46 protein-coding genes and 1 pseudogene (2 of these 47 running past the window's edge) are annotated in these 57,671 nt (G+C 70.8%); 19 read left to right on the top strand and 28 right to left on the bottom strand.

Annotated elements, in window-relative coordinates; all coding sequences use genetic code 11:
• The 3 genes from ABZ725_RS31150 to ABZ725_RS31140 all read right to left on the bottom strand — a co-directional run.
• Positions 1-1,004 carry the 5' portion of an N-acetyltransferase gene (locus ABZ725_RS31150; protein WP_358805831.1) on the bottom strand. 214 nt of this gene lie to the left of the window's left edge, so only the first 1,004 of its 1,218 coding nucleotides appear in the window; its start codon is at positions 1,002-1,004; its stop codon lies off the left edge, out of view.
• A gap of 222 nt (positions 1,005-1,226) precedes the next feature.
• Positions 1,227-2,138: a class A beta-lactamase gene (bla, locus tag ABZ725_RS31145; protein ID WP_358805914.1), complete on the bottom strand. Its 912-nt coding sequence runs from the start codon at positions 2,136-2,138 to the stop codon at positions 1,227-1,229.
• Positions 2,132-3,892, bottom strand: a complete 1,761-nt coding sequence (locus ABZ725_RS31140) for an MFS transporter (protein ID WP_358805830.1) — start codon at positions 3,890-3,892, stop codon at positions 2,132-2,134. Before ABZ725_RS31140 ends, bla begins: the two co-directional genes overlap by 7 nt.
• Positions 3,893-4,002: 110 nt before the next feature.
• Between ABZ725_RS31140 and recO the strand changes: the two genes are divergently transcribed.
• The 3 genes from recO to ABZ725_RS31125 all read left to right on the top strand — a co-directional run bounded on the left by recO (position 4,003) and on the right by ABZ725_RS31125 (position 7,109).
• Entirely contained in the window at positions 4,003-4,752 is a 750-nt protein-coding gene (recO, locus tag ABZ725_RS31135; RefSeq protein ID WP_351914985.1) for a DNA repair protein RecO, read from the top strand.
• A 70-nt stretch (positions 4,753-4,822) separates the two neighbouring features.
• Positions 4,823-5,674, top strand: coding sequence for an isoprenyl transferase (locus ABZ725_RS31130; protein ID WP_351914983.1), 852 nt, complete (start codon positions 4,823-4,825; stop codon positions 5,672-5,674).
• An 88-nt stretch (positions 5,675-5,762) separates the two neighbouring features.
• Positions 5,763-7,109 (top strand): histidine-type phosphatase, encoded by a 1,347-nt coding sequence (locus ABZ725_RS31125; RefSeq protein WP_358805829.1) that lies wholly within the window; start codon positions 5,763-5,765, stop codon positions 7,107-7,109.
• A gap of 46 nt (positions 7,110-7,155) precedes the next feature.
• Here the strand turns inward: ABZ725_RS31125 and ABZ725_RS31120 are convergent, their stop codons facing one another.
• The 4 genes from ABZ725_RS31120 to ABZ725_RS31105 are packed head-to-tail and all read right to left on the bottom strand — an operon-like array spanning position 7,156 to position 10,328.
• Positions 7,156-7,575, bottom strand: coding sequence for a transcriptional repressor (locus ABZ725_RS31120; RefSeq protein WP_351914979.1), 420 nt, complete (start codon positions 7,573-7,575; stop codon positions 7,156-7,158).
• A 59-nt stretch (positions 7,576-7,634) separates the two neighbouring features.
• Positions 7,635-8,537 carry a metal ABC transporter permease gene (locus ABZ725_RS31115; RefSeq protein WP_358805828.1) on the bottom strand — a complete coding sequence of 301 codons (903 nt, stop codon included), beginning with the start codon at positions 8,535-8,537 and terminating at the stop codon, positions 7,635-7,637.
• Positions 8,537-9,343: a metal ABC transporter ATP-binding protein gene (locus ABZ725_RS31110; RefSeq protein ID WP_358805827.1), complete on the bottom strand. Its 807-nt coding sequence runs from the start codon at positions 9,341-9,343 to the stop codon at positions 8,537-8,539. The genes ABZ725_RS31115 and ABZ725_RS31110 overlap by 1 nt, the downstream gene beginning before the upstream one ends.
• Before the next feature lie 28 nt (positions 9,344-9,371).
• Complete coding sequence (locus ABZ725_RS31105) at positions 9,372-10,328, bottom strand: metal ABC transporter substrate-binding protein (RefSeq protein ID WP_358805826.1); 957 nt, start codon at positions 10,326-10,328, stop codon at positions 9,372-9,374.
• 149 nt (positions 10,329-10,477) lie between these two features.
• Here ABZ725_RS31105 and ABZ725_RS31100 point away from each other — a divergent pair, with 149 nt between their 5' ends.
• Entirely contained in the window at positions 10,478-11,860 is a 1,383-nt protein-coding gene (locus tag ABZ725_RS31100) for a glycine--tRNA ligase (protein WP_358805825.1), read from the top strand.
• A gap of 60 nt (positions 11,861-11,920) precedes the next feature.
• Here ABZ725_RS31100 and ABZ725_RS31095 read toward each other — a convergent pair whose 3' ends face one another.
• Positions 11,921-13,012, bottom strand: a complete 1,092-nt coding sequence (locus ABZ725_RS31095) for an endonuclease/exonuclease/phosphatase family protein (RefSeq protein WP_358805824.1) — start codon at positions 13,010-13,012, stop codon at positions 11,921-11,923.
• A 184-nt stretch (positions 13,013-13,196) separates the two neighbouring features.
• Here ABZ725_RS31095 and ABZ725_RS31090 point away from each other — a divergent pair, with 184 nt between their 5' ends.
• On the top strand, positions 13,197-14,207 hold the full coding sequence (locus tag ABZ725_RS31090) for an aldo/keto reductase (RefSeq protein ID WP_358805823.1): 1,011 nt from the start codon (positions 13,197-13,199) through the stop codon (positions 14,205-14,207).
• A gap of 25 nt (positions 14,208-14,232) precedes the next feature.
• On the top strand, positions 14,233-14,829 hold the full coding sequence (locus tag ABZ725_RS31085; protein ID WP_358805822.1) for a TetR family transcriptional regulator: 597 nt from the start codon (positions 14,233-14,235) through the stop codon (positions 14,827-14,829).
• Between the two features lie 98 nt (positions 14,830-14,927).
• Here ABZ725_RS31085 and ABZ725_RS31080 read toward each other — a convergent pair whose 3' ends face one another.
• On the bottom strand, positions 14,928-15,146 hold the full coding sequence (locus tag ABZ725_RS31080) for a hypothetical protein (protein ID WP_358805821.1): 219 nt from the start codon (positions 15,144-15,146) through the stop codon (positions 14,928-14,930).
• Between the two features lie 107 nt (positions 15,147-15,253).
• On the bottom strand, positions 15,254-16,684 hold the full coding sequence (locus ABZ725_RS31075; protein ID WP_358805820.1) for an MFS transporter: 1,431 nt from the start codon (positions 16,682-16,684) through the stop codon (positions 15,254-15,256).
• Positions 16,685-16,785: 101 nt separating this feature from the next.
• On the opposite strand from ABZ725_RS31075, the gene ABZ725_RS31070 reads away from it, so the two are divergent.
• Positions 16,786-17,640: a helix-turn-helix transcriptional regulator gene (locus ABZ725_RS31070; RefSeq protein WP_358805819.1), complete on the top strand. Its 855-nt coding sequence runs from the start codon at positions 16,786-16,788 to the stop codon at positions 17,638-17,640.
• Here the strand turns inward: ABZ725_RS31070 and ABZ725_RS31065 are convergent.
• The gene (locus tag ABZ725_RS31065) at positions 17,630-19,081 is read right to left on the bottom strand and encodes an MFS transporter (RefSeq protein WP_358805818.1); all 1,452 of its coding nucleotides are present in this window, start codon (positions 19,079-19,081) and stop codon (positions 17,630-17,632) included. The two genes, ABZ725_RS31070 and ABZ725_RS31065, sit on opposite strands and share 11 nt — an antisense overlap.
• Before the next feature lie 82 nt (positions 19,082-19,163).
• Here ABZ725_RS31065 and dusB point away from each other — a divergent pair, with 82 nt between their 5' ends.
• The gene (gene dusB / locus ABZ725_RS31060) at positions 19,164-20,318 is read left to right on the top strand and encodes a tRNA dihydrouridine synthase DusB (RefSeq protein ID WP_358805817.1); all 1,155 of its coding nucleotides are present in this window, start codon (positions 19,164-19,166) and stop codon (positions 20,316-20,318) included.
• 59 nt (positions 20,319-20,377) lie between these two features.
• On the opposite strand, the gene ABZ725_RS31055 is transcribed toward dusB, so the two are convergent.
• The 3 genes from ABZ725_RS31055 to ABZ725_RS31045 all read right to left on the bottom strand — a co-directional run bounded on the left by ABZ725_RS31055 (position 20,378) and on the right by ABZ725_RS31045 (position 26,072).
• On the bottom strand, positions 20,378-22,048 hold the full coding sequence (locus tag ABZ725_RS31055) for a CDP-alcohol phosphatidyltransferase (RefSeq protein WP_358805913.1): 1,671 nt from the start codon (positions 22,046-22,048) through the stop codon (positions 20,378-20,380).
• A 662-nt stretch (positions 22,049-22,710) separates the two neighbouring features.
• Complete coding sequence (locus ABZ725_RS31050) at positions 22,711-24,660, bottom strand: glycogen debranching N-terminal domain-containing protein (RefSeq protein WP_358805816.1); 1,950 nt, start codon at positions 24,658-24,660, stop codon at positions 22,711-22,713.
• Positions 24,657-26,072, bottom strand: a complete 1,416-nt coding sequence (locus tag ABZ725_RS31045; RefSeq protein WP_358805815.1) for a hypothetical protein — start codon at positions 26,070-26,072, stop codon at positions 24,657-24,659. Before ABZ725_RS31045 ends, ABZ725_RS31050 begins: the two co-directional genes overlap by 4 nt.
• A gap of 120 nt (positions 26,073-26,192) precedes the next feature.
• On the opposite strand from ABZ725_RS31045, the gene ABZ725_RS31040 reads away from it, so the two are divergent.
• The 6 genes from ABZ725_RS31040 to ABZ725_RS31015 all read left to right on the top strand — a co-directional run bounded on the left by ABZ725_RS31040 (position 26,193) and on the right by ABZ725_RS31015 (position 36,989).
• Positions 26,193-27,497, top strand: a complete 1,305-nt coding sequence (locus ABZ725_RS31040) for an ROK family protein (protein WP_358805814.1) — start codon at positions 26,193-26,195, stop codon at positions 27,495-27,497.
• Positions 27,498-27,915: 418 nt separating this feature from the next.
• On the top strand, positions 27,916-30,636 hold the full coding sequence (gene ppdK / locus ABZ725_RS31035) for a pyruvate, phosphate dikinase (protein ID WP_358805813.1): 2,721 nt from the start codon (positions 27,916-27,918) through the stop codon (positions 30,634-30,636).
• Positions 30,637-31,483: 847 nt separating this feature from the next.
• A complete protein-coding gene (locus ABZ725_RS31030) occupies positions 31,484-33,358 on the top strand; it encodes an ABC transporter ATP-binding protein (RefSeq protein ID WP_358805912.1) in 1,875 nt (624 codons plus the stop codon).
• Positions 33,359-33,476: 118 nt separating this feature from the next.
• Positions 33,477-33,944, top strand: a complete 468-nt coding sequence (locus ABZ725_RS31025; RefSeq protein ID WP_358805812.1) for a hypothetical protein — start codon at positions 33,477-33,479, stop codon at positions 33,942-33,944.
• Positions 33,945-34,008: 64 nt separating this feature from the next.
• The gene (locus ABZ725_RS31020; RefSeq protein WP_358805911.1) at positions 34,009-34,695 is read left to right on the top strand and encodes an ABC transporter ATP-binding protein; all 687 of its coding nucleotides are present in this window, start codon (positions 34,009-34,011) and stop codon (positions 34,693-34,695) included.
• On the top strand, positions 34,692-36,989 hold the full coding sequence (locus ABZ725_RS31015) for an FtsX-like permease family protein (protein WP_358805811.1): 2,298 nt from the start codon (positions 34,692-34,694) through the stop codon (positions 36,987-36,989). Before ABZ725_RS31020 ends, ABZ725_RS31015 begins: the two co-directional genes overlap by 4 nt.
• Before the next feature lie 192 nt (positions 36,990-37,181).
• Here ABZ725_RS31015 and ABZ725_RS31010 read toward each other — a convergent pair whose 3' ends face one another.
• Together ABZ725_RS31010 and ABZ725_RS31005 are read right to left on the bottom strand one after the other, a co-directional pair.
• Positions 37,182-37,598, bottom strand: coding sequence for a TIGR03668 family PPOX class F420-dependent oxidoreductase (locus ABZ725_RS31010; protein ID WP_358805810.1), 417 nt, complete (start codon positions 37,596-37,598; stop codon positions 37,182-37,184).
• The gene (locus tag ABZ725_RS31005) at positions 37,595-38,602 is read right to left on the bottom strand and encodes an alpha/beta hydrolase (RefSeq protein WP_358805809.1); all 1,008 of its coding nucleotides are present in this window, start codon (positions 38,600-38,602) and stop codon (positions 37,595-37,597) included. The genes ABZ725_RS31010 and ABZ725_RS31005 overlap by 4 nt, the downstream gene beginning before the upstream one ends.
• Before the next feature lie 170 nt (positions 38,603-38,772).
• On the opposite strand from ABZ725_RS31005, the gene ABZ725_RS31000 reads away from it, so the two are divergent.
• The gene (locus ABZ725_RS31000; protein ID WP_358805808.1) at positions 38,773-39,723 is read left to right on the top strand and encodes a hypothetical protein; all 951 of its coding nucleotides are present in this window, start codon (positions 38,773-38,775) and stop codon (positions 39,721-39,723) included.
• 66 nt (positions 39,724-39,789) lie between these two features.
• Here the strand turns inward: ABZ725_RS31000 and ABZ725_RS30995 are convergent, their stop codons facing one another.
• The 3 genes from ABZ725_RS30995 to ABZ725_RS30985 all read right to left on the bottom strand — a co-directional run bounded on the left by ABZ725_RS30995 (position 39,790) and on the right by ABZ725_RS30985 (position 42,810).
• Positions 39,790-40,251: an excalibur calcium-binding domain-containing protein gene (locus ABZ725_RS30995; protein ID WP_358805807.1), complete on the bottom strand. Its 462-nt coding sequence runs from the start codon at positions 40,249-40,251 to the stop codon at positions 39,790-39,792.
• A 200-nt stretch (positions 40,252-40,451) separates the two neighbouring features.
• A complete protein-coding gene (locus ABZ725_RS30990; RefSeq protein ID WP_358805806.1) occupies positions 40,452-41,405 on the bottom strand; it encodes a superoxide dismutase in 954 nt (317 codons plus the stop codon).
• Between the two features lie 247 nt (positions 41,406-41,652).
• Positions 41,653-42,810: an alkaline phosphatase PhoX gene (locus ABZ725_RS30985; RefSeq protein ID WP_358805805.1), complete on the bottom strand. Its 1,158-nt coding sequence runs from the start codon at positions 42,808-42,810 to the stop codon at positions 41,653-41,655.
• 215 nt (positions 42,811-43,025) lie between these two features.
• Between ABZ725_RS30985 and ABZ725_RS30980 the strand changes: the two genes are divergently transcribed.
• Positions 43,026-43,994, top strand: coding sequence for an oxidoreductase (locus ABZ725_RS30980; protein WP_358805804.1), 969 nt, complete (start codon positions 43,026-43,028; stop codon positions 43,992-43,994).
• Positions 43,995-44,007: 13 nt separating this feature from the next.
• Here the strand turns inward: ABZ725_RS30980 and ABZ725_RS30975 are convergent, their stop codons facing one another.
• The 3 genes from ABZ725_RS30975 to ABZ725_RS30965 all read right to left on the bottom strand — a co-directional run bounded on the left by ABZ725_RS30975 (position 44,008) and on the right by ABZ725_RS30965 (position 47,647).
• Positions 44,008-44,511 carry a hypothetical protein gene (locus tag ABZ725_RS30975; RefSeq protein WP_358805803.1) on the bottom strand — a complete coding sequence of 168 codons (504 nt, stop codon included), beginning with the start codon at positions 44,509-44,511 and terminating at the stop codon, positions 44,008-44,010.
• A 233-nt stretch (positions 44,512-44,744) separates the two neighbouring features.
• Positions 44,745-46,553: a SulP family inorganic anion transporter gene (locus ABZ725_RS30970; protein ID WP_358805910.1), complete on the bottom strand. Its 1,809-nt coding sequence runs from the start codon at positions 46,551-46,553 to the stop codon at positions 44,745-44,747.
• A gap of 488 nt (positions 46,554-47,041) precedes the next feature.
• On the bottom strand, positions 47,042-47,647 hold the full coding sequence (locus ABZ725_RS30965) for a carbonic anhydrase (RefSeq protein ID WP_351914928.1): 606 nt from the start codon (positions 47,645-47,647) through the stop codon (positions 47,042-47,044).
• Positions 47,648-47,890: 243 nt separating this feature from the next.
• Between ABZ725_RS30965 and ABZ725_RS30960 the strand changes: the two are divergent.
• Positions 47,891-48,715, top strand: a pseudogene (locus ABZ725_RS30960) (response regulator transcription factor); the annotation flags it as partial.
• Between the two features lie 230 nt (positions 48,716-48,945).
• Positions 48,946-50,448, top strand: a complete 1,503-nt coding sequence (locus ABZ725_RS30955; protein WP_358805802.1) for a HAMP domain-containing sensor histidine kinase — start codon at positions 48,946-48,948, stop codon at positions 50,446-50,448.
• Between the two features lie 82 nt (positions 50,449-50,530).
• On the opposite strand, the gene nirD is transcribed toward ABZ725_RS30955, so the two are convergent.
• The 6 genes from nirD to ABZ725_RS30925 all read right to left on the bottom strand — a co-directional run bounded on the left by nirD (position 50,531) and on the right by ABZ725_RS30925 (position 56,804).
• Positions 50,531-50,881 (bottom strand): nitrite reductase small subunit NirD, encoded by a 351-nt coding sequence (gene nirD, locus ABZ725_RS30950; protein WP_351914924.1) that lies wholly within the window; start codon positions 50,879-50,881, stop codon positions 50,531-50,533.
• Positions 50,878-53,475: a nitrite reductase large subunit NirB gene (gene nirB, locus ABZ725_RS30945; RefSeq protein ID WP_358805801.1), complete on the bottom strand. Its 2,598-nt coding sequence runs from the start codon at positions 53,473-53,475 to the stop codon at positions 50,878-50,880. Before nirB ends, nirD begins: the two co-directional genes overlap by 4 nt.
• Positions 53,475-54,722: an FAD-dependent oxidoreductase gene (locus tag ABZ725_RS30940; protein WP_358805800.1), complete on the bottom strand. Its 1,248-nt coding sequence runs from the start codon at positions 54,720-54,722 to the stop codon at positions 53,475-53,477. The genes nirB and ABZ725_RS30940 overlap by 1 nt, the downstream gene beginning before the upstream one ends.
• Positions 54,723-54,832: 110 nt before the next feature.
• Complete coding sequence (locus ABZ725_RS30935; RefSeq protein WP_358805799.1) at positions 54,833-55,453, bottom strand: class F sortase; 621 nt, start codon at positions 55,451-55,453, stop codon at positions 54,833-54,835.
• 125 nt (positions 55,454-55,578) lie between these two features.
• A complete protein-coding gene (locus ABZ725_RS30930) occupies positions 55,579-56,127 on the bottom strand; it encodes a hypothetical protein (RefSeq protein WP_358805798.1) in 549 nt (182 codons plus the stop codon).
• A gap of 236 nt (positions 56,128-56,363) precedes the next feature.
• Positions 56,364-56,804 (bottom strand): gamma-glutamylcyclotransferase family protein, encoded by a 441-nt coding sequence (locus ABZ725_RS30925; protein WP_358805797.1) that lies wholly within the window; start codon positions 56,802-56,804, stop codon positions 56,364-56,366.
• Between the two features lie 207 nt (positions 56,805-57,011).
• Between ABZ725_RS30925 and ABZ725_RS30920 the strand changes: the two genes are divergently transcribed.
• Positions 57,012-57,671 carry the 5' end (the start) of a M4 family metallopeptidase gene (locus ABZ725_RS30920; RefSeq protein ID WP_358805796.1) on the top strand. It continues 987 nt past the right edge of the window, so 660 of the gene's 1,647 nt are visible here — the first part of the coding sequence; its start codon is at positions 57,012-57,014; its stop codon lies off the right edge, out of view.

Below are 57,671 nucleotides of genomic sequence, written 5' to 3'. Positions count from 1 at the left end.
TAGGCGATGGAGAACTCCGACTGTTCGTACCAGCCGATGCCCATGCTCAGGAGTGCGGCCAGGACCATTGTCGTCTTCGGATCGCCGCTGGCTTGTGCGTAGGTGACGGGGAGCGAGATGAGGAAGGGCAGCACACCCCCGTATTCGGAGAGTACATTGCCGTATTTCATGATCCGCCCGAATGTGTTCGAGTGGATCCTGGCCAGCTCTCCTGAGGCACTCGCGTAGATGATCAGGGACAACACCGTGCTGAAGGTCGCGCCGATGAGGAGAAGGCGCACATCGTCCGGGAAGCGTGTCGACGTGAAGGCGAAGCCCAGGAGGAAGGTGATGGCGGCGAGTATCGCCCCGGAGAACGCGATGCCGGCCGCCGCCTCGCCGGACTGGAGGGTCGAGGGGTCGTCCTGCTCGAAACGCATGATCTCCAGCGCCGGCTCGCCCCGCAGGGAGACCAACGAGGTCACGGCCTGATCCTGCGGTGCGAGTGACTCGATCAGTTGAGCCTGCGCCCGCAGGGGCACGAGGTACCGCGTGTCGGGGTCGATGTATTCGACGCGGCTCTTGTGCTGATAGTGAAGGCAGATGCCGTCGGCGTTCCGGCTGGTGCGCATGACGCGTGTGCCGATGAAGCCGTTCTTCAGCAGGAGGCCGGACATCGGGATGTCCGCCGCTTCGACCACGGCCGAGAACAACGGGACCGGCCCAGGAAGTTCCGAGATCCGCATCGACAGCTCCTCCAGGAGCCGCAGCGCCATGCCGCGCCTTCGCAGGTCGTTGCGCACGGCGATCACCGACAGCCGTACATGTCCGGAAGAAGGCCTCTCCGCGGCGGCGAGCCCGACGATTCGGCCGTCGGACTCGGCGACCCGGACCGTGCCTCCGGCGATCGATTCGGTCAGGAGGGTCGAGGACGGGACGTCAGCGGGGTCACATGCCTCGGCCAGCAGACGGGTGAGTTGTGGAAGGTCGTCCGCACGTGCGTTCCGAGTGGACCATGCGCTCATCCCGATCGGGCCCCCTCGGCCGCGCCCGTCGACGCAGACCTGCCGTCACCGTCCCACGTCCCCGAATGCACTGCTCCCCAAGCCGCGTTCGATGCTACAGAACGGAGTTGTGTCGGGCACCTGCCATGGACAGCCTGGCCGAAGCGCGCTGCCTGTCCAGCGCGGGGAGACCGCTTCCCGCGACCTCCCCACATGCTGCCGACCCGCTCGGTTCCCGAGCGCTCAGCCCAGCGTCTCCGCCAGCAGTGCCGCCGTTTCCACGATCAGATCGTGGTCGTAGGCGGCGTCCCGGTCCGGCTTGGTGAGTTGGACGGACAGGACGATCGGGGTGCCGTCCGGGGTCCAGGCGATGCCGGCGTCGTTGTCGGCGCCGTACCAGCCGCCGCCGGTCTTGTCGGCGAGCGTCCAGGTCGGGGGCAGGCCCTTGCGGAAGCGGTTGACGCTGGTGACAGTGCCGAGCATCCAGTCGGTCAGCCGGTCGCGGTCGGGGGCGTCCAGGACGTCTCCGAGGACCAGCCGGGCGTAGGTGCGGCCGATCGCGTACGGGCTGGTGGTGTCCGTGACGCGGTCCGGCTCGGCCGAGTTGAGGTCGGGTTCCCAGCGGTCGAGGCGGGTGACGCGGTCGCCGACGGAGCGGGCGAAGCGGGTGACCGCGGTGGGGCCGCCCAGCTCGCGCAGGAGCAGGTTGCCGGCCGTGTTGTCGCTGACCTGGATCGCGGCGGCGGACAACTCGGCGACCGTCATGCCGTCGGCCACGTGGGTCTCGGTGACCGGGGAGTTCGCCACCACCTCGTCGGCGGTGTAGTGGATCCGGCGGGCCAGTACCTCGCCGTCCCGGTCCAGGTCCCGCAGGACGGCCGCCACCGCGAGCGGCTTGAACAGCGAGCAGACCGGGAAGAGTTCGTCGGCGCGGTACCGGACGGAGCGGCGGGTGCGGACGTTGTACGCGAACACTCCCAGCCGGGCGCCGTGACCGGCTTCGAGGTCGCGCAGCCGGGCGGTGACGGGGTCGGCGGTCGCACGGGCGGAGGTGGCGGTCAGCAGCGTGGCTGCGGTGGCCGCGCCCGCGGTGAGGAGGGTGCGACGGGTGGTGTGGGAGGTGGGGGTGGTGTGGGAGGTGGGCGAGCCTAAGATCGTTCTCTCCGTCCGTCGGTGACTTCGGCGACCTCGGTAACTTCAGTCACTGGGGTCTCACTTGTCACGGACGTCTCGCCTTGCCGTCCGGTTGCGAGCAGCAGCGGTGTCGCCAGGAGGGCCACTCCCGCCACGGCGAGCGCGGTGCGCGGGCCGGTGAAGGAGGCCAGGACGCCCCACAGGGCCGTCAGTACGGCGGTGGTCGCCTTGGTGCCGACCGACCACGCCGACAGCGTGCGGGCCACCCGGTCCGTCGGCGTCAGCTCCAGGCGGGTCGTGGCGAGGACGGGGTTGAAGACGCCGATGCAGGTGATCAGGCCGAACTCCACGATCATCACCAGGGCCATGCCGCCCGCGCCCGGCCCCACGAAGGCCAGCCCGAGCGGCCAGCAGACGCGCAGTGTCCCGGAGGTCAGCAGCACGCGGCGCCGTCCGTACCGGGCGACCAGTGGAGGGGCCAGCCGCGAGCCGATCAGCCCGCCGGTGCAGGGCACGGCGAACGCGAGCGTGAACTGCCAGGGCGCGAGGTGCAGCGGCCCGAGCATCAGCACGGCCAGCAGGGGCGACCCGGCCATGATCAGCCCGTTCACGAGAGCCGTGTTGAGGAAGAGCGGACGGAGCGAACGGTGGGAGAGCAGGTGCCGCCAGCCGACCACCAGATCCCCGACGGTAAGCCGCCGCCCCCGGCCGCCCGGCCCCGGCCCCGGACCTGCCCCCGGACCCGGCCCTGACCCCGCCTTGCCGCCGCCGTCCGCCGGCTCCTCGGAGCCCACCCGCTCCACGAGACCGCCCCGCGGCGGACTCACCTTGCCGAGGTCGTCCGAAACCTTCCGGACCACCGGCTGCCGCTGCCGTACCGGCCAGGCAGGCACGTCGGGTCCGGCCGACCCTGCCGACTCTGCCGGGCCTGCCGGGCCTGCCGACTCTGCCGGGCCTGCCGACTCTGCCGACCCTGCCGGGCCCGCCGACCCTGCTGGGCCAGCCGGTTCCGGCTTGCGCCTGCTGTCGCCGTACGGCAGCTCCCGGTTCGCCGGCCGCGGTACCGTCCCAGCCGTCTTCGCGGTCCCCGCCGTCCCCGATGTCTTCGCCGGACCCGCCGGACCCGCCGGACCCGCCGGACCCGCCGGACCCGCCGGACCCGCCGGACCCGCCGTCTTCGGCGGACCCGCCGGATCCGGTTCCTGCGCGCGAACCGACCGTAGTCCCAGTGCCGACAGCAGGTAGCTCGCCGCGTCCGCCGCGATCATCGCGACCGGGCCGAGCAGGGCGATCGAGGCTCCGCCGAGTGCCGGGCCCAGCATGGTCGCCGTCCAGGTCGTGGACTCGAAGCGGCCGTTCGCCACCAGGAGGTCCTCCGGTGGGAGCAGGCTCTTCAGGAAGGCGCCGCTCGCCGCCGTGAACGAGATGTCGGCCGCCGCGACGACCATCGAGACCAGCAGGAGCTGTCCCAGCCCGAGTGCGCCGAGGGCATAGGCCGCGGGGACGCTCAGCATGGCCGCGCAGCGCACGAGGTCCGCGGTGATCATCACGGGCCGTTTGCGGCGGAACTCCACCCACGGTCCGAGCGGCACCGCCAGCACCGCGCCCACCGCAGGGCCCACCGCCGCCAGCGCCGCCACCTCGGACGGCCCGGCGTGCAGCTTCAGCACGGCGATCATCGGGAACGCGTTGAACGCGAGCCACGTCCCGAAGGAACTCACGGCGTACGCCGCCCACAACCACCCGAAGTCGCGCCCCAGCGCCCGCCGCACCACCCGGGGATCCTAGGACCTGTACGCGGAGGCGGGCACATGGTTCCGTCCGCGTAGGCGAGAATGGGGGGCATGAGCCTGTTCCGCCCCCGGCGGTTCGCTGGAGGTGTGCGATGAGTCTCTTTCGGGACGACGGCATCGTCCTGCGGACCCAGAAGCTCGGCGAAGCCGATCGCATCATCACGCTGCTGACGCGCGGGCACGGGCGGGTGCGGGCCGTGGCGCGGGGGGTGCGGCGGACGAAGTCCAAGTTCGGGGCGCGTCTCGAACCCTTCTCACACGTCGACGTGCAGTTCTTCGCGCGGGGCAGCAGCGAACTGGTCGGCCGCGGGCTGCCGCTGTGCACGCAGAGCGAGATCATCGCTCCGTACGGCGGCGGGATCGTGACCGACTACGCCCGCTACACCGCCGGGACGGCCATGCTGGAGACCGCCGAGCGGTTCACCGACCACGAGGGCGAGCCGGCCGTGCAGCAGTACCTGCTGCTGGTGGGGGCCCTGCGGACCCTGGCTCGCGGCGAGCACGCCCCGCATCTCGTCCTCGACGCGTTTCTCCTGCGGTCGCTGGCCGTCAACGGCTACGCCCCCAGCTTCGGCGACTGCGCCAAGTGCGGGATGCCGGGGCCCAACCGGTTCTTCTCCGTCGCCGCCGGCGGCTCCGTCTGCGTCGACTGCCGGGTGGCCGGCAGCGTCGTACCCTCGCCGCAGACCCTGGTCCTGCTGGGCGCGCTGCTCACGGGAGACTGGGAGACGGCCGACACGTGCGAGCCGCGGTACGTCCGGGAGGGCAGCGGGCTGGTGTCCGCCTATCTGCACTGGCACCTGGAGCGTGGACTGCGCTCACTTCGGTACGTGGAAAAGTAGAAGCAGAAGTAGAAGCAGAAGCAGAACCACAAGCAGACGTAGACGTAGATGTAGGGGAGACAGAGACAACATGGTCGTACGTGGGTTCCTGGGTCGGCAGCGGCGGGAGTACACGGCGCCGGAGCCGCACCCCTCCGGCGCGCGCCCGCCGAAGCTTCCCGGGGAGCTCATCCCCGAGCATGTGGCGATCGTCATGGACGGCAACGGCCGCTGGGCCAAGCAGCGCGGGCTGCCGCGCACCGAGGGCCACAAGGTCGGCGCCGAGCAGGTCCTCGACGTGCTCCAGGGCGGCGTCGAGATGGGCGTGCGGAACATCTCGCTGTACGCCTTCTCCACCGAGAACTGGAAGCGCTCGCCCGACGAGGTCCGCTTCCTGATGAACTTCAACCGGGACTTCATCCGCAAGTCCCGCGACCAGCTCGACTCGCTCGGCATCCGGGTGCGCTGGGTGGGCCGGATGCCCAAGCTGTGGAAGTCGGTCGCCAAGGAACTCCAGATCGCCCAGGAGCAGACCAAGGACAACGACCGGCTCACGCTCTACTTCTGCATGAACTACGGCGGGCGGGCGGAGATCGCGGACGCCGCGCAGGCGCTCGCGGAGGACGTGAAGGCGGGCCGGCTCGACCCCTCCAAGGTCAATGAGAAGACCCTCGCCAAGTACCTGTACTACCCGGACATGCCGGACGTCGACCTGTTCCTGCGGCCGAGCGGCGAGCAGCGCACGTCCAACTACCTGCTGTGGCAGAGCGCGTACGCGGAGATGGTCTTCCAGGACGTGCTGTGGCCGGATTTCGACCGCCGTGACCTGTGGCGGGCCTGCCTGGAGTTCGCCTCCCGGGACCGTCGTTTCGGCGGCGCGATCCCCAATGAGGAACTCTTGGCCATGGAGGGAAAGACTCCAGACCAGCAGGCCACTTCCTAGCCCCCGGACGTTCACCGGCCGGGCCGACGATGCGGGAGATCACCCACCCCCCGATCTCCCGTCTCCCGCTCGCTGAAACGGCCCGCACATGAATCGCGTCACCCCCGCCCTCGCCACCGCCGTCGGCGCACTGGTGCTCACGGCGCTGCCCGCGCACGCCGCCACCGACGCCACGCACCTGCCGCACCGCGACAGCTACGGCACGAAGGCCACGTATGCGCCCGAGCAGAGCGCGCACTCGTACCAGCGGCCCCCGGCCGGCTTCACCCCCGTCTTCACGGAGAACGTCTCCCGGCACGGCTCGCGTTCCGCGACGGACGGCGAGGACGCGGACCTGATCCTCGCCCTGTGGGACAAGGCGGAGGCCGCCGGTCGACTCACCGGCAAGGGCGAGGAGTTCGGCCCGAAGGTGCGCGCCCTGCAGGCCGCCATGGCGAAGATCGGCTACGGCAATCTGAGCGGCCTCGGCAAGCAGGAGATCCAGCAGACGGCCGTCCGTACGGCGAAGCGGCTGCCGTCCCTGTTCGCCGGGATCGCGGCGGACGGCGAGAAGATCGACGTGGTCAGCTCCGGGCAGGGCCGGGCGATCGACAGCGCCAACCTGTACGCGGGCGCCCTCGCCGACACCGACCCGGACCTGAAGCCGCTGATCGGCGCGACCCGCACCGACAAGAACCTGCTGTACTTCCACAAGGCCGACGGCGGCGCCGCGTACCGCGACTACCTCGCGAACGACCAGCGCCTCGCGAGCACCCTGGCGACGATCACCGACCAGCCGAAGACCCACAAGGCCGCGGCCGGTGTCCTTCGCCGCCTCTTCAAGGCCGACTTCGTGGCGGGGATCAGCAGCGCCGACCAGGTCGCCGCCGCCCAGGCCGTCTACAACCTGTACGCCATCGCCCCCGCGATGAGCCAGGAGAGCCCGGACGGCAAGGGCTGGGGGATGCAGCGCTACCTCTCCGGCTCCGACGCCGCCTGGTTCGGGTACCTGAGCGATGCCGAGGACTTCTACGAGAAGGGCCCCGGCTTCGCGGACAGCGACATCACGTACAAGATGGCGGGCGTTCTGCTCGACGACTTCTTCAAGCAGGTGGAGGCCAAGAAGGCCGGCACCAGCACCCTGGGCGCCGAACTCCGCTTCACCCATGCCGAGGAGATCATCCCGCTGGCCGCCCTGATGGGCCTGCCCGGCAGCACGAAGCCGGTCACCGCCGCCCAGCCGTACACCTACGCCTCGAACCCCTGGCGCGGCGCCGAGGTGGCCCCCCTGGGCTCCAACATCCAGTGGGACGTCTACGAGAACAACGGCCGCTACCTGATCCGCATGCTCTACAACGAGCAGGAGACGTCCTTCAAGGCCGCCTGCCACCCGGTGTCCAAGGGCAGCAAGTTCTACGACCTCGCAGAGCTGGAGCGCTGCTTCGGGCGCAGCTGAGGTTTTCCTGCTGCTCAGCGGCTCAGCGGCTCAGCGGCTCAGCTGCTCAGCGGCCGGAGGCCTTTGCGCAGTCGGAGCAGGTGCCGAAGATCTCCACCGTGTGGGCGACGTTCACGTAGCCGTGTTCCGCGGCGATCGCCTCCGCCCACGTCTCCACCGCCGGGCCCTCCACCTCCACGGCCTTGCCGCAGACGCGGCAGACGAGGTGGTGGTGGTGCTCGCCGGTGGAGCAGCGGCGGTACACGGACTCGCCGTCCGACGTGCGCAGGACGTCGACCTCGCCGGCGTCGGCGAGGGACTGCAGCGTGCGGTAGACGGTCGTCAGGCCGACGGAGTCGCCCTTGTGCTTGAGCATGTCGTGCAGTTCCTGGGCGCTGCGGAACTCGTCGACCTCGTCGAGCGCCGCTGCCACGGCGGCGCGCTGCCGGGTGGAGCGGCCCTTCACGGGCGGTCCAGCGGTGGTCACCGTTGCCTCCTCACGTCTGCGGCTTGCCGGGCCATTGTGCCAGCCCGGGCTGTGCGCGGTCAGACGCCGACCTCGTCCCCCGATCCGCGGGTGGCCGGAATGGTGCACTCCGCCGGGTCTCCGGCGGGTTGCGTCGCGGCCAGTGCGCGGGCGCGGCGGCGGGCCAGCGGGGCGGCCAGCACGCTCAGCGCGATGAACGCGCCGATGGTCAGCAGGACGATCGTCGCCCCGGGCGGGACGTCCTGGTAGTACGAGGTGACCGTGCCGCCGATGGTCACCGTCACGCCGATCGCCACCGCGATCGCGAAGGTCGCGGCGAAGCTGCGGCTGAGCTGCTGGGCAGCGGCCACCGGGACCACCATCAACGCGCTGACCAGCAGCAGGCCCACGACCCGCATCGCGACCGTCACGGTGACCGCCGCCGTGACCGCCGTCAGCAGGTTCAGGGCGCGGACCGGCAGGCCGGTGACCCGGGCGAACTCCTCGTCCTGGCTGACGGCGAAGAGCTGGCGGCGCAGGCCGACGGTGACGAGGACCACGAAGGCCGCGAGCAGACAGATCGCCGTGACGTCGGATTCCGACACCGTCGACAGCGATCCGAACAGATACGAGGTCAGGTTCGCGTTGGAGCCGGTCGGCGCGAGGTTGATGAACATGACGCCGCCGGCCATGCCGCCGTAGAAGAGCATGGCGAGGGCGATGTCGCCGCGGGTCTTGCCGTACCAGCGGATCAGCTCCATCGCGACCGCGCCCACGACGGAGACGGCCGTGGCCATCCACACGGGGGACCAGGACAGCAGGAAGCCCAGGCCGACGCCGGTCATCGCGACGTGGCCGATGCCGTCGCCCATGAGGGCCTGGCGGCGCTGGACGAGGTAGATGCCGACGGCGGGGGCGGTGATGCCGACCAGGACCGCGGCGAGCAGCGCCCGCTGCATGAAGGCGTAGTTCAGGAGGTCCATCAGCTCAGCAGTCCTGTGTGGATCGGCTCGGCGCCGGTGGGCGCGTGGGGGTGTACGTGGTCGTGGCCGGGCAGGGCATGCTGGCCGACGGCCGGCGTGGGCGGTCCGTCGTGCAGCACGCAGCCGTCGCGCAGGACGACCGCCCGGTCGATCAGGGGCTCCAGGGGGCCCAGTTCGTGCAGCACGAGGAGGACGGTCGTGCCCGCCGCCACCTGGTCCTTCAGGGTCCGGGCCAGGACCTCCTGGCTGGCCAGGTCGACGCCCGCCATCGGCTCGTCCATGATCAGCAGATCGGGTTCGCCGGCCAGCGCACGGGCGATCAGCACGCGCTGGTGCTGGCCGCCGGAGAGGGCGTCGACGTTGTCCTTGGCGCGGTCCGCCATGCCGACGAGCTCCAGGGCGTGCCGGACGGCCGCGTGGTCGGCCTTGCGGAAGACGCCGAACCGGGTGCGCGAGAGGCGGCCCGAGGAGACGATCTCCGTCACCGTGGCGGGGACGCCGCCCGCGGCCGTGGTGCGCTGCGGGACGTATCCGATCCGCGCCCAGTCCCGGAACCGGCGCTGCGGGGTGCCGAACAGCTCGATCTCCCCGGCGCCGACCGGCACCTGGCCGATGACGCTGCGCACGGCCGTGGACTTGCCGGAGCCGTTCGCGCCGAGCAGGGCGACGACCTCACCGCGCCGCACGGTGAGGTCGATGCCCCGCAGGACCGGGCGCGAGCCGAGCTCGGCCCGGACCCCGCGCAGCGAGATGACGGCCTGCGCGATGACGGGCTCGGCCTTCGCGTCGACGACGCTAGCGTCCATGACGCCCTCCGTAGAGATCACTGGAGATTCACTTGGTTCCCAGGGCCGTCTGCAGCGCCTTGAGGTTGGCTTCCTGGACCGAGAAGTAGTCCTTGCCCCGGGACTTCTCGGTGATGCCCTCGATCGGGTCGAGGACGTCGGTCCTGAGGTTCGCGTCGGAGGCGATGGTCTTCGCGGTCTTGTCGCTGACGAGCGTCTCGTAGAACACGGTCGTGACGCCGTCGGCCTTGGCCATCTTCTCAAGCTCCTTGACGCGCGCGGCGCTGGGCTCCGACTCGGGGTCGAGGCCGTTGATGGCCTCCTCGGTCAGGCCGTAGCGCTCGGCGAGGTAGCCGAAGGCGGCGTGCGTGGTGACGAACACCTTGGTCTTGGTGTTCGCGAGCCCGGTCTCGAACTTCGTGTTCAGCTCGCCGAGCTTCTTCACGAGGGTCGCGGTGTTGGTCCGGTAGTCGGCCGCGTGGTCCGGGTCGGCCTTCTCGAAGGCCTTGCCGACGCCGGCGGCGACCTCGGCGTAGCGCACCGGATCGAGCCAGATGTGGGGGTCGAGACCGGCCAGTTCCTCGTTCTCGTGGTCGTCGTGCTCGGCCGCGTGACCGCCGACCTCGTTGCCGTGCTTCTCGAGCGTGGTGAGGGAGGCGGCGTCGATCTTCGTCTTGACCTCGGACTGGGCCACCGCGTCGTCGACGGACGGCTGGAGGTTCTTCAGGTACAGGACCGCGTCGGACTCCTGGAGGGCGGCCGTCTGCTTGGCGCTGATCTCCAGGTCGTGCGGCTCCTGGCCGGGCTGGGTGAGGCTGGTGACGTGCACATGGTCCCCGCCTATCTGCTCGGCGAGGAAGGCCATCGGATAGAACGACGCGACGACGTCGAACTTGTCCGTGCCCGCAGCGGCCGCGCTGTCGGTGGAACAGGCGGAGAGGGTGCCGAGGCCGAGGGCGGTGGCAGCGGCGATCGCGGTGCCGGATATGAGTCGTCGTACGTTCATGACAGTCATTTTCAACAAATATGGAAACCGTTGTCAACAAGGTTCCGGCAAGGCACCGATTTGGTTGAGGGGGAGCCCTCGCCGGTACCCTGAAGTCTTCGCTGGAAGCACCTCGCTTCGTCGCCCGTCGTCGTTATGAAGAGAGCACCGTGGCCGCCGACAAGATCGACACCATCGTCAGCCTGAGCAAGCGCCGTGGCTTCGTATTCCCCTGTAGTGAGATCTACGGCGGCCAGAAGGCCGCCTGGGACTACGGACCGCTGGGTGTCGAGCTCAAGGAGAACCTGAAGCGCCAGTGGTGGCGCTACATGGTGACGTCGCGCGAGGACGTGGTCGGCATCGACTCGTCCGTCATCCTGGCCCCCGAGGTCTGGGTGGCCTCCGGTCACGTCGCCACTTTCTCCGACCCGCTGACCGAGTGCACCTCCTGCCACAAGCGGTTCCGCGCGGACCACTTGGAAGAGGCGTACGAGGCCAAGCACCACCGCGCGCCGGAGAACGGCCTGGCCGACGTGAACTGCCCCAACTGCGGCAACAAGGGCCAGTTCACCGAGCCCAAGCAGTTCTCGGGTCTGCTCTCCACCCACCTCGGCCCGACGCAGGACACCGGCTCCATCGCCTACCTGCGCCCCGAGACCGCGCAGGGCATCTTCACCAACTTCGCCCAGGTGCAGACGACTTCGCGCCGCAAGCCGCCGTTCGGCATCGCGCAGATGGGCAAGTCCTTCCGCAACGAGATCACGCCCGGCAACTTCATCTTCCGCACCCGCGAGTTCGAGCAGATGGAGATGGAGTTCTTCGTCAAGCCGGGCGAGGACGAGAAGTGGCAGGAGTACTGGATGGAGCAGCGCTGGAACTGGTACACCGGCCTGGGCATGCGTGAAGAGAACATGCGCTGGTACGACCACCCGGCGGAGAAGCTCTCCCACTACTCCAAGCGCACCGCCGACATCGAGTACCGCTTCCAGTTCGGCGGCAACGAGTGGGGCGAGCTGGAGGGCGTCGCCAACCGCACCGACTACGACCTCTCCGCCCACGCCAAGGCCTCCGGCCAGGACCTCTCCTACTTCGACCAGGAGGCCCAGGAGCGCTGGACGCCGTACGTCATCGAGCCGGCGGCGGGCGTCGGCCGTGCGATGCTGGCGTTCCTGCTCGACGCGTACGTCGAGGACGAGGCCCCCAACGCCAAGGGCAAGCTGGAGAAGCGCACGGTGCTGCGCCTCGACCACCGTCTCGCCCCGGTGAAGGTCGCGGTCCTGCCCCTCTCCCGCAACCCCGAGCTGTCCCCGAAGGCCAAGGGCCTCGCCGCCGCGCTGCGCCAGAACTGGAACATCGAGTTCGACGACGCCGGCGCGATCGGCCGCCGCTACCGCCGCCAGGACGAGATCGGCACGCCGTACTGCGTGACGGTCGACTTCGACACCCTGGACGACAACGCGGTGACGGTGCGCGAGCGTGACTCGATGAAGCAGGAGCGGGTGTCCCTCGACCAGATCGAGGGCTACCTCGCGGGCCGCCTGATCGGCTGCTGACCCGCTGACCCGCTGACACGGGCCCCGCACCCCCTCGCCGGGGTGCGGGGTCGCTGTGTTTCAGAGGTCCAGGTCCGCGTACAGCGCCGCGTGGTCGGAGGCCTGGGTCGCCGTCGACGTGACCGTCGGGAACGACTTGAAGGTCTCCGGGGCCCAGATGCCCCGCCGTTCCACCTCGACGTGCTCGATGCGGTCGAACAGCCCCGGCGGGAACAGGAGGTAGTCGATCTTCTCCTCGTCCTGCGTGCCCGGTCCGTGGGTGCCCGGGTCTCCCGTGTAGCCGGTGTGCGTCATTGCGTCCTTCAGGCCGGCGTCCAGCAGGGTCTTGACCGGGGTGCTGGCCATGAAGTCGTTGAGGTCGCCGGCGACGACGACGTGCTCGGACCGCAGGAGGGCGGCCTCGTAGATCTCCCGGACGCGCAGGGCCTGGCGGGCGCGGAGTCCGGCGCCGCCGCCCCGCTTGCTCTTGAGGTGGTTGCCCAGGATCCACAGGGGCGTGCCGTTCAGGGCGATCTCGAATTCGGGGCAGTCCCGGCTGAAGAGCCGCCGGCCGCCCTGTCCGGGGTCGAAGATGTGCGACCGCACCGAGGTGATCGGGTGGCGGCTGAGGATGCCCACGTCGATGCCGCGGGGGTCGTTGCCGTCGATCAGCAGGTTGAACGGGTAGGGCTGGTGCCCCAGCGTCTCGCCGAGGACGTTCTCGTTGAAGCGCTCCAGGGCGAGGCGGTCCTCGACCTCCACCATGAGCAGGATGTCCGCGTTGACCTCGGCCACCACCCGACCGGTGTTCTGCACGGCCGGCCAGCTGAGGTCGTCGCGCACGAGCTGGGCCCAGCCGGCCCAGTCCCCGCGGCCGGCGGCCGCGACCGTGAGGGTGGGGTCCTCGTCGAAGAGTCTGCCGCCCTTCCCCTTCAGCTCGTTGACGAAGAACGGCCGGGGGCTGTCCGGCGCGGAGTCGAGGGCCCGGTGCTCCTTGACGATCGCGAGGATCCGCTCCTTGTCGTGGTCCGAGTAGCTCTCCTTCTCCAGGAGGGCCACCAGGTCGCCGAAGTCGGCGAGGACCTTGTCGCGCTGGGTGTCGCTCTCCAGGGCGAAGGCCTTGGGGCGGCGGAAGAGGTTCTCCGCGTTGAAGGTGCCGATACGGATGGTCATGACGTGCCTCCCGCGGCGGCGCAGAGCCGCACGGCCGACGGCAGGCGCCGCCGAGGTGACTGCACGCCGACACTCTCCATTGTCCGGGTCCCGGGTGCTGCCGTCGTGTCGACAGACAGGGGTCGATGCGTGTGACAGCTGACAGATATTGAAATCTGTCAGCTGTCATGCCATGCTGGCGGGCATGACGATCCACGAGCACACCCGCACCCTTGGAACCACCGGCCCCGAGGTCTCCGCCCTGGGGCTCGGCTGCATGGGCATGTCCGCGCTGTACGGCGACGCGGACCGGTCCGAGGGGATCGCGACGATCCACGCGGCCCTGGAGGCCGGCGTGACGCTGCTGGACACCGGCGACTTCTACGCCATGGGGCACAACGAGCTGCTGGTCGGCGAGGCGCTGCGCACCGCCCCGGCCGCCCACCGCGAGCAGGCGCTGGTCAGCGTGAAGTTCGGCGCCCTGCGCGGCCCGGACGGCGCCTGGGAGGGCTACGACGGCCGCCCGGCGGCGGTGAAGAACTTCGCCGCGTACTCGCTCCAGCGCCTCGGCGTCGACCACATCGACGTCTACCGCATCGCCCGGCTCGACCCGGACGTGCCGATCGAGGAGACGGTCGGCGCGATCGCCGAGCTGGTCGAGCAGGGGTACGTCCGGCACATCGGCCTCAGCGAGGTCGGCGCCGAGACGATCCGCAAGGCCGCCGCGACCGCCCCGATCGCCGACCTCCAGTTCGAGTACTCGCTGATCTCGCGGGGCATCGAGGCGGAGATCCTGCCGACCACCCGCGAACTGGGCATCGCCGTCACGGCGTACGGAGTGCTGTCCCGGGGCCTGATCTCCGGCCACTTCACCGCCGACCGGAAGCTCGCCGCGAACGACTTCCGGGCCTACTCGCCCCGCTTCCAGGGCGAGAACCTCCAGCACAACCTGAACCTGGTGGAGGCGCTGCGGAAGATTGCCGAGCAGAAGGGCGTCTCCGTCGCGCAGATCGCGATCGCCTGGGTGCTCGGCCGGGGCGAGGACATCGTGCCCCTCGTCGGCGCCCGCACCCGGGAGCGGCTCACGGAGTCCCTCGGCGCACTGGAGGTCACGCTGGACGCGGGTGACCTCGCCGCCATCGAGGAGGCCGTGCCGGCCGACGCCGCGGCGGGCGAGCGCTACCCGGCGGCCGCGATGGCTCATCTCCCGGCGTGATCCCCCTGCCAGGTACGGTCTGAGCATGTCACCGACCACCGAGACCCTGACCGCCGAGCGCATCCTCGAGGCGACCGAGGAGGTGCTGCGCCGTCACGGCCCCGCCAAGGCCACCGTGGTCGACGTGGCCCGCGCGCTCGGCGTCAGCCACGGCAGCGTCTACCGCCACTTCCGTACCAAGGCGGCGCTGCGCGAGGCGGTCACGAAACGGTGGCTGGACCGCACCTCGGAGACGCTCTCGGGCATCACCGCCGACGAGACCCGCACCCCTGCGGACCGGTTGCGCGACTGGCTCGCCGCCCTGCTCGACGCCAAGCGCCGCAAGGCGGGCCTCGACCCCGAGCTGTTCGCCACGTACATGGTGCTGACCAGCGAGAACGGCTCGGCGGTCGGCGGACACCTCGACGACCTCACCGGCCAGCTGACCTCGATCATCGAGGCGGGGGTCGACTCCGGCGCCTTCGCGGCCCCCGACCCGGCCGTCGCCGCCCGAGCCGTCTTCCAGGCCACCGCCCGCTTCCACGACCCCACCTACTTCCGGGAGTGGGAACGCCCGGAGGCGAACGACGACTTCACGGCCCTGGTGGACCTGCTGCTGGAGGGACTGCGGGGACGGGGTTAGGGCCCGTCCGGCGGCTCATGCCGCAGACACGGGGTCCGGCACGCCCTCCCCCGGAGGGGAGACCCCATCACCCCGCTCCCCGGCGCTGCACCCGCAACTCATCGCGGCTCGCGGCCCTCCGTCGGATCCACCGTCGCCTGGTGAGCCTCGGCGAGATGCTCCTGAGCCTTCAACCAGGGCAGGAACTGCGCCCCCTTGCGCCAGCCGCACGTGTCGCATTCGATCGTGCGACGCGCTCCCGCCCGCTGCACCCTGACGATGTGCTCCCGCCCGTGCTGGTCCCAGCGGCTCACCTTGCTCGTGTTGATCTCCAGCATGACGTCTCCTGCGTCTCGTCGTGCGTCCGAGGACATCGAGTCCGGCTGCGCGGTCAAGGAACCCGCGCAGCAAGGAGTGTGCAGCAAGACCAACATCAACGGGGACTTCACCCCACCTTGCGCGGCAGCCGCAGGCTCAACAGCGCTGTCACGACCACCCCGGCCAACTGCACGACCAGCGTGGTGACAAGGGCGTCCCGCATGCCCATCCCCGGGACCAGGGAGAGGAACAGGGTGCCGAGGGTGGCCACGCCCAGGGCCAGCGAGGCCTGTTGGGTGGTCACCATCACACCGCTGCCGACGCCCGCCCGCTCCGGCGGCACCTCCGACATCACGATCCGCATGACGACGGGCAGTTGGAGCGCCTGGCCCGTGCCGGCGACCGCCGCGCCCGGCAGCAGCTCGACGAAGCCCACGTCCGGCCAGTCGGCGCGCACCGCCAGAATGAGCAGGACGACACCCAGGCCCTGCAGCACCGACCCGGCGGTCACCACCCGGGCCCCGAACCGCGCCACCAGCCGGGGTCCGGCCAGCGAGGCCAGGAAGAACGCCGCGGCCATCGGCGTGAGCGCGAGACCGGCCGGCACCGGACCGAGCCCGGCCCCGCGCTGCAACGCCACGGCCACGACGAACATGAAACCGCTGAAGCCGATCGAGAACGGCACCATGAGCACCAGCCCGCGCCGCAGGGGCGTGAGCGCGAACAGGCTCGGCGGCACCAGCGGCGTTCGGCCCTGCCGGTCGGCCCGCCGCTCCACCGCGTAGAAGGCGCCCGCCAGCAGCGGGAACGCGGCCAGCGACAGCCACGTCCACAGCGGCCAGCCCGCGGCCCGGCCCTCGGTGAGCGGGGCGAGCAGCGCCAGCAGAGCGGCGGCGAGCAGCACGGTGCCGGGTCCGTCCACGGGCTCCGGGCGCTGCGAGCGCGTCTCCGGGACGGCACGGACGGCGAGGACCAGCCCGACGATCACGACGGGGACGTTGACCAGGAACACGGACCGCCAGCCGCTGCCGGCGAGGTCCGCGGCGACCAGCACGCCGCCGAGGATCTGGCCCGCGACCATCGACAGGCCGGCGGTCGCGCCATAGAGGCTCATGGCCTTGGCGCGGCGCGGTCCCGCGGTGGCGGACTGGATGGTGGCGAGCACCTGCGGCACCATGGCGGCGGCCGACGCGCCCTGCGCGATCCGCGCCGCGACCAGCGTCCATGCGTCGGGTGCGAGGCCGCAGGCCAGCGAGGTCAGACCGAAGGCGGCCATGCCGCACAGGAAGAGCCGGCGCCGGCCGAACAGGTCGCCGAGCCGGCCGCCGAGCACGAGGAGCACCGCGTACGCGAGCCCGTACCCGGCGACGACGAGTTCGAGGACCGACTCGCTCGCGCCGAGGTCCTGGCCCATGGTGGGCAGGGCGACGTTGACGATGAAGAAGTCGATGAGGGGGAGCGCCGCGCCGATCAGCACGGTGAACAGCCCGAGCGGACCGAGCGCGCCGGGTGCCGCGGCGCTCCGTCCGGCGGCTGGAGCAACGATGGTTTCAGTCACCCTCCAGAGCCTGAGCCGCCCCGCAGACGGGTACCAGAGTCTTCTTATCCTGGTAGAAGAAGTACCTGGCAACAGGATCCGAACGGCGGCAGGCTGGAGCCATGACGACGGAGATCCGGCGGCACGAGCTCGCCGCCTTTCTGCGCAGCCGCCGCGAGCGCATCACGCCCGAGCAGGTGGGCCTCCCGCGCGGAGCGCGCCGCCGCACGCCGGGCCTGCGCCGTGAGGAGGTCGCGCATCTCTCGGCGGTCGGTGTCACCTGGTACACGTGGCTCGAACAGTCGAGGGACATCCACGTCTCGGTTCAGGTCCTGGACGCCCTCGCCCGCACGTTGCTGCTCGACCCGGGCGAACGAGCCCACCTCTTCCAGCTGGCCGGCGCGACCGACCCGACCCCCGCCTCGTCGTGCATGGGCGTCACCGACGCCGTACGCGCCCTGCTCGACCGGCTCGACCCGATCCCCGCCAGCGTCCAGAACAGCCGCTACGACATCCTGGCCTACAACCGCACCTACGCCCATCTGCTGTGCGACCTGGACACGGTGCCGCCCGAGGACCGCAACTGCGTGATCCTCATGCACACCCACCCCCAGTGGCGCGAGTCGGTCGTCGAGCACGACGAGTCCATGCGGGTGATGGCTGCGAAACTCCGCGCGTCCATGGCCGGGCACCTCTCCGAGCCGGCCTGGAAGATGCTGGTCAAGCGTCTGCAGTCCGAGTCCCCGGCGTTCCGCGAGAACTGGGAGCGCTATGAGATCGCCGCCGGCCGCGGCAAGGTCAAACAGTTCCGCAACCGCCACGTCGGCCTCCTGACCGTCACCCACACCGACCTCTGGCTGAACCCCGAACTCGGCGCTCGCATCGTGACGTACGTACCGGTGGACGCGGAGACCCGAGAGCGTCTGGAGAAGCTGTACGCGCTGGCCGGGGACCCTCGGCGCACGGTCACGCGCTGACGTTCGCCGCCGCGGGGACGTCCGGCGTCTCCGCCTCCAGACGCTGCGCGGTCCGCTCCGCCGTCCCCTTCGCCCAGCGGCCGGTGGTGACGGCGCCCAGGGCGAGGACGACCGCGCCGCAGCCGGTGAGGATCCACCAGCCGGGGACGGCGGCGGAAGCGAAGGTCTCGCGGTAGGACGAGGTGCTCACGCCCGCCGCCAGGACCGCGCCGATCACCGCGACGCCCAGGGTCTGGCCGAGCTGGCGGCTGGTGGAGGCGACCGCCGCCGCCACCCCCGCCTGACTGCGCGGCATGCCCGACACGGCCGTGTTGGTGATCGGCGCGTTCACGAAGCCGAAGCCCACGCCGAACAGCACGTACCCGAGGAACAGCGTGACGTCGGACGTCTGCGCGTCGAAGGCGGCGAACAGCAGCCCGCTCGCCGTCATCGCGACGCCCGCGATCAGCAGCGGCAGCCGTGGGCCCCGGGTGCCCAGCAGCCGTCCGGACAGAGGGGCGCACAGGAACGTCGGCACGGCCATCGGCAGCATCCACAGGCCCGCGTGAAGGGCGTCGAGGCCCCGTACGTTCTGGAGGTACAGGGTGGACAGGAACAGGAACCCGCCCAGCGCGGCGAACGCGCTGATCGCGACCACCGTCGCGCCGCTGAACGGCACCGACCGGAAGAACCGCAGGTCGATGAGGGGTTCGGCGCGCCGGGGCTCGTACCGGAGCAGGCCGATCAGCGCGGCCAGCGCCACGGCGGCGAAGGGGCCGCTGGTCGTCAGGCCCGCCTCCGGCGCCTCGATGATCGCGTACGTCAGGGAGCCGAAGAGGGTAATGACCAGCAGCTGGCCGACCGGGTCGGGGCGGCGGGCCTTCGGCGCGCGGGACTCGGGGACGTAGCGCAGGGTCGCCAGCAGGGCCACCAGGCCGACCGGCAGGTTGAGCCAGAAGATCGAGCGCCAGCCGACGGTCTCCACGAGCAGTCCGCCCAGCAGCGGGCCGGCGGCCATCGAGATGCCGACGACCGCGCCCCACACCCCGATCGCCCTGGCGCGCTCGCGCGGGGCGGTGAAGGTGTTGGTGATGATCGACATGGCGACCGGGTTCAGCATCGAACCGCCGACCGCCTGCACCATCCGCGCCGCGATCAGCAGGTCGAGGTTCGGGGCGAGCGAGCACAGCAGGGAGCCGATCGAGAACACGACCAGGCCGGCCATGAAGACCTTCTTGCGGCCGATCCGGTCGGCGGTGGACCCCGCGAGCATCAACAGCGAGGCCAGGACGAGCGTGTAGGCGTCGATAGTCCACTGGAGTCCGGCGGTGGTGGCGTGCAGGTCCTGCTGCATCACGGGGAGGGCGACGTTCAGGACGGTGACGTCGAGGCTCACGATCAGCAGGCTCATGCAGCAGATGGCGAGGACGAGGAGACGTCGGCGAGGGCTGAGCTCGGGCATGCGCTCCAGGGTACGCCGGTGTCGATAGTGCGTCTAACTAATGACTGCTACATGATCCTTGCCGATGCGCGACAATGGCCCAATGCCCACGACCACGCCCGTCATCGCCCGGCCCCTGAGGATCGGCCCGCACGCCGTCCAGCCGCCCGTCGTCCTGGCCCCCATGGCCGGGATCACCAACGCGCCCTTCCGCACCCTGTGCAGGGAGTTCAGCGGCGGCAAGGGGCTGTTCGTCAGCGAGATGATCACGACCCGGGCGCTGGTCGAGCGCAACGAGAAGACCATGCAGCTGATCCACTTCGACGCGACCGAGAAGCCCCGCTCGATCCAGCTGTACGGCGTCGACCCGGCCACCGTCGGCAAGGCCGTCCGCATGATCGCGGAGGAGGGCCTCGCCGACCACATCGACCTCAACTTCGGCTGCCCGGTCCCCAAGGTGACGAGGAAGGGCGGCGGCTCCGCCCTCCCCTACAAGCGCCACCTGCTGCGCGCGATCCTGCGCGAGGCGGTCAGCGGCGCCGGCGACCTCCCGGTCACCATGAAGATGCGCAAGGGCATCGACGACGACCACATCACCTACCTCGACGCCGGCCGCATCGCCGTCGAGGAGGGCGTGACCGCCATCGCCCTGCACGGCCGCACGGCCGCCCAGCACTACGGCGGCACCGCCGACTGGGAGGCGATCGCCCGCCTGAAGGAACACGTCCCGGAGATCCCCGTCCTCGGCAACGGCGACATCTGGTCGGCGCAGGACGCGCTGCGGATGGTGCGCGAGACCGGGTGCGACGGCGTCGTCGTCGGGCGCGGCTGCCTGGGCCGGCCCTGGCTGTTCGCCGACCTGGTCGCCGCCTTCGAGGGGCGTACGGACGACATCTCGCGCCCCTCCCTCCGCGAGGTCGCCGACATCATGGTCCGGCACGCCACCCTCCTCGGCGAGTGGATCGGCGACGAGTCGCGCGGGGTCATCGACTTCCGCAAGCACGTCGCCTGGTACCTCAAGGGCTTCGCGGTCGGCTCCGAGATGCGCAAGCGGCTGGCGATCACGTCGTCGCTGACGGAACTGCGGTCCGGGCTGGACGAGTTGGACCTCGACCAGCCCTGGCCCACCGGCGCCGACGGCCCCCGCGGCCGCACGTCCGGCAACAACCGCGTGGTGCTCCCGGACGGGTGGCTCAAGGACCCGTACGACTGCGCGGGCATCAGCGAGGACGCGGAACTGGACACCTCCGGCGGCTGAGGTCCCGCACCTTCCGCATATCCCCCCGTCCCGCAGGTCCTGCAAGTCCCTTGCGGGGATCAGCCGTTGGACGGGTGCGGGGTCGAGCCGTAGGCCGTGAGGAACCTGTCGCGGAACAGGTTCATCTTCCAGACCGGGGCGTTCTTGGCCGGCTTCAGACCGTCCGTCCAGTTCCAGGAGGCGATCTTGTCGAGGACCTTCGGGTCCTTGGCGACGATCGAGATCGGCACATCCCGGCTGGCGTTGTTGCCGCTGACCCGGGTGATGGGCTGGTGGTCGCCGAGGAAGACCAGGACGGTGTCGTCCGTGCCGTAGCGCTCCATCCACTGGGTGAGGGCGGTCACCGAGTACTCGATGGACTTGCCGTACTCCACCTTGGACTCGGCGCTGTCGGCGATCACGTCGGACGCCTTCTTGCCCGCCTTCTGGATGCCGTCGAAGATCGAGCCGTCGCCGAGGTCGTCCCAGTCGACCATCTTCGGGATCGGCGCCCAGGGCTGGTGGCTGGAGGTCAGGATGATCTCCGACATCAGCGGCTTGGCGCGGTCCGTGCGGCCGTGCTCCAGCCGCTGGAACGCCTCCAGGGTGTACTGGTCGGGCATGGTCGACCAGCTGAACTTCGGCCCCTGGTAACCCAGTTTGAAAGCGTTGTAGACCGTGTCCAGGCCGTAGTACTCCTGCTCCGGCCAGCCCTTCTGCACACCCGGCATGATGCCGACCGTGTCCCACGCGCCGGTCTTCTGGAACGCCTTGGTCAGCGACAGGTGGTCGCTGGCCATCACCGTGCGGTAGCGCTGCTGGTTGTCGACCCACAGTCCGGACAGGGTCGAGGAGTGGCCGAGCCAGCTGCTGCCGCCGAACGTCGCCGACGTCAGCCAGCCGCTCTTCGCGTGGAACCCGGCCTTCGTCAGGGCCTCGGTGCTCGTGGCGAGGGTCTGATCGACACCCGGCGCCATGACCGGGTCCTCGATGGCGCTGCGGCCGTAGCTCTCGATGAACGTGAAGATGACGTCCTTGCCGCGCAGGTCCGGCACGAGCTGGTCGGCCGGGGTCGCCCCGAACGCGTCGGTACGGGCCTCCTTGCCGAACGCGGCCTCGTCCTTGAGGGTCTGCCGCACCTGCCGGGCCTTGTTCACGAGCGCGTCCGCGGTGCGGTAGGAGGCGACCGGCACCCCCGCGTTCTGCAGGCCGACGACGGAGCAGGTGACCCAGACCGTGGCGGCGAGGAGCGTGGCCCGGGTCGCCCGCTGCGGGTCGCGCATCATCAGGTTGCTGACGCGGATCGTCGCCAGGGCCATGACCGCGAACAGCAGGCCGATGAGGAGGACGAGGCCGACGGCGGCGGCGACGGCCGTCGCCCCGCCCATCGAGTCCGCGATGTAGGACTGGGCGTCGTCCAGCAGACCCCAGTCCAGGACGAGGTTGAAATCGCGGCCCAGGTACTCCACGAACCCCATGTCGAGCAGATTCAGCACGGTCAGCGCCCCGAGGAGGACCCCGCCCAGCGCCGCGACCACCATCCGCGGGCGGCGGCGCAGCGCCAGCAGCATGGCCGCCCCGAGGATCGCCTCCCCGGGCAGCCGGGTGAACCTGTTGCTGTGGAGCGCGCCGATCCGGTTCGGCATCAGCAGCGCTGTGAGCACGAGGGCCAGGGACAGGGCCGTCACCGTCCACCACACCGCCTGCGCGGCGCGCGGGTGCCGACTCCGCCAGGAACGCCAGTACGCGATACGCGCTTTGAGGCCACGCTTGACGCCGTCGGACGCGGACTCGCTCTCGGCCGCCGTCTCCGAGACGGCGGCCGGGGTCTCGGCGGCCGTGTCCGGGTCGGCGGCCGGGGCCTCAGCGGCCGTCTTCGGGTCGGCAGCCTGGTTCTCCGCAGCCGCCTCCGAGCCGGTGGCCGGGGTCTCTGCAGCTGCCTTCGAGTTGGGGGCCGGGGTCTCCGCAGCCGTTTCCGAGTCGGCATCCGGGGTCTCTGCGGCCGCCTCCGGGCCGGTGGCCGGGGTCTCCGCAGCCGATTCCGAGCCGGCATCCGGGGTCTCCGCGGCCGTCTCCGACACGGTGGCCGGGGTCTCCACAGCCGGCTGCGGGCCGGAGGTCGACGTCTCGGCGGTCGGGTCCGTGTCGACGGTCTGCACGGTGTCGTCCTCGGGTGATTCGGGTTCTCTCGATGCAGGCGGCTGGGATGAGCGAGTGGAGACAGGCACCCGAGGGTCCTTCCGTACGAAGCCCGGCGGTTCGGCGGATCCGACATCGGTCGGATCCGCCACAGTTTCGTACGGCCTGCCCTTCGCCCGCGTTCAGCCCCCCGGGCCAGTGCTCGGCAAACACCGCGCAAACGCAACGCCAAGTGCCGCGCCGGGCGGCCGGGCGAGCGGCGGACCGGGGGAGATCACGCGCCTCCGACCGCCGTGAGCAGCGCCAACGGGGCCGCCGCCGAGCGGGACTCCCGCACACACGCGTGCGGGTACGGGACCGGCTCCGCGTGGGTGTCACGGCCGTAGCCCGCGAGAACCTCGGGCAGCCGGTGACCGGTCGCGGTCGCCGCGTCGACCAGCCCGTGGGCGACCGTACGGGCCTCGTCGTGCAGACCGTAGCGGGCGAGGCCGAGCGTGATCAGCGCGTTGTCGTGCGGCCAGACCGAGCCGCGGTGGTAGGAGAGCGGGTGGTACGCCGGCTGCCCGGCCGCCAGCGTGCGCACGCCCCAGCCGGAGAAGAAATCCGGTTCGAGGAGCCGCCGGCCGACGATCTCCCCGTACTCCTTGTCCAGCAGCCCCGACCAGAGCAGGTGCCCGGCGTCCGAGGCCAGCGCGTCGACCTGGCGGCCCTCGCCGTCCAGGGCGAGCGCCGGGAAGGAACGGTCCCGCATCCAGAAGTCCCGCTGGAAACGGTCCCGCAGGTCGGCGGCCGCCTGTTCCAGCAGGGCCGCGTACTTCTCGTCCTCCCACACCGTGCGCGCCAGCCACGCCGTGCGGCGCAGCGCGTCATAGGCGTACCCCTGGGCCCCCGCCGCCATCACCGCCCCGGTCGCGCGGGTGCCGTCCGCGGAGCAGATGGCGCCGGGGGAGTCCTTCCAGTTCTGGTTGGCGAGGCCGCCCTGGTCGGCCCGGTAGACCAGGTAGCCGCGGGAGGTCAGTCCGCCGTGGTCCAGCATCCAGCCGATCGCCGCACGGGCGTTCGGCTCGAGCCGGCGGGCCAGCGCCGCGTCGCCGGTCTGCTCGACGTAGGCGCCGAGGACGACGAGGAACAGCGGGGTCGCGTCCACCGAGCCGTAGTAGCGGGCGAACGGCACCTGTCCGAAGTGGGCGAGCTCGCCGTGCCGCACCTCGTGCACGATCTTGCCGGGCTGCGACACCGCGCGCGGCCCGGTCTCCTTCGCCTGGGTCGCGGCGAGCGCGAGGAGCGTGGCGGCGGCCGGGCCGGGGCGGTAGGGGAGCGCGAAGAGCGAGGTGAGCAGGGCGTCGCGGCCCAGCAGCGTCAGGAACCAGGGGGCGCCCGCCGCCGGGACGCGCAACTCCTCGTCCTCCGGGCCTCTCGCGATTACTTGGAGTGACGACAGGTCGGCGAGGCCGCGTGCGCAGGCGGACGCCAGTTCGGGCCAGCCGGTCGGGAAGGCGACGCCCTCCACGAACTCGGCCTCCTGCGCAAGTACCTTTTCGGTCAATGCCGCCGGAGAGCGTGGCACGCGCAGCGCCCGCTTCTCGCCGTGCGGGCGGGCCATCACCCGCAGGGTCAGCTCGGCGGAGCCGTGCGGCTCCAACTCCAGCTTCCATACGAGCCGACGGGCTCCGGTGCCGGTCTCCTCGACGCCGTCCGGCACGGGGTCGGCCGTCACCGTCGTACAGGACTGCCATTCGCCGCGCCGGTAGGTGAACTCCACGCCGTCGTCCATGACCTGGCGGCGGCGGACGACCCCGGTCTTCGCGTACGTCCGGTGGTCGGAGCGCAGTTCGAACTGGTCGGTGAAGTCCGCGTCGGCGGTGACCGCGAGGCGGACCGTCGTCGGCACCGGGCGATTGCTGACGAGCCGCAGCGACTCCACGAACGAGCTGTCGCCGACGGCCTGTTCCCGGAAGAGCGTGCAGGACGGCGGCTCGTTGCGGCCGCCGCGCGGGACGAGCACGCACCGCGTGGTGTCCCCGTCCGCGACCGGCGAGAGCGCCTCCGGTACGGCGCCGTCGACGGTCAACTGCCAGCGGCTGAGGTGCCGGGCGTCCCGGACGAACAGCCCCTCGGGGGATCCGGCGGCCGAGCCGGAGCCTCGTACGCCGCTGATGTCTCCGCGGTCGCCCACGGCGGCGAACGTCCCGCCGTGCACGAGCAGATGATGCCGGTCCGTCATCCCAGGTCCCCTCCCTTGGTACCCGTGCCTGACATTTCTTCTCGGTGGATCAGGTCGAGCGTGAGCGCGGCCGTCCAGCTGAAGCCGGTCGCGCCGCAGGCCTCGCCGGTGTACGGGTCGACGTACTCCGCGAAGTCCGAGCTGTCCGCGATGTCGAGGGCGGCCCGGCGCAGTTCGTCCGCGGCGGACTGTTCCCCGTGCAGCCGGAGCCCCTGCTCGACAAGCCAACTCGTGTTGAACCAGGCCGGCCCGCGCCAGTAGCGGTGCGGGTCGAAGGCCTCGCCGAGCAGGTCGTAACTGGGCACGAGACGAGTCGCGCCGCCGAGCCCGAAGTGCGGCCCCCGCAGGGTCGCCACCAGCCCGCCGACCACCTCCCGCGGCAGCCCGGGCAGCAGCAGCGGCACCAGCCCGGAGACCCCACGCTCGGGGACCAGGCCGCCGCTACGCACGTCCCGGCAGAAGAACATGCCCTCCGTCGGGTCCCACAGGCGTTCCACCAGCGCCGCCGTCAGGCGTTCCGCGCGGGCGTGGCGGGCCGTGGCCGTCGCGCCCAGTTCGCGCGCGATACGGGCGAGGGCGTGTTCGGAGGCGATGAGCAGCGCGTTGAAGGCCGGGTCCTCGACGGCGAACTCCCCGCCCCCGTCGGCATACCCGCCGTCCCGGTACTCCGTGGCCAGCCGCACGTACCGCCCGTAGTCCAGATCCGTCGGACGGTCCTCGGCAGCCCCGTGGTCGAGGTCCGCACGACGGAAGGAGCGGGCCGGGGCGGGGGTGACCCGGCCGAGCGGGGCGTCCCAGCTCGGGGCGTTGTCCATGCCCTGTTCCCACGGGTGGACGACGGACACCAGCCCGCCCCCGCCCAGGTCCCGCCGGTGCAGCAGATAGCGGTGCCAGGCGGCCAGCCGGGGATACACCCGGGCGAGGAAGCCGCGCGCCCGGGACAGCCCCGGGTCGGCGCGATGCACCAGCCAGGCCGCCAGCGCGTGCACCGGTGGCTGCACGATGCCGGAGGTCTGTACGGTGCGCGGGGCGCCCGCAGCGCGCCCCGCGGTCGAGGAGCGCCAGAAATCGGGGCTCGGGAAGTACGCGTCGAGGGGTACGGAGGGGTTGAAGACGATGTGCGGGATGCGTCCGTCGCCCCACTGGGCGGCCAGCAGCGTCTCCAGCTCGGTCTGCGCCCGGAGCGGCGAGACGTGCCGCAGCCCGATGGCGATGAACGCGGAGTCCCAGGACCATTGGTGTGGGTACAGCCGGCGCGAGGGCACCGTCGACGTTCCCGTCCAGTTCCCCTCCAGCACGTCCACGGCTCGCGAGCGCAGCGCCCTGAGGTGCGGTGGACCCGGCGGAGCCGTCGGATCGTATACGACGGTATCCACCGTCGGGCGGGCGATGAGCTGGGCGGTGCGATCCACTCGGGGCTCCCCGAAGACGACTAGGCCACCTGGTTCGGCAGTGGCTACCGTAGGGTTACGTCTATTTAACACGCAAAACTCAATATGTAATGCAAGCTTGAGAAACACAAGGGGGTGCGCATGACTGGGCGTCCGGGACGGACCGGCAGGGCGGTCGGCAAGGCGGGCAGTCAGGCGAGCGCCGGAGATCTCCTCGAACTGGTGCGCACCGGACGGGCGACGACCCGCGGCGCCCTCCAGCAGGTCACCGGCCTCTCCCGCGCGACCGTCGGCCAACGGCTGGACCGGCTCTTCCGCGCAGGCTGGCTGCGCGAGGGCGCCGGCGGCCCGGTCGACTCGCCGCTGGGCGGCCGTCCCTCGATCACGCTGGAGTTCGACGACGCCCACGCGATCGTCCTCGCGGCGGACCTCGACACGCGGCACGCGCGCGCGGCCGTGCTGTCGCTGACCGGGGAGATCCTGGCCGAGCACGGCGGCACGCTGGTCATCGAGGACGGCCCCGAAGCCGTCCTCGGCGAACTGGGCGGCTGGTTCGCCGAGCTGCTGGAGAAGGCGGGCCACCGGGCGGACGAGGTCTGCGGCATAGGGGTCGCCGTCCCCGGCCCGGTCGACAGCCAGACGGGCCGGGTCGTCCAGCCGCCGATCATGCCCGGCTGGGACGGCTACGACATACGCGGCCGCCTGGCGCGAGCGTTCGCCGAGCGGACGGCCGTCACGCCTACGGCGGCACCCATGGCCGTCCCCGTCCCCGCCCCTGCCCCGATCTCTGCCCCCGTCCCCGTCCCCGTCCCCGTCCCCGTCTTCGTCGACAACGACGCGAACCTCATGGCCTACGGCGAGCAGCGCACCGGGTACCCCGACTGCTCGGCGTTCGTGCTGGTCAAGGTGTCCACCGGTATCGGCGCCGGGGTCGTGGTCGACGGCGCGGTCTTCCGGGGCGTGGACGGCGGCGCCGGCGACATCGGCCATATCCGGGTGGGCGCGGAGGCGCTGTGCCGCTGCGGCTCCTACGGGTGCCTCGCGGCCGTCGCCAGCGGTGGCGCGGTGGCGCGCCGGCTCGCCGAGACGGGCCTGCCGACGACCTCCGGCTCGGATGTGCGCGATCTGCTCGCCGCCGGACACCCCGGGGCGGCCGCACTGGCCCGGGAGGCCGGCCGCCAGGTCGGGGACGTCCTCGCCACGGTGGTGACGCTGCTCAACCCCGGAGTGCTGATGATCGCCGGGGATCTGGCGGGAACAGCCTTTCTCACGGGCGTGCGCGAGCTGCTCTATCAGCGGGCGCTGCCCCGCTCCACCGCCCATCTGGACGTCGTGACCTCGCGGCTGGGGGAGCGGGCGGGCCTGGTGGGGGCGGGTGCGATGGTCGTGGAGCACCTGTACGCGCCGGAGCGGGTGGAGGAGCGGTTGCTGGCGCTGGGGGTGTGAGCGACCTTGTAAGGGAGGTGTTTCCCTCCTGTGTCGCGTCCGCATGGTGGAATCCGTCGGCTTCGAGCGGCGTGATTCGCGCCACCCCTGAGGGGGGAAATGCTCAGATGAGCGGATCTTCGATCGAATGCACTTCTCCAAGGGGTGGCACTGGGTGCCACCCCTTGATCGTTCATCGATCGAAATCAGGCGTGGCGCTCTACGCTCATATGAGCGATGATGGGGCGGGATGAGAGGTCGATGCGTTCAAGAAGTGAAAACATCAGCGGCTGTGCGCTTGCCAAGCTTTGACTTTCGATCCGCTGGCGGACGACTGGTTACAAGCACATGACGCACGAGTAGACGTACCCAGACGCCTTTGATCTGGGTATGTTCCTCGGCGTCAGGGCAGCCACCGCGTCCTCGAGGAGTCGAGACCGTGTCGGAAAACAATGATTCCCACGTAGCGAAGTTCGTTTACGACTTCACCGAGGGCAACAAGGACCTCAAGGACCTCCTCGGTGGCAAGGGCGCGAACCTCGCCGAGATGACCAACCTGGGCCTTCCCGTCCCGCCGGGCTTCACGATCACCACCGAGGCCTGCAAGGTCTACCTCGACAGCGGCGAGGAGCCGGCGGCACTGCGTGACGAGGTGAGTGCGCACCTCGACGCCCTCGAACAGCGGATGGGCAAAAAGCTCGGCCAGGCCGACGACCCGCTGCTGGTGTCCGTCCGTTCGGGCGCGAAGTTCTCGATGCCGGGCATGATGGACACCGTCCTGAACATCGGCCTCTCCGACAGGTCGGTCCAGGGCCTGGCCAAGCAGGCCGGCGACGACCGTTTCGCGTGGGACTCCTACCGCCGGCTGATCCAGATGTTCGGCAAGACGGTCCTCGGCGTGGACGGCGAGCTCTTCGAGGACGCGCTGGAGGCGGCGAAGACGGCGAAGAAGGTCGCCGTCGACACCGAGCTGGAGGCGGCCGACCTCAAGAAGCTGGTCACGCGCTTCAAGAAGATCGTCAAGGCCGAGGCCGGCCGGGACTTCCCGCAGGACCCGCGCGAGCAGATGGACCTCGCCATCAAGGCCGTCTTCGACTCCTGGAACACCGACCGCGCCAAGCTCTACCGCCGCCAGGAGCGCATCCCGGGCGACCTGGGCACGGCCGTCAACGTCTGCTCGATGGTCTTCGGCAACCTGGGCCCCGACTCGGGCACGGGCGTCGCCTTCACCCGCGACCCCGCCTCCGGCCACCAGGGCGTGTACGGCGACTACCTGCAGAACGCCCAGGGCGAGGACGTCGTCGCGGGCATCCGCAACACGGTCCCGCTCGCCGAGCTGGAGCAGATCGACAAGAAGTCGTACGACCAGCTGCTCGGCATCATGGAGACGCTGGAGAACCACTACAAGGACCTCTGCGACATCGAGTTCACCATCGAGCGCGGCCAGCTGTGGATGCTCCAGACCCGCGTGGGCAAGCGCACGGCCGGCGCGGCCTTCCGCATCGCCACCCAGCTCGTCGACCAGGGCCTGATCGACGAGACGGAGGCGCTGCAGCGGGTCACGGGAGCCCAGCTCGCGCAGCTGATGTTCCCGCGCTTCGACGAGGACGCGAAGGTCGAGAAGGTCGGCCGGGGCATCGCGGCCTCGCCGGGCGCGGCGGTCGGCAAGGCGGTGTTCGACTCCTACACCGCCGTGAAGTGGTCCCGCTCGGGCGAGAAGGTCATCCTGGTCCGCCGCGAGACCAACCCCGACGACCTCGACGGCATGATCGCGGCCGAGGGCATCCTCACCTCCCGCGGCGGCAAGACCTCCCACGCGGCCGTGGTGGCCCGTGGCATGGGCAAGACGTGCGTGTGCGGCGCGGAGGAGCTCGAGGTCGACACCAAGCGCCGCAGGATGACGGTGCCGGGCGGCCATGTGGTGGAGGAGGGCGACGTCATCTCCATCGACGGCTCGTCCGGCAAGGTCTACCTGGGCGAGGTCCCGGTCGTCCCGTCCCCCGTGGTGGAGTACTTCGAGGGCCGGATGCACGCGGGCGCAGACGACGCCGACGAGCTGGTCGAGGCCGTCCACCGCATCATGGCCTTCGCCGACCGGAAGCGCCGGCTGCGGGTGCGCGCGAACGCCGACAACGCCGAGGACGCGCTGCGCGCCCGCCGCTTCGGCGCGCAGGGCATCGGCCTGTGCCGCACAGAGCACATGTTCCTCGGCGACCGCCGTGAGCTGGTCGAACGCCTGATCCTGGCGGACACGGAGGAGGAGCGCGAGGAGTCCCTGAAGCAGCTCCTGCCGCTCCAGAAGAAGGACTTCATCGAACTCTTCGAGGCGATGGACGGCCTCCCGGTGACGGTCCGTCTCCTGGACCCGCCGCTGCACGAGTTCCTCCCCGACATCACGGAGCTCTCGGTCCGGGTGGCGCTGGCGGAGTCCCGCCAGGAGTCCCACGAGAACGACCTGCGCCTGCTCCAGGCGGTGCACCGGCTGCACGAGCAGAACCCGATGCTGGGTCTGCGCGGCGTACGGCTCGGCCTCGTCATTCCGGGCCTGTTCACGATGCAGGTCCGCGCCATCGCGGAGGCGGCGGCGGAGCGCAAGAACGCCAAGGGCGACCCGCGCGCCGAGATCATGATCCCGCTGGTCGGCACCGTCCAGGAGCTGGAGATCGTCCGCGAGGAGGCCGACGAGGTCGTCGCGGAGGTCGAGGCGGCGACGGGCGTCGAGCTGAAGCTGGCGATCGGCACGATGATCGAGCTGCCCCGGGCCGCCCTGACGGCCGGCCAGATCGCGGAGGCCGCGGAGTTCTTCTCCTTCGGCACGAACGACCTGACCCAGACGGTGTGGGGCTTCAGCCGGGACGACGTGGAGGCCTCGTTCTTCACGGCGTACCTGGAGAAGGGCATCTTCGGCGTCTCCCCGTTCGAGACGATCGACCGGGACGGCGTCGGCTCGCTGGTGAAGGCGGCGGCCGAGGCGGGCCGGGCGACCCGCCCCGACCTCAAGCTCGGCGTCTGCGGCGAGCACGGCGGCGACCCGGAGTCCGTGCACTTCTTCCACGAGGTGGGCCTGGACTACGTCTCCTGCTCCCCCTTCCGGATCCCGGTGGCCCGTCTCGAGGCGGGCCGGGCGGCGACGCAGTCGACGGGAAGCGACCACCGCTGAGCCCGCCTCGATCCGGCTGAGCCCGCTTGGATCCGGCTGAACCGGCTGAGCGCGCTTCGATCCGGCTGATCCGGCTGATCCGGCTTTGACCCCGGAGCCGCTGTCGGTCCCCGACCCTCACCGATCGGCGGCGGCTCCGGCGCACCAAGGAGGACGGCACCCTGTGCGGGGGTGCCGTCCTCTTGCTGTCAGTGGGCTTGTTTCTGCTGGTCAATGGGGCTCGCTTAATAAATACCAAGGTAAAGACAAGGTTTTCACAGCATTCTTTCCGGCGTTTAATTCTGAGTTTTCTCTTCGGGCTGTCGTGGCGCGTGTTAAGTTCTTTCTCATCGGGCGGAGGGATCGCCCAGGGTGACGACCCTGATCCCCACCTCGCTCGTTCGGAATTTCCGAATTCCCCCTTCCCGTGCAGATGCTGGAAACTCAGAAGGAGTCGTCATGAGCTTCAGGGTGATTGCACCGCTTACCCCCCGCCGGAACGCCAACACGGACCCCAACGCGAATGCGAACCCGAACCCCGGCCAGGTTCCCCCGCCCGCGCAGCAGGGACGACGTCGCCGTCCGCGCCCCGGTGAGGCCGCGCCTCAGCAGCCCGGCTTCTGAACCGGCTCCTGAGTGGAAGATCCCAGGTGAAAAGGGAGGGCCGGCGGTGTTCCGCCGGCCCTCCCGCCGGTGACGGGAGAAACGAATGCGCTCGCGTAGGAACAGTTCAGGAGTTGATTTTCCCCGGAGTATTCCACCGGGTCTGGAACTTTCTGAATACGGCCAGCCGATTGTCAGAGCAGCCGAGGAACTTCTCGCCGACTACGAGGTTCAGGGCGACCTCGGAGAAAATCCCGCGATCCCCCTGGCCGCCCCTGACACAGATAATTCCTCTCCCCCTGTCCTGTCCCCCCGCGTGGCCTTCCGCCGTTTCTGGCCGCTGACCAAGGGGCTGCGCCGCTGGCTCGTGGGGGTGTGGCTGTGCACGGTGCTGGGCGCGCTGGCAGAGACCGCCGCCATCCTGCTCTTCGGCGATCTCACCGACAACGCGCTGCAAAGGGGTTCACTGGACGCCTTCTGGACCCCCGCGGCGCAGTGGCTCGGCATCGCGGTGGTGGGCGCGGCCATCGGCTACGCGGGCGGCTCCCTCTCCGTGTGGGTGTCGGAGCGATTCGTGATGCGGCTGCGCGAGCGCGTCTTCGACCATGTGCAGAAACTCCCCCCGCACTTCTTCCAGAAGCACCGCCAGGGAGATCTGCTGTCCCGGCTGACGGGCGACGTGGAAGCCATCGAGCAGATGGCCGTGTCGGGCCTGATCGGCACGGCGTCGGCCGTCTTCAGTGCGGTCTTCTACGCGGCGGCCGCGTTCTGGCTGCGCTGGGACCTGGCGGCGGCGACCTTCATCCTGGCCCCGCTGTTCTGGCTGGCCGCCCGAAGGTTCGCCGACGGCGTCAGGTCGGTGGCCCGGGAGGGCAGGGTGGCGGACGGGGCGGTCACGTCCGTGGTGGAGGAGTCCCTGGGCAACCTGGTCCTGACCCAGGCCTACGGCCGCCAGGACGCCGAGCGCCGCCGGCTGAGCCAGGAGGCGACGGCCTGGTTTCGCGCGGCCGTCCGCTCGGCCCGCCTCAACCAGGCATACGGGCAGTTGGTGCAGGTCATCGAGACGATCTGCGTACTGGCCGTGATCGGCATAGGCGTCTGGGAGATTTCGAGAGGCCAGATGACCCTGGGCCAACTACTGGCGTTCGCAGCCCTGTTGAGCTACCTCTACCCGCCCATCCGCAGCCTGGCCCAACTGGGACTGCTGATCACCGCCGCCACCGCGGGCGCGGAACGACTGGTCGAGATCCTGGACGCCAGGCCGGCGGTGACGGACCCGACGGGCTCGGAGCACAGCGACCATGGCCGCCCCGACGGCGTGGTCGAGTTGCGAGACGTCTCATTCCGCTACCCGGGGGCGCAGACCCAGACCCTGGAGGCACTGACCTTCACCGCCCGCCCCGGGGAACTGGTGATCATCACGGGCCCGAGCGGCGCGGGCAAGTCCACGGTCTCCAAGCTCCTCCTCCGCTTCTACGACGCCGACTCCGGCGCGATCCTCCTGGACGGCACCCCGCTGCGTGACTTCCCCCTGGCGCGGTTGCGCGAGTACGTGACGCTGCTGCCGCAGGAGACATTGGTCCTGCACGACACCGTCCGCGCGAACATCGCCTGCGGCCGGCCAGGCGCGAGCGACCACGCGATCGAGGAGGCGGCACGGTCGGCCGACGCGCACGAGTTCATCACGGCACTCCCCGACGGCTACGACACGAGGGTCGACCCCAACTCCGCCCGCTTGTCCGGCGGCCAACTGCAACGCCTGGCCATCGCGCGAGCGGTGCTGCGCGACGCCCCGGTCCTGGTCCTGGACGAACCGACGACCGGCCTGGACGCGATAGCCACCCGCCGCATCGTGGAACCCCTGCGCCGCCTGATGGCAGGCCGCACGACCATCATGATCACCCACGACCTCAACCTGGCCCCGGACGCCGACCGCATCCTCGTCATCGACCAGGGCCGCATAGCAGAAACGGGCACCCACGAGGAACTGCTCGCCTGGGGCGGGGTGTATGCCCATCTGCACGGTTCGCAGAACGTGGGTCCTGCGGAGCCGGTCGGCATGGCGGAGTCCTACGCGTACGCGCAGGTCGGGTGGACGGACGCGTGGCCCGGCGGGGTGGGCAGCCAGGTTCGCGGCTGAACGGCTCGGCTGTCTTGTGTTCGTTGGTGGGGATGTCTGGTTTTCGATCGCCTGATGGGATGGTTATGAGGCGATAGATCGTTTCTGTCAACTTACGCGCCGCTACAGTCCGTTACTCATGGCGATGACGGTGTCGCCGATGGTTACGGAGGCGTGTGTGAAGAGGGTAGTGCTCGGCGTGGCTTCGGTTGGGCTGGTACTCAGTGCGGCGGTGGCGGCGTTCGCGTCGCCGGTGAAGGGGGGCATCCCACGGCTTGATACCGAAGGTGTCAGGTTCAGTGGGGCGAAGTACGAGTTCAACCGGCCCGGAGTCAATCACGGTGCCTTCGAATGGTCGGGGCTGCTTGAGGACAGGAGCGCCACTGACGGGCACAACGTCTACGTCGAGGCCAAGGTCCACGGGCACGAGTGGGTGCGCTATTACGGAAAACAACGGAGTTCCGTCCGACTGCACAAGTCCAATTGGGATGGTGCACAGCGCTACACAGGAGAGGCGAGGCTTCGAGTCTGCCGAGACCGGGGCTCTCTTCGCCCGGACAACTGTATTCCGGAGCGGAAATTCTCGTACAACTGGGACCGTGGCTGATCCCCTCCGACTTCCCGAGCCCAGGTGGATGCACCTGGGCTCGGCCTCTTGATAGGGGAACGAGATCAACACGTCAGAAGTTCTTTCCGCCAAGGGCGTTGACCTCTTTTACGGTGAGACGCCAGCGGTCAGGAACGCGCAGATTTCTTTGCATCGGGGAGAGGTAGTGGCGATCACCGGGCAAAGTGGCTCCGGGAAATCGTCGCTGTTGTATTGCCTGGCGGGAGTGTTGCCGGTTGCCTGCGGCGAGGTGTGTTTCGAAGGGCGCTCGCTCGGGGCCCTGGGCGACGAGGAGCTCAGCGCGCTTCGTCGTGAACGGTTCGGCTTCGTCTTTCAATACGGCGAGCTACTGCCTGAACTCACCATCGAGGAAAACACCGCGTTGCCCCTTCGACTGGCAGGTCAACGCAAGGCTGAATCCCTCTCCGCAGCCGGTGAGGTCCTGGGACGGCTCGGCCTCGGGGACCTGCGTGAGCGTCGGCCCTCGCAGGTGTCAGGAGGGCAGAGTCAACGCGTCGCGGTCGCTCGAGCGCTGGTTCACAAACCTGCCGTGGTGTTCGCAGATGAGCCCACTGGCTCGCTTGACAGCAGTAATGCCACGGCCGTACTGGACGAATTCCTAACCCTGGCGCGATCACAGGGGACAGCAGTGGTGCTCGTGACGCACGATTCGCAGGTGGCAGCCCAAGCTGACAACCGCTACACCATGTGTGACGGAGTCCTCACGGCTCAGGTGCGGGAGGCGTCGTGAAGGAACTCCTCCTGGGCCTGAGACTGTTGCTGGGGAGTGGACGGGGAAACCGTGTGCGCTTCCTGCTGATGGTCGTGGGCAGCGGGATCGGGGTGTGCTGTCTGGCCGTCGTCCTTTCGATTCCCGGCATTCTGGCCATGCAGGATGCCCGCAAGGCGGCTCGTGAGCCGGATTGCTCGAACGGGCGCGGCAGTTGTCTCTCAAAGGTGGGAGGCGCATTCGCACTCATGCGGCTGGACCCTTATGGCTCGGAGCCGCTTACTCGGATCTTCGTGGCCGTGGGGAGCACACCAATCACCCCACCCCCCGGCCTGCGTGAACTTCCCCACCCGGGTGAGGTATTTGTGTCCCCTCGGCTGCACGAGCTTCTCGCGGGTGATCCAGGCCTCGCTCATTTCCTGCCCGGCAAAGAGATGGGCCTCATCTCCGCGCAGGGGCTGGCTCATCCTGACGAGTTGTACGCCTATGTCGGCACCAGCCGTGACGAGCTCAAGGGTGGTGGGTACTTGTCAGAGTTTGGGAATGCGGACGCGCGCTACCCCACCGTCGAGCCCTCAACCCTCGACATCCTGCGCTTCACCCTGGCCGGCGTGGTGCTGCTTCCCCTTGCCGTGTTCCTGTCCGTCTGCGCCCGGTTGTCAGCCGCCTCTCGCATGAGGCGGCTGGCTGCCTTGCGACTGCTCGGATTGAGTAGAAAAGGCACGCAGCGCGTCAACGCGGCCGAGACCGTTGCAGCCGCTCTGCTGGGAGCCGTCCTCGGTCTGGGCGCCTATTGGGTCGTCAACCAACTGGTGTCACGGGTGGGGCTGCCAGGATTCAAGTGGTACCCGGCCGATGGCTCGCTCTCCGTGTCCACGCTTCTCGTCTGTCTGGTGGGTTGTCCGGCGCTTGCATGGTTCGTGGGGCGGGTCGGAGCGAAGCAGGCCGCGGCCAATCCGTTGGCCGTGCGGCGCAGCGCCGTGGAGAAGCCGCCTCGCCTGTGGGGCCTGCTGCCGCTCGTGCCGGGAATGGGCATTGTCATCGGGTACTGCGTGGCCGGTGCGATGGGGCACCCGCCTGCGGACACCTCGCTCTCCTCGATCCTGATGCCGCTGGCCGTCGTGCTGGTCGGGGCCGGTCTCGTGCTCTCGCTGCCGATCCTCTCGCGCTCCCTGGCCCGGAAGGTGGCCCGCTCGACGGGTTCGCTGTCTCTCGGCCTTGCCATGCGCCGCAACGAGATGGAACCGGGCGGAGCCCTGCGCGTGGCGACCGGCCTGGTGCTGCTGGTCTATGCGGCCTCGCTCACGCAGGGCGTACTCATCGAGCTGGACCAGGTCTCCAAGAACACCTCGCCGGTGCAGCTCTACACCATGCCGCTCAAGGACGTTCCTGAGGACAAGGAGCGTGCTGTGACAGAGGTGGCAGGGGTTCGGGGCCACGCCGTTCTGGCGGAATCCTGGACGGACCCCGACGACATGGAGTGGCCGACGAGTATCAGTGCCGTGATCGCCACCTGCAGCCAACTGCGCAAGATGGCGTCAGCGGTGGAGGGCTGTGTGGAGGGGCGCCCGGCGCGGTTGATGGTGCCGGGTGTCACCTACGACGAAAGGAGCGTGCCCGGGAGTCGTTTCCCCTTCCACTTGCAGAATTCTGAAGGGAAGAGCCGGGTCGTCACGGTGGAGGTGCCACGTCGGACGATCCACTACCGCGACGACACGACGAGGCAGATGGTCGGCAGCGGCACTGTCGTGATCCCACCGTCCTCCCTCCCCGCCGGCTTCCGTCTTGAGGGGCGAGCCACTCTCGCGCTGATGAGCAGTTCCGCTCCCGAGACCTTGCGGTCCGTACTCGCGGGCATCGCGGGGGTCGACCCGACGATCGAGGTCGAGACGGACGGCTTGGATCCCGCCGCCCTCCAGCAGATCACCGTCATCAAGACCCTCCTCGGCGTGGGCATGATCCTCGGCCTGATCATCGGTGTGGCCGCCTATCTCGTCGCCGCCACCGATCGCGCCGTGGAACGCCGACCGCAGGTCACCGCACTGGCGTTGCTCGGGGCCAGGCCCCGGACGCTCCGGACCGTTCAGGCCGCGCAGGTCGTGTTGCCCCTGGCCATCGGGCTCGTGCTCGCGGTGGTGACCGGGAAGATGGCCGAGTCCAGCTACCTGGTCACTGGCGGCGGGGCCGTCTTCTGGGACGGAGCCGGGGTGCCGCTGCTCCTCGCCTCCGCCCTGGGCGTCGTGGTCGTCGCCGCCCTCGGTGCCTTGCCGCTGGTGGGGCGGCGGATCGACCCCGAGTTGATCAGGCGGGACTGATGCCTTGACACTGTTTGCAGAAGGGCGGTGCCCCGTGCGGGGTGCCGCCCTTTTGCGTGGCACAGGTGGTGCGAGTGAGCGTGGGCACGCCGAACTCGGCGGCAAACTCTCCTGCCCTGCCGGTCGTTTCCCAGCCGTGCCGGCAGCGGAGAGCCGTCATGAGTTCCGGTCCTCGGCCGTGATCTTCTTCGGCTATGCGAACGCCCAGCCGCTCCACTGCTCGACCCGTACGGCGACCACGGGGCCCTGTGGAGGGGAATCCCTGTACTGGGCGTACTTGGCGCGCAGCAGCTCGACGGCCCTGTTCCGTTCCTGCTCGGCCTCCAGTACTTCCCCTCGGCCGTCGGCGCGCGCCCACCACAGCGTTGACCAGTCATCCGCGTAGTGGTCGACCAGCAACGTCACCGAGGGGTTCTCCTGGATGTTGCGCAGTCTCCGCAGGTTCCACGTGCTTTTGGGCTTGTGGTCCACAGCGAAGTACAGGACGTCCTTTTCTGCGGCGAAGGTCACCGGTACCGCGTGCGGCACTCCGGCTGCGTCGGCTGTCGCCAGCCTTGCGACGGGGGACGTGAGGAAACGGTCCCGGGCGGTGGGCGGCGAGAGCTTCATGTGAGCACGGTAGTGAGCGATGCCAGCCAGGTCGTCAGGTGTTGGTTTGTTTGGTCTGGGTGTTCCTGTTGGAGCCAGTGGCCGCAGTCTTTGAGGATGTGGGAGGCCGTGAGGCCGGGGAGGGTGTGGGGGTAGGCCTTGATCGCGTCGGCCAGCCAGGTGGTGGAGGCGTCCAGGCTGCCGGCGATGAAGAGGGACGGTTGGGTGATCGGGGCGTCGGTGAAGTCCGTGAGGTCTTTCCAGTCCTGGTCCATGTTCCGGTAGCGGTTCAGGGCTCCGGTCATGCCGGTTCGCTCGAACTCGCCCGCGTAGACGTCCAGGTCTTGTTCGGTCAGCCAGGTGGGGCGTGCGGCGGCGGTGGGGAAGCGGTCGCGCAGGGTTCCACCGGTGGTGACGAAGTGGGGGCTGGGGGCGGTCGGTGGCGGCATCGTGTCCGCGGACAAGGCGGCGTAGAAGCCGGCGAGCCAGCCTCGTACGTCGGGCTCGATCTCCGCCTCGGCTCGGCCGGGTTCCTGGAAGTAGGAGACGTAGAACTCCTCCTCCCCGCCCGTCCCGTTCATCTGTGCGAAGACCTCGCTCGGCATCGGGCCGCCCGGTGGGGTGTACGGGACGCTCAGCAGTCCCACCGCTCGGAAGACGTCCGGGTGGAGGAGCGCGGAGTGGGCCGCGATCGTCGCGCCCCAGTCGTGGCCGACGATCGTCGCGGAACGCTCGCCCAGGGCGTGCACGACCGCGACGTTGTCCGCCACCAGTTCCAGCATCCGGTACGCGTCCGTGGCGTCGGGTTTGGAGGAGCGGCCGTAGCCGCGGACGTCGATGGCGGCCGCGCGGTATCCGGCGGCGGCCAGCGCCGGCAACTGGTGGCGCCAGGAGTACCAGCACTCCGGGAAGCCGTGCACGAGCAGGACCAGCGGCCCCTCGCCCTGTTCCACCACGTGGACACGGCCTGCGGGAGAGGGGAGCAGATGGTGCTTCGCGTCGTCGCTCGACGTCCGTTGCGGCATCGGGTCCTCCAGGACTCGGGGACTTCGAGCATGCTGGGCCCGGTGCGGCTCCCGCGAGTCTTGTTGCCGGTTCGGCAAACCGCCAGGCAAAGCGCCAGGCAAAGCGCTCGGCGAGGTGTCGAAGGGGGTCACGGGGGAAAGCCGCACATACCGACGGGGAGGGTGCAGGCATGGGTTACGAGGAGCTGGTGACGGAGGCCGTCAAGGCGCGGATTGCGGGCGAGTCCGACAGATGGCTGAGGGCGGGGCTGTCCACCGAGCGCTGTGACCGGCCGGCGGCCGAAGCCGCGGTCGCCGAGGTGTATCGCGTCCACGGCATGCCCGCTCCGGAGACGGTGGTGTGGATGGACTCACCGCTCGGCGGCGCGCTTGCGTCCTGGGTGCTGCGCCACGGGTGGGAGGACCGGCTCGACGGGACGCTGCTCGCCGGCGCCGGGCTGCCGCTGACGGTGCCGCAGGCGTTCGCCCGGCAGGCCGAGGAGCGGATCTGCGAGCAGTTGGGGCGGACGGGAGCGGGCGGCGAGAGACGACTGCTGGCCGGCCCGTTCCAGGACACCTCCGACGCGCAGGACCGACTCGTGGACGCTCTGGGGCACCCCATGTTCGACCATCTCGACTTCCACTGGCTGCAAGACGTGCACGGCGCCTACGAGTTGGAGCAGGAGATGCACAACATCTTCAACTGGTCGACGAACGAGTCCCTGGGGCACATCCACCATCGGGTGTACCGGGACCTGCTGGGGAGGGTCCGTGGTCCGGTTCCGGAGCGGATCGTGCAGCCCGAACGGGACGGTGACGTCATCACGCCGCCACCGCCGCCGAGCAGGGAGCAGATCTACTTCCACGAGGAGTTCGGCGACGGTCTGGACTCCTGGTCCGCGCCGCGGGAGTTGATCCGTTGGCGTTGCATGCTGGCCGCCGCGGGCCTGCCCGAGTCGCCGGGACTGGAGGCGGTCCAGGAGGCCCTGTACCGGTGCGGCGGTTGGTGGCCCTTGGCGGACGCCGTCGTCCTCACCGAGCGTCCTGTGGTGCTGCGGTACGAGCGGACGCCGCCGGAGGCCTCCACGTCGGGGAGCGCGCTGATCGTCTATGCAGACGGCTATCAGCCGGCCGACGCGTAGCGGAGCGGCGCGCGTGGGTGTCGTGCGGGCCCTCGGCGTGCCGTTCCGTCCGTTCCGCCCGTTCCGTCATTCGCAGCCGGTTCCGTCGCCGTCGCGGTCCAGGTGGCGGCCGTAGCCCGGGTCGCCTGCGTGGACGGGGGCGGCTCCGGCCGCGCGGGCGGCTGTGCAGTTCTCGTAGTAAACGCTTCCGGAGTCGGCGGCCGTGTCGTCGTCCTCGGTCGTGCTCTCGTTCGCCGCCGCCTTCTCCGTCACCGTCACCTTCACCGTCTTTGTCGCAGTGACCGTCGCTGTCGCTGTCGCCGTCGTCGTGCCTGCCGGTTCCGGTACTGCCGTCTCCGTCGTCGTGGCGGTCACGGTCACCGTCGGCCGGGGGTCGGCCGACGTCGGTTTCGCATCCGTCTTCGTGCCGTCGTCGGTGCCGCCGATGGCCGCGCCCAGGAACAGGGCCAGGGCGAGGGCGGGCAGGACGTATCTCTTGCGGGCCCAGCGGGGGGTGGGGTTCGTGGTGGTGGTGTACGGGTTGGTCATGGCGTCCCCGCAGGATGTCGTGTGATGTGAGGGGACGACGGTATTGCCGTTCTATGGGTGGTGTACGTGGTGTGGCTGTTCCGTGACTTTTCTGTGCGCATCTCCCGGGTTGGTCGGTCATCAGTCCCCCCAGGGGGACGGCGCCCGCTGTTCTCGAGTGCCGTCCCCGTGCGGTTTGGCGGGTCCGTGCAGGGGTCCCGTCAGATGGAGACGGCCACCGCCGTGAACGTCGTCTCCGGCAGTTGCGGGCTGGTGAAGCGGGCGTTGACCAGGTAGAGGCGGTCGCCGTAGCGGGCGGCCGTGGTCGGGACGTCGAAGCGGGGGTCGGTGATCGTGCGGGTCAGGGTGGCGGTGGTCGCCGTGCGGTCCAGGGACCAGACGCTGATCAGGTTCAGCCGGTTCTGGACGACGTACAGCGTGCGGCCGATGCGGTAGAGGCCGTCGCCGTTCACGACGTCGGCCGCGCCGACCAGCGTGATCTTCGTGGCGTACCCCGTCTTGACGTCGACGTTGTACAGCTCGCCCGGAGTGCTCTTGACGACGATCAGGCCGCGGCCGTCCGGCGTGCCGACGATCCCGTTGGCGTTGTTCACGTTGGGGAGCTGGACCCAGTCGCCGGTGAGGGGCAGGGTGCGGATGTCGGCCCCGCCCCGGCCGCGCTTGACGCTGTACAGCGCCGCGTCCCGGGAGTCGGTGAACCAGGCGCGGTCGCCGAGGAGTGCCACGTCGTTGATGAAGTGGCCCGTCGGGTCCGTGAGTTGATGGGTTGCCAGCAGACCGCCCGTGCGGGAGTCGATCACTCGCGCCACTCCGGTGCTGCCCGCCACGTACAGCAGGCCGTCGTGGTCGAGCTTGAGGCCGACGGCGATCTGGCCGGTACCGCCCGCGTACAGGACGCTGCCCTCGCCGGTGCGCAGGTCGGTGCGGTAGATGCCGCCGTTGGCGCGGGAGCCCTGGTAGGCGTACGGCTTGCCGCCGATGGCGATGCCCTCGGGGAGCCAGCCGTCGGGGAGGGGGTACTCCGTCGGCCAAGTCGCCTCAGGAGTACCGGACGTACTCGACTTGGCCGTTGCGGGCGTGGCCGTCGTCGTCAGGGTGGCGGCGGCCAGGGCGGCGCCGCCCAGCAGGGTGCGGCGCGACGGGATGGGGGTCATGGTTACGGGCCTCCGGGAGTGGGGTGCGGGCGGCGAACGGCGTAACACGGTGAACTGTGGCCACAGCAGGCGTGGCTTTGCCTCTGCTTTGGACTTAGTTGGCCAGTAACGAGCCGCCGCCCGACCGTGTTCCTCCCTTTCGCTGTCAGGTTCCTTTCAATCCCCTGCTCCCCGCGTTCCCCGCCGGCCCCACCGACCCCGCCAGCCCCACCGACTCCGCGAGCCCCGCCAGGCCCCATCAGCCCCGTCAGGCTCGGAAGGGGCCCCTCACCTCGTACGTGATCCCGCCCGACGAGCTGCCGCTCGTGCCGCGCTGACTGGAGAAGTAGAGGCGGGTGCCGTCCGGGGAGAAGGCCGGGCCCGTGATCTCCGACGCCGACTGGCCGTCCACCCGCAGGAAGGGTGCGACCACGTCGTCCGGGGTGATCACGCAGATCTCCAGGTTGCCGCCGTCCTCCGCCACGAACAGGTCGCCGGAGGCGGAGCCGGTGACGTTGTCGACCCCGGTGAGGGGTGCCGTGCCGGATGTCACCAGTGAGTCGTCGTAGGCGAGTTCGATCGTCTGGGCCGCCGCGTTGTACTGCCAGACCCGGTTGTCGCCCTTGGTCGTGAACCAGCAGGTGTCGTTCGCGTAGTAACAGCCCTCGCCGCCGTTGAAGTGCTTGGCGCCGGAGACCTGGGTGCGGGTGGCGGAGGCACCGGTGGGGTCGGGGACCCGGGTCCAGGTGACCGGGCCGCTGGTGGCCGTGCCGGCGACCATGACCTCCAGGGTGCCGGCGGCCAGGCTGCCCCAGGTCGTCGGGCGGAAACGGTAGAAACAGCCGTTCGTCTCGTCCTCCGTCAGATAGATCACCTGGCGGACCGGGTCGGCCGCCGCCGCCTCGTGTTTGAAGCGGCCCATCGCGTCCCGGCGCACCGCCGCCGTCACACCCCAGGGGTCTGTTTCGTAAACGTATCCACGGTCCACCTCCTCGCAGGACAGCCAGGTGCTCCACGGGGTCTTCCCGCCCGCGCAGTTCTGGCGGGTCGAGGAGAGGATGCGGTACGCGCCCGTGATCGCCCCGGCCGCCGAGAACCTCACCGCGCTCGCGCCGCCGGACGGGTTGATCTCCGAGTTGGAGACATAGATCCAGCCCGTGCCGTCCGGGTAACAGGCGCCGCCGTCGGGGGCGTTGTGCCAGGTGTACGACGTCCCGGACACCGTCTGGCCGGAGCGGGCGATCACCCGGCTGGTGAAGCCGGAGGGAAGGCGGATGCCGTTGGCGTCCGCGGCGCCGAGGGCTCCGTACGGGCCCGTGCCGGGCTGGGCGGGGGCCGCGTAGGCGGCGCCGCGCCAGAGGGTTCCGCCGAGTACGGCGGCGGAGCCGCCGATCGCGGCCGCACGCAGGAAGGTACGACGTTCCACGCTCACTCCCGGGGGTGGTGTGGGTGAACCGGCCCGTACGCCGGTCCCGGCGACGGGTGGTGCAGGGTCGTGCGCTGCCGAACGCTAGAAGCGCAGGGTAGCTGTGTCATGGCTGTGTCGTGGACATGTCGTGGCGAGGAGGTGCGAGGTCGGTTGCGGGGCAGGTGACCGGGCGTCGTCGTAGGCTGCCGGGGAACGGTGGAAGGAGCATGGCCATGGCCGGCTGGAGTGTGCGCGACATCCCTGATCAGAGCGGCCGCAACGCCGTCGTCACCGGGGCCAACAGCGGGCTCGGGTACGTCACCGCGCGCGAGCTCGCCCGGAAGGGGGCGCGGGTCCTGCTCGCCTGCCGGAGCGAGACGCGGGGGAGGGCGGCCGTCGAGCAGCTGCGCGGTGAAGTGCCCGACGGTGACGTGCAGTTGGGGCTGCTCGATCTCGGGGAGCTGGCCTCCGTAAGGGAGTTCGCGGGCTCACTGCCGTACGAGCGGCTGGATCTGCTCGTCAACAACGCCGGCGTGATGGCGCTGCCGTACGGCACCACCGCCGACGGGTTCGAGACGCAGTTCGGGGTGAATCACCTCGGGCACTTCGCCCTCACCGGGCTGCTGCTGCCCGCGCTGCTCGCCGCCACGGAGGGGCGTCCCGCGGACGGGCATCCCGCATCCGGGCCGGACGGCGCGCGGGTCGTGACCGTCTCCAGCATGGTCCACCTGCTCGGCAACATCGATCCCCACGACCTCAACTCCGAGCGTCGGTACCGTCGTTGGACCGCATACGGCCGTTCCAAGACCGCCAACCTGCTCTTCACGCACGAGCTGGCGCGCAGGCTCGCGGCGGCCGGATCCGACCTCGTCGCGGCGGCCGCGCACCCGGGGTATGCGGCGACCAACCTGCAGACGGCCGGGCCGCGCGCGGAGGGGCGTCGGGTCGCCGAGCGGCTGATGGCGCTCGGCAACCGGGTGATCGCCCAGTCCGCCGAGGCCGGCGCGCTGCCCGCCCTGTACGCGGCGACCGCGCCCGGCGTCCGCCCGGACTCGTTCACCGGGCCGTCCCTCGCGATGTGGCGCGGGGCGCCCGCACCCTCGCGGCGGGCCTCCTGGACCCTGGACGACCGGGCGGGGGAACGGCTGTGGAGCGCCTCCGAGCAGCTGACCGGGGTGTTCTACGACGCCCTCAAGGCCTGAGGAACGGTTCGGTTCACCGCGTCAGAGAATCGTTGCAACTCGTGGAGACCCGGACCTTGTTGGACCACGTGTCGGTGGCGATGTCCCACACCATCATCGTCGAGTCCTTCGCATAGCCGTACGCCGTGCAGTCCAGCAGGCCCGTCCGTACGTCGAAGGCGCCGCCCGGGCGGCCGGTGATCCGGCGGGCGACGGCGTCCTTCGTCCAGACCGGTATGCCGCGTGGGCCCGAGTCGCTGAAGAGGGCCATCCGTACCGTGCCGCCGATCGTGAAGCTCTGGCCGTGCATGTCGATGCCGTAGATGCCGACGGTGCTGCCACGGCGGGTGGCCCAGGCGTACGGGGCGCTGCCGTATGCCTGGGCCTGGACGGACTGCCCCGCGGCGGACCGGCTCAGGGCGGACTGCCCCGGGGCGGGGGCAGACGCTGATGCTGATGCATAGGTTCCGGTGAGCGTGGCGATCGCCGTTGCCGCGGCGACGACGGCCGCGGTGCGCGAGGTGTGCGAAAGGTTCATGGTCGTCCCCCGATCTCCGTCGGCCGCGCTGCCGTGCGCGGCCGATGACCTGAGGGACACCGGACCGCGCACCCGGGTTGCGACCGCGGCGGGGGTTCCGGGAGGGTGCGGAAGCGCGGGGGTGGTACGGGCGACCGGGCGTGCGTGGCTGCCGAGGGGCCCGTGACCCACGATGACGGCTGCCCTGCACGTGTTCCCCTGCACGTGTTCCCCTGTGCCTGTTCCCCTTGCGCCTACCGCTGCGCGTACCCCGGGGCGTATTCCTCCGAGTACCCCTGCCCGTGGTCCCGGCCGTACCCCCGCCCGTAGCCCTGCCCATAGTCCTGGCCGTATCCCCGCCCATGGTCCTGGCCGTATCCCTGGCTGTCGTACTCCCCTCCGGAGTCCTGGCCGTATCCCGGGCCCGGGGCGAACTCCTCCGCGTACCTCTGGGCGAAGTCCTCCGGCATCGGTGTGGTGTCCAGGTAGAACCACTCGGCGGTGGGGCCGGGGCTCATGGCGGAGGCGGTTGCCGGGGTGGGGTGGCGGTGGGGCAGTGGGTCGGTCTGCGGGGGCGGGTCGGCCGCCGGCGCCGTGTCCTCCGGCACGGGCAGACGTTTCGCCGGGCCCGGCAGCAGGAGCTCCACCCGTAGGCCCTTGCCGCGCTGCTGGGCCGTGAACTCCTCCACCTGGCTGCGGCAGGCGTGGTCGAGGTGGGTCACGCCGGTGAGGTCGAGCCGGATCCGGGGCTTGCCCGCCTCCGCCGCGGACTCCAGGGCCTCGATGACCTGGGGCAGCCGCAGGAACGTCGCGTTCCCGGCCATGACCACCTTCGCCGTGTCCTCCTCGAGGTGCTGCTTGATGACCGTCTGCGACATGCGCACCGCCGCCAGCACGATGCCCGCCGCGAGGCCGATCAGGACGCCCTCCAGGAGAGCCGTCGCCACGATGACCAGCGTGGTGAGCGTCATGACCGCGAACTCGCCGCGGTCCTGCCGCCACATCTTCGGGAACTCCTCGGGCGCGAAGAGCTTCCAGCCGCTGTGGACGAGGACGCCCGCGAGGACCGAGATCGGGATCAGGGCCAGCACCTGGGGGAGCAGGAGGGCGAAGGCCAGCAGCCACAGGCCGTGCAGCGTGCGGGAGAGCCGGGTCTTGGCGCCCGCCTGGACGTTCGCCGAACTACGCGCCACCACCGCCGTGATGGGGAGCGCGCCGAGCAGGCCCGCGAGGGTGTTGCCCGCGCCCTGGGCGATCAGCTCGGGGTTGTAGCGGGTGCGCGGGCCGTCGTGCATACGGTCCACCGCGGCCGCCGTGAACAGGGACTCGGCGGAGGCGATCACCGTGAAGGTCAGGATCGCCGTGATGATCCCGGGGTTCGCCAGGCCCGCGAACTGCTCCGCGCCCGGCACGTTGACCGAGGCCAGCAGGTTGCCCACCTGGAGCGTCTTGATCTCGACACCCGGGAGCGCGGCCACCGCGATGCCGATGCCGACGGCGACCAGGGCCGCGGGCACCTTCTTGACCGGTCCCGGCATCTTCTTCCACAGGAAGCTCAGGACGACCGTGACGATGCCCAGGCCGGCCGCGATCATCGCCTGCGGGTTGGCCAGCGTGTCCGTGATCAGGCCGGGGATGCCGGCCATGTTCTCGAGCGGGGTGCCCGGAGCCTTCGCGTCCATCGCCGGGTACGCCTGGCCGAACATCAGCGGCAGGCCGATGCCCGCGAGCATGCCCTGGACGACGGCCAGGGAGATCGCCTGGAAGAACCGGCCCAGTCGCACCAGGCCGAGGACGATCTGCAGGATGCCGGAGAAGAGCACGATCACGCCGAGCATCGCCACGCCGTACTCCAGCACGGTCTCCGCGACCAGCGCGGCGAGACCGGCGGCCGGGCCGCTCACCTGGAGCGTGCTGCCGCGCGCCGCGCCCACCACCAGGCCGCCGATGACGCCCGAGATGATGCCCAGCTCGGCGGGGACGCCCGAGGCGACGGCCACGCCGATGCACAGCGGGAGCGCGACCAGGAACACGACGAGGGACGCGGTGATCTCGGTGGCCAGATCGGCTTTCGGACCCGAGGCTTTCGGACCCGAGGCCTTCGGACTGGAGGCTTTCGGACTGGAGGCTTTCGGACTGGATGCCCTCGGACCAGAGGCCTTGCCGGCGGCCTCTTCACCGACTTGCCCCTCGGCCTGCCACCCGGCCTGCCTCCCGGCTTGCCACCCGGCCTGCCCCCCCGCCTGCCTCCCGGCTTGCCATCCGGCCTCCCCGTCGGTTCGCGGGGCGTGGGGTCCCCGCGCGGGCGGCCGAGGCATCCGCGTCGCCCGAGCCGTCGGAGCGGTCGGAGCCGTCCGACCCGTCGTGGGCGTCGCCGGTGTCGACGGCATGGGAGGCTTCAGCGGCGTCGAAGGGAACGCGGCCGTCGGGGAAGGCATGGGCCGCGGCGGCGGGCCGGTCAGGCCGGCCTCCTCGCCGAACGTACGGCCCCTTCCGTCGCTGGCGTCGGAGCCCGGGCCCCAACTCCGGCCGTGCCGGGCGTGTGCGCCGCTCATGCCGCGTGCACCCGGAACAGGCCGTCCTCGTCCAGCTCGTGCACCTGGCCGGTGTCCACCTCGTAGTACCAGCCGTGCAGACGCAGCCGACCCGTGTCGAGACGCCGCCGCGTCGCCGGGTAACTCCGCAGCACGGCAAGCTGGTTGACGACGTTCAGCTGGGCGACGTCCGGCATCGACGGGTCCTCGACATGGCCGTCCAGGACCGGCGCCAGCCGCGGGCGGGCCAGTTGCAGCCAGGCGTCCACACCGGGCAGGCCGGAGAGGTCGTCGCCGGACTTGAGCGCGCCCATCGCACCGCAGTGGGAGTGGCCGCACACCACGATGTCCTGAACGCCGAGCACCTCCAGTGCGTACTCGATGGTGGCCGCCTCGCCCGAGGCGCCCTGCCGGCCGTGCGGCGGAACGATATTGCCTGCGTTTCGCAGCTCGAATATCTCGCCGGGTCGTGCGCCCGTTATCAGGGCTGGAATCACCCGCGAGTCCGAGCAGGTGATGAACAATGCCTCGGGATATTGGCCTTCGGCCAATCGTCGGTATTCGCCGCTTTCGAAGTCGACCCGCCGCTTGAACGAGCGGGCGCGGTCCAGCAGTGCCTTCACGGATCCTCCCAGTTCAGAGCTGGTCGGCGTGGGGGTCCGACCAGTTCCTCATCACCGTAGAGGAGGCAATGCCAGGCGAAGGTTAGAGGAACACTAAACCGCCGACAAGAATGGGACAGTTTTCGTCCGGAGTTGAGTGGCTGCTCACATTGCCCGGGAGGCGTAGGCGGTTTCCTGACCGTTCTTGTAGCGTGTCAGTTCCACTGAACACGCGAATTCGGTTCACGGGAGAGACGGGAACGCATGGGTGTACGAGTCCTGCTCATCGAGGACGACCGGACGATCGCCGAACCGCTCGTCGAGGGCCTTGGGAACTTCGGGCTGACGGTGCATCACGTCGCCACCGGCAACGAGGGGTTGAGGGCGCAGTACGGCGATGTCGTCCTGCTCGACCTGGGGTTGCCCGACATCGACGGCATCGACGTCTGCCGAGGCATCCGGCAGACCTCCGACGTCCCCATCATCATCCTCAGCGCGCGCGGCGAGGAGGCCGACCGTGTGCTGGGCCTGGAGCTGGGTGCCGACGACTACCTGGCGAAACCGTTCAGCATGCGTGAGCTGGTGGCGCGGGTGCGTGCGGTGACCCGGCGGACCCAACGGCGGGCGGAGCCGGGGCAGTCGGCGGTCGGCGATCCGTTCGGCGGCGAGTCCTTCGCGGGCGCGGGCGTCGGCGCGGCGCCCTTCGCCGAAGCGGCGCCGCAGCTCCTCGCCGAACCGGCGCCGCCGGCTCCCGTACGGCCGGGGCCCGCCGCCCTCGCCACCGCCGCCACCGCCGCCGTCCCCGGCACCGGCGCCGTCGGTCCTCTGGTCGTCGACCGGCGGACCCGGCAGGTGTGGGTGGGGGAGGAGACGGTGACGCTGACGCCCAAGGAGTTCGAACTGCTCGCGCTGCTCACCGAGGACCCCGGGGCCGTGTACTCGCGGCAGCAGATCCTCGACCGCGTGTGGGACCCGCACTACCAGGGGCCGACGAAGACGCTGGACGTCCATGTGGCGACCCTGCGGCGGAAGTTGGGCAACCCGGCGTGGATCCAGACCCTGCGCGGCGTGGGCTTCCGGCTGGCCGTGCACACCTCCTCACCGGGCGCGCAGCAGGCCTACGCGCCCACGGTGCCTGCCCAGACCGCACCCGTCCAGGCCGCCCCCGCCCAGCCCACGTACGTCCAGTCCGCGTACGAGCCGGAGTCCTTGGCCTACGAGGAGCCGCCCTCGGCCTACGAACCCCGGCGCTCCTACCCCCACGAGGCCTACGAGAGCTTCGACAGCTTCCAGCCCCAGCAGCGCTCGGCGGCCTACCGATGACCCGTCGGCTGCTGCTCAGCTACCTCACGCTCGCCGCCCTGGTGCTGCTCTGTCTGGAGATCCCGCTCGGCTATGTGTACTCGCGGGGTGAGCGGGACCGGGTGATCAACCTGGCGAAGGACGAGGCCGAGTCGGTGTCGGCGTACGCCTCGCTCTCCATCTCGGCGGGCCGGGAGGCACAGGATCTGCCCGCGCGGGCCGCGCACTGCGCCGCACGCATCGGCGGCAAGGTGCTGATCGTCGACGAGGGCGGCAAGCTGCTGGCCTCCTCGCATCCGCTCACCGAGCGCGAGGAGGGCGACCTCGCCACCTGGCCGGGGATCGCCGCCGCGCTGCAGGGGACCGCCACCGCGGACGTCCGCACCTCCACCATCGGCGGGGTGCAGTACCTCGCGGTGGCCACCCCGGTGGCGCACGGCGTCGAGGAACAGGGCGCCGTGCGGATCACCCTGCCGACCCGCATGGTGTCCGAACGGGTCCACCACGTCTGGCTGTTGCTGGCGCTCGGCGGACTCGCGGCGCTCACCGCGGTCGCCGCCCTCGGCTTCGTCATCGCCCGCTGGACCGGTCGGCCGATCCGTGAACTGGAGCGTGCGACCCATGAGTTGGCCGTAGGCGGTGCCGCCACGCCCGTCGCGATCACCAACGGGCCGCCGGAGGTGCGCAGTCTCGCCGCGACCTTCAATCGCACCGCCGCCCGGCTGGAACATCTGCTGGCCTCCCAGCGGGCGTTCGCCGGTGAGGCCTCGCACCAGCTGAAGACGCCCCTCGCGGCGCTGCGGCTGCGGCTGGAGAACCTCGAGAACGACATCGCCCTGAACGCCCGAGGCTCGCTCACCGCCGCGCTGACCGAGACCGACCGGCTGGCCCGGATGGTCGAGGGGCTGCTCGCGATGGCCCGGCTCGACGAGAGCGCCGCCGAACGCGAGACGATCGACCTGGGCCGGGTGTGCGCGGAACGGCACCGGGCCTGGACGCCGCTGTTCGAGCAGCACGGGGTCTGGCTGGCGCTGGCGGGGGACTACGACGGCGAGGTGCTGGCGCTGCCCGGGGCGGTGGAGCAGATCCTCGACAACCTGCTGTCCAACGCCCTGCGCGTGGCGCCTCCGGGCTCCACGGTCTCCGTCGACCCGCGCTGCCACACCCCCCACGAGCGCCGTTTCCCGCATCGCGGCCCGCACCGCCCGGCCGGTCCGGCGTGGGTGGAGCTGCACGTCATGGACGAGGGCCCCGGGATGACCGAGGAACAGCGCCGACGCGCCTTCGACCGCTTCTGGCGCGCCCCGGACGCCCCCAAGGGCGGCACCGGCCTGGGCCTCGCCCTGGTGCAGCGCCTCGCCCACGCGAGCGGCGGCGAGGTGGTCCTGCGGCAGGCGCCGCGCGGCGGCCTCGACGCGGTGGTCCGGCTCCCCGCGGTGCCGGCCCGTCCCGGCGCCGACGGCATCCCCGCCCAGCGTCAGGCAAGACGCCTCCAGACCACGGCCCCGGGCCCACGCTGACCGCAACGGCTGCCGCCGTCAGGCCGCGCGTACCTGAGGTCGCGTGTACCTGAGGTCGCGTGTACCTGAGGTCGTGCGTACCTCAGGCCGCGCGTACCTCGTACGTGGCGATGCGCACCGTTTCGTCGTCCAGGCATTCGCCGGTCCGCAGGTCGAAGCGTTGCTTGAGGAGTGGGGAGGCGACGAAGGGGCGGCCCTGGTGGGTGCCGGTCAGGCCGCGGGAGAGGACGGCCGCGCCGCCGAAGGGGTCGCGGTTGTCGACGGCGAACAGGGTGCCGGAGCGGTCGCGGAACAGGGCGACCTGGCGGCCGTCCGGCAGGAGCGCGGCCACGCCCCGGCCGGGGACGAGCCGGCTCAGGTCGCAGACCGTGAACCAGTCGTCTTCCAGCTGGAGTTGGACCTTCAGGTCGGTGGTCTCGGGTGCCAGGGTCATCGCTGGGCGCTCCCTTCCAGGGGACGGTGGCCGATGGTGAGCAGCGGCAGGTCGGGCTTGATCTGGTCGCGCTCGGGGACGAAGCCGACGACCGGGTCGGGGGTGTCCGGCGCGTTGACGAAGGACACGAACCGGGCGAGCTTCTCGGGGTCGTTGATGGTGGTCGCCCACTCGTCGGCGTAGTGCGCCACATGGGCCGTCATCAGGGACTCCAGCTCCTCGCAGATGCCGAGGGAGTCCTCGACGACCACGTCCCGGACGTGGTCCAGGCCGCCGGGGATGCGCTCCAGCCAGGTCGAGGTGCGCTCCAGGCGGTCCGCCGTGCGGATGTAGAACATCAGGAAACGGTCGATCAGGCGGATCAGTTCGGCGTCGGTCAGGTCCTGGGCGAGGAGGTCCGCGTGGCGCGGGGTCGCGCCGCCGTTGCCCCCCACGTAGAGGTTCCAGCCGTTGGAGGTGGCGATGATGCCGAAGTCCTTCGACTGGGCCTCGGCGCACTCGCGGGCGCACCCGGAGACCGCCGACTTGAGCTTGTGCGGGGAGCGCAGCCCGCGGTAGCGCAGCTCCAGGTCGATCGCCATGCGGACGGAGTCCTGGACGCCGTAGCGGCACCAGGTCTGGCCGACGCAGGACTTCACCGTGCGCAGGGACTTGCCGTAGGCGTGCCCGGACTCGAAACCGGCGTCCACCAACCGCGTCCAGATGAGGGGGAGTTGCTCGACCCGTGCGCCGAACATGTCGATCCGCTGGCCGCCGGTGATCTTCGTGTAGAGGCCGAAGTCACGGGCTATCTCACCGATCACGATCAGCCCCTCGGGGGTGATCTCGCCGCCGGGGATGCGCGGGACGACCGAGTAGGAGCCGTTCTTCTGGAGGTTGGCGAGGAAGTGGTCGTTGCTGTCCTGCAGGGCCGCCTGCTCGCCGTCCAGGACATAGCCGCTCGCGCCGATCGTCGGGGCGAGGGAGGCGATGATCGAGCCGACCGCCGGCTTGCAGACCTCGCAGCCGTCGCCGCCCTTGGCGCCGTCGCGGCCGTAGCGGTCCAGGAGATCCTGGTAGGTGTTGATGCGCAGGGCGAGGACGATCTCGTACAGCTCCTCGCGGGTCTGGCCGAAGCAGCCGCACAGGCCCTTGTCGACCTCGACGCCGCTCGCCTCCAGCTCGGCGGTGACCAGCTGGCCGAGGACCTTCACACACGAACCGCAGCCGGTGCCGGCCTTGGTGCACTTCTTCACCTCGGGCACGGTGGTGCAGGAGTGCTCCGTCACCGCGCCGCGGATCGTGCCCTTGCTGACGTTGTGGCAGGAGCAGACGATCGCGGTGTCCGGCAGCGCGGACGGGCCGAGCTGGACGGACTCGCCGGCGCCGGCCGGCAGCACCAGCGACTCGGGGGAGACGGGCGGGACCGAGCCGGTGAACGCGCGCAGGGTGCCGTAGGCCTCCGCGTCGCCGACCAGGATGCCGCCGAGCAGCGTGCCGTCGCGGCCGATGACCAGCTTCTTGTACAGGCCCGAGCGGGAGTCGGAGTAGACGACGTCGAGGCAGTCCTCGGCGGTGCCGTGCGCGTCGCCGAAGGACGCCACGTCGACGCCGAGCAGCTTCAGCTTGGTGGAGAGGTCGGCGCCCGTGAAAGCGGCCTCGTCGGCGGCGATCGTCGCGGCGGCGGTGGCGGCCTGCTCGTAGCCGGGGGCGACCAGGCCGTACACCCGGCCGTCGGCGGCCAGCGCGCACTCGCCGATCGCGAACACCTGCGGGTCGGCGACCGTGCGGCACTGCTCGTCGACCGCGATGCCGCCGCGCTCGCCGACCGTCAGTCCGCAGTCGCGGGCAAGCTGGTCGCGGGGGCGGACGCCGGCGCTGAACACCACCAGGTCGGTGGCGAGTTCGGAGCCGTCGGACAGCTTCATGCCGGTGACGGCGCCGTCCTCGCCGACCACGATCTCCTGCGTGCCGACGCCGGTGTGGACGCTCAGGCCCATGTCCTCGATGGTGCGCAGCAGGGCCGCGGCGCCGCCCGCGTCGACCTGGACGGGCATCAGCCGGGGCGCGAACTCCACGATGTGGGAGGTGAGTCCGAGACCCTTCAGCGCGCCCGCGGCCTCCAGGCCCAGCAGACCGCCGCCGACCACCGCGCCGGTCGTGGCGCGCGACTTCGCGTACTCCTCGATGGCGAGGAGGTCCTCGATCGTCCGGTAGACGAAGCAGCCCTCGGCGTCCTTGTTCGGGACGGGCGGCACGAAGGGGTAGGAGCCGGTGGCGAGGACGAGCGTGTCGTACTCGAAGACCTGACCGGAGCGGGCGGTGACCTTCTTCGTCTCGCGGTCGATCGTCTCCGCCGGGTCGCCGACGTACAGCTCGATGCCGTGCGCGGCGATGAAGTCCATGTCGGTCATGGACAGTTCCTCGGGCGTCTTGCCCGAGAAGTACGAGGTGAGGGCGACGCGGTCGTACGCGGGGCGCGGCTCCTCGCACAGGACGACCACGCGGTGCGTGGCGGTCAGGCCGCGCTCGGCGAGCGCTTCGAGGAAGCGCTGGCCGACCATGCCGTGGCCGACGAGCACGATCGTGGGGGTGGCCCCCAGGGTGGCGGTCATCAGGAGCCTCCGTCGTTGGTGAGCAGGTGGAGCAGGGGGCCGTCGTCGGGGAGCGGCTCTGCTCCCTCCCAGGCGCGCGCGAGCGCGCCGACGGTGCCGAGTTCGCCGACGAGAACCCCGCCGACCAGGCGGTCGTCGCGGACGACGACCTTGCGGTAGGTGCCGCGGGTGGCGTCGGCGAGCTGTACGACGTCGTCGCCGGGGCGCGGCTCCGTCTCGCCGAACGCGGCGAGGTCGAAGGCGTTGTTCCCGGAAAGGCCGAAGGCGTTGTTTCCGGCGTTGTTCCCGGCGAGCGTGAGCCGGGTGAGGGCGCGGGTGCCGCCGTACCGCGCGGTCGCGTCGCCGGCGAGCAGCTCGGCCAGCACGTCGGCCTGTTCCAGCGCCGGGGCGGCGAGGCCGTACACGGTCCCGTCGTGCTGTGCGCAGTCGCCGATCGCGCGGATGTGCGGGTCGGACGTGCGCAGTTCGTCGTCCACGAGGACGCCCTTGTGGACGGCGATCCCCGCGTCCTTGGCGAGTCCGGCGCGCGGGGAGACCCCGCAGGCCAGCACCACCAGGTCGGCGCCCAGGGTGTAGCCGTCGGCCATCTCCACCGAGCGGACGGCCCCGCCGACGCAGCGCACGTCGCGCACCCGGCACTCGGTGTGCACCTCGACGCCGAGGTCCTCGAGGTGCCGCAGCACCAGCTTGGAGGCGCTCGGGTCGAGCTGGCGCTCCATGAGGCGCTCGGCCTGCTGGGCGAGGACGACCTGTGCGCCGCGCACCGCGAGCGCGCGGGCGGCGGAGACCCCGAGGAGCCCGCCGCCGATGACGACCGCCCGCACGCCCGGCCGCACCGCCTTCGACAGACCGAGGCAGTCGTCCATGGTCCGGAAGGCGTGGACGCCCTCGGGGAGAACGTGGTCCGGGGTGAACAGACCGCGCAGCGGCGGCAGCACCGGGTTGGAGCCGGTGGCCAGGACGAGTGTGTCGTATGCGATCTCCGAGCCGTCCGCGCAGGCCACGGTCCGCCGGCCGCGGTCGATGCCGGTGACCCGGGCCCGCACCAGTCGGGCGGGCGCGGGCAGCGCGATCACCTCGGGGGCGTACCGGCCGGCCAGCACCTCGGCGAGCAGCACCCGGTTGTAGGGCCGGTGCTCCTCCTCGCCGACGAGCAGCGCGGGCGCACCCAGCTCGCCGAGCCGGCGGGCGAGTCGTACGCCCGCGAGGCCGGCGCCGAGCACCACCACACGCGAATTCGAGGTCATGTCCAGGAGCGTGCGATGCCGACGTTACCCGGCGGCATCACGGTTGTTTCCCGCGAGGAACGCTGCCCTCAGCGGGGCCCGGGCGCAGGTGTGAGGGTTCGCCCAGGAGGTCAGCGGACGCCCGTGAGGTGGGCGAAGACGACCACGTTGCCCTGGTAACCGGTTGCCCGTGAGTATCCGCCGCCGCAGGTGATCACCCGCAGCTCGGGCCGCTCGGCGGGGCCGTAGACCTTCTCGTCGGGAAACGAGTCTGCGCGATACACCTCTACCGCGTCCACCGTGAACACGGCCACGCTTCCGTCGCGCCGGTCCACCTCGATGGCGCCGCCCTTGCGCAGGGCGCCCAGGTCGTAGAAGACGGCGGGCCCGTCGGCGTTGTCGACATGGCCGGCGACGATCGCGGTGCCCGTCTCACCGGGGGTGGTGCCGGCCTCGTACCAGCCGGCGAGGTTCTTCTTCGCGGCCGGCGGGACGTCGAGGCTGCCGGAGGCGGTCAGGGCCAGGCCCATCAGGGGGGCGTCCACGTGGAGCGCGGGGATACGGACGCGGTCGGGCGGGGAGGGCGGCAGCGCGGGCGCCCCGGCCCCCTCGGCGTCCCGGGCGGCATGCGCCTGTGCGGCGGACGGCTGCGGCGGGGCGTGCGTCTCGACGCCGCTGCGCAGCAGCCATGCGCCGCAGCAGAGGGCGACCACGGTGACCGCCGCTATCGCGGAGTTGCCGACCTTGCGCATGCCGAGAACCTCCCGTGGGTGCTCCGTGAGCGGGAACCCCGTGCCCCCTCCGGGCCGCGAGGGGCGTCGGACCCGGAGGGGGAGGGGACATGCGGTACCGGCGGACGGACAGCGGAGGGTGTCCGTCAGATCCCGTCGCCTCTCGCCCGGCGATGCAGGAGCCAGGTACCGCCCGCGGCGGCGACGGCGAGAGCCGCCACACCGGCCGCGGTCTGTACGGGGTCGGGGCCCAGTGCGCCGCCGACCCCCGTCTTCACACTTCCTCGCGGATGCACCGCCTGCCGGTCCGAGGCCAGCACGACCACCAGGTCCCCGGTGATCCGCCGCCCGTTCGCGGCGCACTCCGCGACGATCTCGTACGTCCCCGGCTGCGCGCTCGGCGGCACCTGGAACTGCCCGATCGCCTCGCCGTCGTGCGTGGTGGGCGCGAGCGGGAAGCGGCCGGCGCCCACCGCCCCGGCATCGCCCGCCGCGGCCTCGCCGTCCCCGCACGCCGCCGTGTTCACCGAGACCTGCCCGCCCGGCACCGCGGTGGACGGGTACACGTCCAGGCGGCCGACGCCGGCCGTGGTACCGGCGGCGTGGGCGGGCGCGGCGAGTCCGGCCGCGGTGGTGACGGCGAGCGCGGTACCGGTCAGCAGCCGGGCTGCGGTACGGGCGGTACGTCGTCGCATCGGTGCTCCTCACGAGCTCTTCGGTCGCGTCCCTGCCCTTCCGAGGTAAGTCGCAGCGCGGCGAGCGCGCTTCCTGAGAGTCCGTCAGAAATGGGATGAATGGGTGTCAGACGAGCTGCGGAGGGGCCCGTCCGTGCCTGCGTTTCGGCAGGTCATCGGCGTGCGGGCAGCTTTGTCGCGGATGGCGCGGAAATGCGTCCGCAGGGGGTGTGAACGGGTGATCCGGCCTCGTCCGCTCACCGTCGGGTGAGCCAGTCCCCGCCCTCGATCAGCTTTCCCCGGGTCCGCAGCCGGGCGGCGACGACGGGCGCGGCGAGGTACGTCCAGGCGCGCACGGGCCCTTCGGAAGCCGGGCCGCCGCCGCGGAGCACCTCGCACTCGACGCGCTCGTACAGGTTGCGCGGGTCGCCGGGGGCGTACTCCTCCAGCCGGTCGAGTTCGGCGAGCAGCCGGGCGTACGCCTCCGGGCGGGCGGTGACGAGCTCCCCGGCGACGGTCGCGCCCGTTCCGTCCGGCGCCTCGACCGCGTACGGATAGCCCGGCCCGTCGTACAGCAGCGCGCCCGGCAGTCGGGCCGGCTCTTCGCGCAGGGTCCTGCCGCGCAGGAAGAGGTCGTGGTTGACCTCGCCGGGGCGGAGGGTGCCGTAGACGAAGAAGGGGAGTTCGGGGGCGCTCACGGAAACGATTCTCCCCCTTCTCTTCCCCTTCACCGATGCTGACCGATCCTCACTCGTCCCCCGCGTAGGCGCTATGGACATGACATGTCATGGCCTCTTGAATGCCAGGACGAACTCGGCACCACCCTCGCGCCACCCCCGAGTCACCCCCGAGTCACCCCCACGCGCGCCCCCCACGGCGCCTTCTCGAGGAGACCGAAGACACTGATGAGTCGGATACGGCAGCACGTCCGAGGTTCCCGTCTCGCCACCGCCGGCATCGCCGCCACCACGGCCACGCTCCTGGCCGCCGTACTCTCCCCGGTCGCGGACGCGGCCGACAGACCGACCCGGGCCACCGCCCTCGACAACGCGGCGGAGGCCCTCGCCGACCACGCGGCGGCCCTGGGCCTCACCCCGCTGCAGGGCACGTCCGTGCGCGACGTGATCGTGGACAAGGACGGCGCCCAGCACGTCCGCTACGACCGCACCTACCGCCAACTCCCGGTACTCGGCGGCGACTTCGTGGTCCACCTGGCCCCCGACGGCACGTACCGCAGCGCGAACCGGGCGACGGGCGCGGCGATCTCGCTGCCGACCATCGCCCCCGCCCTCTCCGCCCCCAAGGCCGCCGACGTCGCCGTGAACGCCCTGCGCGCGGTCAACCTGGGCGAGCCGCTGAAGCAGGTGAAGGCCAAGCCGCAGCTGGTCGTCGACGCCCTGCACGGCGCCCCGAAACTGGCCTGGCGGACGAACGTCGTCGCCCTGGACTCGCTCGGCAACCCGGTCGCCCGCGAGGTGCTGACCGACGCCCGCACCGGCGCCCAGATCGACGCCTGGGACAGCATCGAGACGGCCACCGGCGACGGCAACTCCCTGTACGGCGGC

This window comes from Streptomyces sp. NPDC006872, assembly GCF_040635845.1.
Taxonomy (GTDB): Bacteria; Actinomycetota; Actinomycetes; order Streptomycetales; family Streptomycetaceae; genus Streptomyces.
Note: the sequence above shows the minus strand (reverse complement) of the source record. Positions and strands in the feature narration are given on the sequence as shown.

Excerpts from the sequence above, each read along its gene's own strand:
- recO (WP_351914985.1), top strand. The coding sequence starts at position 4,003 with ATGAGTCTCTTTCGGGACGACGGCATCGTCCTGCGGACCCAGAAGCTC.
- ABZ725_RS31130 (WP_351914983.1), top strand. The coding sequence starts at position 4,823 with ATGGTCGTACGTGGGTTCCTGGGTCGGCAGCGGCGGGAGTACACGGCG.
- ABZ725_RS31125 (WP_358805829.1), top strand. The coding sequence starts at position 5,763 with ATGAATCGCGTCACCCCCGCCCTCGCCACCGCCGTCGGCGCACTGGTG.
- ABZ725_RS31115 (WP_358805828.1), bottom strand. The coding sequence starts at position 8,537 with ATGGACCTCCTGAACTACGCCTTCATGCAGCGGGCGCTGCTCGCCGCG.
- ABZ725_RS31110 (WP_358805827.1), bottom strand. The coding sequence starts at position 9,343 with ATGGACGCTAGCGTCGTCGACGCGAAGGCCGAGCCCGTCATCGCGCAG.
- ABZ725_RS31105 (WP_358805826.1), bottom strand. The coding sequence starts at position 10,328 with ATGAACGTACGACGACTCATATCCGGCACCGCGATCGCCGCTGCCACC.
- ABZ725_RS31095 (WP_358805824.1), bottom strand. The coding sequence starts at position 13,012 with ATGACCATCCGTATCGGCACCTTCAACGCGGAGAACCTCTTCCGCCGC.
- ABZ725_RS31090 (WP_358805823.1), top strand. The coding sequence starts at position 13,197 with ATGACGATCCACGAGCACACCCGCACCCTTGGAACCACCGGCCCCGAG.
- ABZ725_RS31085 (WP_358805822.1), top strand. The coding sequence starts at position 14,233 with ATGTCACCGACCACCGAGACCCTGACCGCCGAGCGCATCCTCGAGGCG.
- ABZ725_RS31080 (WP_358805821.1), bottom strand. The coding sequence starts at position 15,146 with ATGCTGGAGATCAACACGAGCAAGGTGAGCCGCTGGGACCAGCACGGG.
- ABZ725_RS31070 (WP_358805819.1), top strand. The coding sequence starts at position 16,786 with ATGACGACGGAGATCCGGCGGCACGAGCTCGCCGCCTTTCTGCGCAGC.
- ABZ725_RS31065 (WP_358805818.1), bottom strand. The coding sequence starts at position 19,081 with ATGCCCGAGCTCAGCCCTCGCCGACGTCTCCTCGTCCTCGCCATCTGC.
- dusB (WP_358805817.1), top strand. The coding sequence starts at position 19,164 with ATGCCCACGACCACGCCCGTCATCGCCCGGCCCCTGAGGATCGGCCCG.
- ABZ725_RS31050 (WP_358805816.1), bottom strand. The coding sequence starts at position 24,660 with ATGACGGACCGGCATCATCTGCTCGTGCACGGCGGGACGTTCGCCGCC.
- ABZ725_RS31040 (WP_358805814.1), top strand. The coding sequence starts at position 26,193 with ATGACTGGGCGTCCGGGACGGACCGGCAGGGCGGTCGGCAAGGCGGGC.
- ABZ725_RS31025 (WP_358805812.1), top strand. The coding sequence starts at position 33,477 with ATGGCGATGACGGTGTCGCCGATGGTTACGGAGGCGTGTGTGAAGAGG.
- ABZ725_RS31010 (WP_358805810.1), bottom strand. The coding sequence starts at position 37,598 with ATGAAGCTCTCGCCGCCCACCGCCCGGGACCGTTTCCTCACGTCCCCC.
- ABZ725_RS31005 (WP_358805809.1), bottom strand. The coding sequence starts at position 38,602 with ATGCCGCAACGGACGTCGAGCGACGACGCGAAGCACCATCTGCTCCCC.
- ABZ725_RS31000 (WP_358805808.1), top strand. The coding sequence starts at position 38,773 with ATGGGTTACGAGGAGCTGGTGACGGAGGCCGTCAAGGCGCGGATTGCG.
- ABZ725_RS30995 (WP_358805807.1), bottom strand. The coding sequence starts at position 40,251 with ATGACCAACCCGTACACCACCACCACGAACCCCACCCCCCGCTGGGCC.
- ABZ725_RS30990 (WP_358805806.1), bottom strand. The coding sequence starts at position 41,405 with ATGACCCCCATCCCGTCGCGCCGCACCCTGCTGGGCGGCGCCGCCCTG.
- ABZ725_RS30980 (WP_358805804.1), top strand. The coding sequence starts at position 43,026 with ATGGCCGGCTGGAGTGTGCGCGACATCCCTGATCAGAGCGGCCGCAAC.
- ABZ725_RS30975 (WP_358805803.1), bottom strand. The coding sequence starts at position 44,511 with ATGAACCTTTCGCACACCTCGCGCACCGCGGCCGTCGTCGCCGCGGCA.
- ABZ725_RS30955 (WP_358805802.1), top strand. The coding sequence starts at position 48,946 with ATGACCCGTCGGCTGCTGCTCAGCTACCTCACGCTCGCCGCCCTGGTG.
- nirD (WP_351914924.1), bottom strand. The coding sequence starts at position 50,881 with ATGACCCTGGCACCCGAGACCACCGACCTGAAGGTCCAACTCCAGCTG.
- nirB (WP_358805801.1), bottom strand. The coding sequence starts at position 53,475 with ATGACCGCCACCCTGGGGGCCACCCCCACGATCGTGCTCGTCGGCCAC.
- ABZ725_RS30940 (WP_358805800.1), bottom strand. The coding sequence starts at position 54,722 with ATGACCTCGAATTCGCGTGTGGTGGTGCTCGGCGCCGGCCTCGCGGGC.
- ABZ725_RS30935 (WP_358805799.1), bottom strand. The coding sequence starts at position 55,453 with ATGCGCAAGGTCGGCAACTCCGCGATAGCGGCGGTCACCGTGGTCGCC.
- ABZ725_RS30930 (WP_358805798.1), bottom strand. The coding sequence starts at position 56,127 with ATGCGACGACGTACCGCCCGTACCGCAGCCCGGCTGCTGACCGGTACC.